Source organism: Streptomyces thermocarboxydus, assembly GCF_024760485.1.
Classification (GTDB): Bacteria; Actinomycetota; Actinomycetes; order Streptomycetales; family Streptomycetaceae; genus Streptomyces; species Streptomyces cellulosae.
In genome coordinates, this window is the sequence record NZ_CP058273.1 from 1,511,667 (window position 1) to 1,568,661 (window position 56,995).

The window sequence follows — 56,995 nt, forward strand, 5'->3', positions numbered from 1 at the left end:
GAGGGTGGTCTTCCCCGCGCCGTTGCGGCCGACCAGGCCGATGCGGTCGCCCTTGGCGACGCGGAAGGTGGCGCTTTCGATGAGGATGCGGGCACCGGCGCGCAGCTCGATGCCGGAGGCGGAGATCACGGACAGACTCCAGGGCAGGTGTGGTTGGCGGTGGGCGGCTGAGGGCGTTCCCGCCGTCTAATGCGCGAGGAGAATGGCCATGCGGGCCATTCTAACGGGGCGGGGCAAGCGGTTTTCCGCGCGCGGAGGGCGCCCTGTTGTCGTCGGTTCGTTGTCGGTGGCGGGTGTCACACTGAGCCGTGACGAGACATATCGGTGCGCTTTGGACACGAGGAAGTGATCGCCATGGCGGGTGCGAGCGTCGTCCCGACGCTGCTGTACGCGGACGCGAAGGCGGCGATCCGTCAGCTGACGGAGGGGCTGGGCTTCACGGAGGTGTCGGTCTACGAGCGGGAGGACGGCACGGTGGAGCACGCGGAGCTGGCCCAGGGGAACGGGGTGGTGATGCTGGGGTCCAAGGGGCGTGGGGGTGTCTTCGACAGGGCGATGGCGGGTGCCGGCCCTGCGGGGGTGTACGTCGTGGTGGACGACGTGGACGCGCATCATCGGCGGGCGGTGGAGCAGGGGGTGGAGGTGCTGATGCCTCCGGCGGACCAGGCGTACGGGTCGCGTGACTATCTGGTGCGGGACTTGGAGGGCAACGTGTGGAGCTTCGGCACGTATGCGCCGGGGGCGGGGGGCTGATTTTCACGGTGCCCCGTGCCCCGGTGCACACCGGCGGCGGGAGCACCGTCCCGGTGTGGCCCGGCCGTGCGGGGCGTGCCTGCACCTGCCGCGGCGCGGGGGTGCCGCTGCGCCCACCCGTGCCGCCCTGCGGCACGACTGCCCGCGACGGCGGCGGGTCAGCGGACCCTCCCGCTCGAGCGAAGCCGGGAGTGGGGGAGGGTGGGCGCAACGGCACCCCCCGCGGCGCGGCACCGTAACCGTGGTGCGGCACCGCGTGGGCCCCCGCACAGCACGCGCCGCGGCTAGCCGCCCTTGTGCACCTGGAACGCCGCCCTTCGGACCGCCTTCGCGAAGGCCGGGTCCGGGTGGGCTGCTGCCAGGGCGACCAGGACCTGGACCGTGCGGGGGTGGCCCACCGCGCGGATCTCGGCCAGCAGCGCCGGCACCGTCGGCTGCACAGCCGTCTCCAGGTGACGCAGCAGCAGCGGCGCCTCACCGTGGTCCGCGACCGCCGCAGCCGTGTCGACCCACAGCCACGTCGCCTCCTCCCGCGTCAGCACCTCGTGCGCGTCCTCGGGGTCCACCCCGTCGTGCTCGGCGAGCCACAGCAGGGCGTACGGCCGCAGCGCGGGCTCGTCGAGGGCGGCGCGCACCTCCGGCTCGGCGGGGGCGCCGACCACCCGCAGCGCCTCGAAGGCGAGCCCCCTCAGCAGCGCGTCCTCCCCGCGCGCGGCGGCGATCAGCTCGGTGACGGCGCTGCCGACGGGCCGGGCGGCGAGCCAGGCGCGGTACTCGGCGCGGGCCGCGGCCGGACGGAGCCGCGCGCACCCGCGCAGCATGTCCTCCGCGCCCTGCTCGATGTTGCCCGCCGGGCTCTGCGCGGCGACGCAGATCTGCTCGAGCTTGACCCACACCGCCCAGCTGCCGAGCAGATCGGAAGAGCACAGCCCGTCGCCGTAGGTGAGCGCGCCGACGGAGGCGAGGGCGCGCAGCGCCCAGTCGAGGAGCGGCTGCAGCGGAGCGTCCGCGGAAAGGCGCGGGCGCGGCTCCGGGGCGACGCGGCGTCGGCGGCCGGGGCGCGGCCCGTAGTCCACCTCGCAGCGCTCCGTGCGCAGTTCGGTGACCCGCTGCTCAGCAGGTCGAGCAGCTGGGGCACGGGCACCGCCCGGCGGACAGCTGGAGGAAGGACAGCCTGCGGCATGGCCGGTCACGACCTCGGCGACGGCGGCGGGCTCGTGGTCCTCGGTCGGGGCAGGCGAGCGACCATGCGTCGCAGAGGGCGACCCAGGCGCGCAGCACGGCGCTGTCGTCGCGGTCCCAGGCGCGCAGCGCAGCCGGGGCGGGCGCTGTCGCCGTGCACCTCGATGAGCCGCCAGGCCGGCGGTGTCCCAGTCGGCACGGACCTGATCCACGGTCAGCCGAGGCGCCTCGGCGGCCCGGCGGGCGGTCGCGCCGGACAGGGTGCTTTGCCGTCGGCGGTGGCGCTGTCGCCGCCGGGCCGAGGGCACGGTCGGCCAGCGGAATGGCACGCTCCGTCCTGGCCGCGGCCAGGACGGAGCGTGCCATTCCGGCCAGCTCGGCCGGTGCGGGCGTGCCCTCCGGAGGGCGTGGCGCGGGGCGGCGCACACGCCGCTGCTCGATCGCTGCGGGGGCGGCGGCCAGGGGTCGCGGGCGGACGAGTCGAAGCCTGGAGTCGCGCGGGATACGGGACGTCACGGGTGCAGTCTTCCGGTTGACGGTCCGAAAACCCAAACGGAATGCCACGGGACGCCTCGACGGCCGTCGCCGTACCGGCCCGGACGGTGCCGGAGGGACCTGATCAAGCCAATGGTCCGGCCCTAAACGGAATCCTCCGCACCGGCCGCCGCGGCGCCCCTCGGAAGGGCCCGCCGGGGTGGCCGAAGCGCGCCGCGCCGGCTCACATCAGCGGGACGAGGAACCTCCGCAGCGACTCCTCGTACGTGGCCGGGTCGGCGTTCCACATCGCGGCGTGCGGGGCGCCCCTGACGGTCTGCAGGGTGACCGTGTTGGGGTGGGCGGCGGCGAGGTGACGGGAGAACCGCCAGGGCGCCACCGTGTCGTCGGGGCCGTGGAAGATCTGCGTGGGGACCGCGATGCCGTCCATGCGCACCGCGCCGGGCCGGTGGTCACCGTACAGGCCGGTACGGCCCTGGGCGGCGCGGACGGCGAGCGGCAGGAGCACGCCGGGGGTGCGGCGGGCGCCGGCGAGGGCGCGCAGGGTGGACTCCCAGTCGAGCACCGGGGAGTCCAGGAGCAGCCCGGCGACGCGTTCACGCAGTTCCGAGCGGGCGGCGGCGCGCAGCGCCATGGTCGCGCCGGTGGAGAAGCCGTAGAGCACCACCTTGCGGGCGCCGGAGTCGACCGCGTGCCTCAGGACGGCGTCGAGGTCGCGCCACTCGGTCTCGCCGAGGTGGTTGAGCCCGTCCGGGGAGCGGGGCGCCTCCGGGTCGCCCCGGTAGGCGGGGACGAGCACGGGGAACTGGTTGCGGTGCAGGGCGCCGAGGACGTTGAGGACGTGCTCGCGGGTGGTGCCGAGGCCGTGCACGGCGATCACCCAGGTGTCCCGGGCGCCGGGCACGAACCAGACGGGCAGCGGCCCGAGTTCGCCCGGCACGTCGAGGACGGTGTGGTCGACGCCGAGCGCGGTGGCCGGGTCGCCGACGTGGACGTTCGGGGTGAAGCGGGCGCGGTCGCCGGGTTCGGGCGTCCCGTAGGTGACGCGTTCGAGCCGGCGTACGACGGTGTCGGCGGAGTGGGCCGTACCGGCCAGGACGGGTCCCACGACCGCGTGGAAGCGCTCGCCGAGGAGGCCGTAGCGGCCGGGACGCAGGGCGGCGAGGTCACGGGTGAGGGTGACCTGGCCCGCGGCGGTGGCGTGGACGGTGAGTCCGGGCTCGGTGGGCAGGGGCTGGCCCGAGGGAATCCTCAGGGCGGCGTCGCTGGCGAACCGGCCGGCGGCCACCGCGGCGGCGCCGGCCCCTATCACGGCGGTAACGGCTGCTGCCGTCGCAGTCACAGTGCGCACGCCTCCCAGTGTCGGCTCCGGACGCGGACCCGGCCAGTGGGCGCGGGGCCCGGGCCCGCCCGGGTGCGGCCGGCCTCCGTCCACGTGAGCGGCCGGCCGGGTGCGTCACCCGGTCCCCGGCGGGGTTCCCGGCGGGGCGGACCTGACACCCGTGGGCCGGACGGCCCTCGCCCGCCGGAGAGCCGGCCGCTCACCTGCCGCCGGCCGGTACGGCAGGCCACCCGTCGGACGCGACCCGGACGTCCGAAGCGACACGCGAAACTCGCACGCACGCAGGCGCCCTGGGGCGTCCGCCGGTCGGTTCGGCTCGCGAAGGGGTCCCGCGCCTACCGGACCCGCCCGGGTGAGCCGACGGCTCGGCACTCCCCGGGCCGGCGGGCAACCGTCCGGACACCCCCAGGCGCTCAGGGCCGTTCCCCTGCGAGCCGGCCGCCAGGCATCCCCTCAACCCCGCTGTCCGTACCCCCGCAACCGCTCCCCCGCCTCCGCCAGCTGTTCGGGGCTGAGCAGGGTCGGGGTCAGGCCCGGGACCGAGGAGGCCGTGAGCCAGACGCGGCACATCCATTCCAGCTGGGCCGTGCGGTCGTACGCCTGGGCGAGTCCGGCGCCGTACGTGAGGGTGCCGTGGTTGCGCATCAGGCAGCCGGTGCGGCCGTCGAGGGCGCGCAGGGTGTTCTCGGCCAGTTCCGGGGTGCCGTAGGTGGCGTAGCGGGCCACGCGGACGGGGCCGCCGAGGGCGGCGGTCATGTAGTGGATCGCCGGGAGCTCGTCGACGAGCGTGGAGACGGCGGTGGCGTGCACGGCGTGCGTGTGGACGACGGCGCGGGCTTTCGTCGTGCGGTGGACGGCCAGGTGGAGGGGCAGTTCGCTGGTCGGGACCAGCGTGCCGAGCACCTGCCGGCCCGTGAGGTCCACCCCCGTCACGTCGGCCGGGGTGAGCCGGTCGTACGGGACGCCCGAAGGGGTCACGAGGACGGTGTTCCCGACCCGTACGGAGACGTTGCCCGAAGTTCCGACGACGAGGCCGTCGGCGACGGTCCGGCGGGCCGTCGCGACCAGCTCCGCCCAGGCCTCCGTCACCCCTTCGCCGAGCCCTTCGAAGCCCTCACCGCGCGTGCCCGGGACGCCACGCCCAGCGCCCTCCGCTTCCTGTCCGCTCCCGTGCTGTTCGGCCATGTGGAGATCCTGCCAGGAGCCCTGGCCTCCTGGGCCGGACGGCGGAGCGCGCACCCCCTCTTACGGTCACCCTGATGCCCGTTCCAGTTCATCTTCCGTTCACCCTGGTTGCCTACGTTCGACCAGCCAATGACCTCGAACGATTGCCTGGGTAAATGGAAAGCTTCTCGCTGATCCTCGCGATTGTGGTGGTAACCGCACTCGCGTTCGATTTCACGAACGGTTTCCACGACACCGCGAACGCGATGGCAACGACCATTTCGACCGGTGCGCTCAAGCCCAAGGTCGCGGTGGCCATGTCCGCCGCGCTGAACCTTGTCGGCGCATTTCTTTCGGTGGAGGTCGCCAACACGATCTCCAAGGGCCTCGTCGACGAGGCCGGCATCCGTCCCGAGGTCATCTTCGCCGCGTTGGTCGGCGCGATCCTCTGGAACCTCCTCACCTGGCTGGTCGGTCTTCCGTCCAGCTCGTCGCACGCCCTCATGGGCGGTCTGATCGGCGCCACGGTCGCCTCCGCCGGCTTCGGCGCGGTCCACGGCGACGTGCTGGTCACCAAGGTCCTGCTCCCCGCGATCGCCGCCCCGCTGGTGGCGGGCATCGCCGCGATGCTGGCGACCCGGCTCACGTACCGCATGGGCCGCGGCGCCGACACCAAGGCCTCCGAGAAGGGCTACCGCGCCGGGCAGATCGCCTCGGCCGGCCTGGTCTCCCTGGCCCACGGCACCAACGACGCCCAGAAGACGATGGGCATCATCACCCTCGCCCTGGTCGCCGGCGGCGCCGTCGCCCCCGACTCCGACCCGCCGGTGTGGGTCATCCTCTCCGCGGGTCTCGCCATCGCCCTCGGCACCTACCTGGGCGGCTGGCGCATCATCCGCACCATGGGCAAGGGCCTGACCGACCTCCAGCCGCAGCAGGGCTTCGCCGCCCAGACCAGCGCCGCGACGGTCATCCTGGCCTCCTCGCACCTGGGCTTCTCCCTCTCCACGACGCACTCCGTGTCCGGTTCCGTCATGGGCGCGGGACTCGGCCGCAAGGGCGGTGTGGTCCGCTGGTCCACGGCCACCCGGATGTTCGTCGCCTGGGGCCTGACCCTGCCGGCCGCCGCGCTGGTCGCGGCGATCGCCGAGTGGGTGTGCGGCTTCGGCAGCTGGGGCACCGCCGTCGTGGCCGTCTTCCTGGTCGCCTCCAGCGCGGCCATCTGGAAGATCTCCCGGCGCGAGGTCGTCGACCACACCAACGTCAACGACCACGACACCCCGGAGACCGTCTCCGAGGAGCCCGCCGGTGTCGTCACCCAGGCGATCGCCGCCGTGACCCCGCCCCCGGCAGGCCCCTCCGAGGACCTCTCGGCCACCATCCCGGCACCGGCCCCGGCCACCGCCGACCCGCAGGCCCCGTCGGCCGCCTCGACCGTCTGACCGCGTCCGGCACGAAGGAAGTAGCAGCATGAAGATCGACTGGGCGGCCCTCGGCTCCGTGTTCGGCGTCAGCCTCGTGGTCACCGTGGCCCTGGTGGCCCTGTTCACCCTGGGCATCTCGGGTCTGTCCCGCCGCGAGCGGGCGTCCGCCGAGGGCCGGTCCGCGGCCCTCGCGGTCACCGGCGCCTACGCCTGCTTCGCCGCCTGCGCGGCGGCGGTCGGCTACGGCATCTACCTGATCATGGCCTGAACCACCGGGCCGCACGCGTGAGCGGGCGGGACGGGAGCGGCGGCTCCCGTCCCGCCCGTCGCCGTGTCTCCGCCCGTGCCGGACGTGCGCGCGTCCACGGGCCGCCGGCCGCGTTCACCCACGTGAGCCCCTCTGTGGGCCTCGGCACACTTCAGCCCCGCAGGTCAAAGGCAAGTTGACGGCCCTTCCGGGGGCATGGTGGACTGCCTCCGCCAATACGGCGGCAGAAGAGGAAGCCGGTGCGAATCCGGCGCGGTCCCGCCACTGTCACCGGGGTGCGAACCCCGGGAGCCAGGAACTCTCGCCGCCGGTCTCGTCGAACCAGGGCGCGGACACCCTGAGTGAGGACATATCGCCATGCGCGGCAGCCTGCCGAGGTCGACCAGCGACACCCCACCCCCCTTCGGGGCCGTGATCTCCGGATCCGTCACCGGCTGAACCCATGGGTGCCGATCGCGTGTTCGCGTACGGCGCCGCCGCCGGCCTCCTCGGCGACCTGCTGCTCGGCGATCCCCGCCGCGGTCATCCGGTCGCCGCCTTCGGGCGGGCCGCGGCTGCCGTGGAGCGGGGGCTGTGGCGGGACGACCGTGGCCGCGGGGCCGTGCACACCGCCGTGTGCGTCGGCGGCGCCGTCACGCTCGCCGGCCTGGCCGTCGGCGCCGTACGCCGTTCCCCCGCCGCCTCCGTCGCCCTGACCGGCGTCGCCACCTGGGCCGTCGTCGGCGGCACCTCGCTGGCCCGGGAGGCCCGTGCCGTCGGGCAGGCGCTCCAGGCCGGGGACGTCGAGGCCGCCCGCGCGCGGCTGCCGCACCTGTGCGGCCGTGACCCGCAGGCGCTGGACGCCGACGGGATCGCCCGCGCCGTGGTGGAGTCCGTCGCCGAGAACACCTCCGACGCCGTGGTGGGCGCCCTGGTGTGGGGCGCCGTCGCCGGGGTGCCGGGTCTGGTGGGGTTCCGGGCCGTCAACACCCTGGACGCGATGGTGGGTCACAGGTCGCCCCGGTACCTCCGCTACGGCTGGGCGTCCGCCCGGCTCGACGACGTCGCCGGCTGGCCGGGCGCGCGCCTGACGGCCGTCCTCGCCGCGCTCACCGGTCCCGACCCGCGTGGGGCGGTACGGGCCTGGCGCGCGGACGCGGCGAAGCACCCCAGCCCCAACGCCGGTCCCGTGGAGGCGTCCTTCGCGGGCGCGCTCGGCGTCCGGCTCGGCGGAACCCTCTCCTACGGCGGGCGGGTCGAGCACCGGCCCGTCCTCAACGGCGGCGGACGCCCCGTCGCCGTCACCGACATCGACCGGGCGGTGCGCCTGTCGCGGCGCGTCGGCTGGCTGGCGCTCGCGGCCGGGGTGGCCGCGCGGCGCGTGCTGAAGGGACGTGACCGGTGAGCGGTGGCGGACTGCTGGTCGCCGGGACCACCTCGGACGCCGGCAAGAGCGTGGTCACCGCCGGGATCTGCCGGTGGCTGGTGCGCCAGGGGGTGAAGGTCGCGCCGTTCAAGGCGCAGAACATGTCGCTGAACTCGTTCGTCACCCGCGAGGGCGCCGAGATCGGCCGCGCCCAGGCGATGCAGGCGCAGGCGTGCCGGGTGGAGCCGACGGCGCTGATGAACCCGGTGCTGCTGAAGCCGGGCGGCGACCGGTCCAGCCAGGTGGTGCTGATGGGCCGCCCGGTCGGCGAGATGAGCGCCCGCGGCTACCACGGCGGCCGCCAGGAGAAGCTCCTCGGCACGGTCCTGGACTGCCTGGAGCGACTGCGCGCCGAGTACGACGCGGTGATCTGCGAGGGCGCGGGAAGCCCCGCCGAGATCAACCTGCGCCGCACCGACATCGTGAACATGGGGACCGCGCGGGGCGCCCGGCTGCCCGTGCTGGTGGTCGGGGACATCGACCGGGGCGGCGTGTTCGCCTCCTTCTTCGGCACGGTCGCCCTGCTCTCCCCCGAGGACCAGAAGCTGGTCGCCGGGTTCCTGGTGAACAAGTTCCGCGGGGACGTCTCCCTGCTGGAGCCGGGCCTGGAGATGCTGCACGGCCTCACCGGGCGGCGCACCTACGGCGTGCTGCCGTTCCGGCACGGGCTCGGCATCGACGAGGAGGACGGGCTGCGCGTCTCCCTGCGCGGCGCCGTGCGGGAGTCCGAGGTGGCCGCGCCGGCCGGCGAGGAGGTGCTGCGGGTCGCGGTGTGCGCGGTGCCGCTGATGTCCAACTTCACCGACGTGGACGCGCTGGCCGCCGAACCGGGCGTCGTGGTGCGGTTCGTGGACCGGCCCGACGAACTCGCCGACGCCGACCTGGTGGTGGTGCCCGGCACCCGCGGCACCGTGAAGGCGCTGCGCTGGCTTCACGAGCGGGGTCTCGCGGACGCGCTGGTGCGGCGGGCCGCCGAGGGCCGGCCGATTCTGGGCATCTGCGGCGGCTTCCAGCTGCTCGGCGAGCACATCGAGGACGACGTGGAGAGCCGCGCGGGCCATGTGGACGGGCTGGGCGTGCTGCCCGTCCGGGTGCGGTTCGCCCGCGAGAAGACCCTGGCCCGCCCGGTCGGCGAGGCCCTCGGGGAGCGCGTCGAGGGCTACGAGATCCACCACGGGGTCGCCGAAGTCCTCGGCGGTGAGAGCTTCCTGGACGGCTGCCGGGTCGGCGGCGCCTGGGGCACGCACTGGCACGGGGCACTGGAGTCGGACGGGTTCCGGCGGGCGTTCCTGCGCGCGGTCGCCGAGCGCGCGGGACGCCGTTTCGTGCCGGCCCCCGGCACCTCCTTCGCCGCGCTGCGCGAGGAGCAGCTCGACCGGCTCGGCGACCTGATCGAACAGCACGCGGACACGGACGCGCTGTGGCGGCTCATCGAGTCCGGCGCGCCACGAGGACTGCCCTTCATTCCACCGGGAGCGCCCGCATGAGCACTGTGTTGTTGTTGTCGACCGCCGACACGGACCTGCTGGCGGCCCGGGCCTCCGGCGCCGGCTACCGCATCGGCAACCCCACCCGCGTCGACGTCGCGGAGGAACTGCCCGCGCTGCTGGACGGCGCCGGCCTGGCCGTGGTGCGGCTGCTGGGCGGCAAGCGCGCCTGGGAGGAGGGGCTGGCCGCGCTGAAGGCGTCCGGCGTCCCCACGGTGCTGCTCGGCGGGGAGAGCGTGCCGGACGCGGAGCTGATGGCCGAGTCGAGCGTCCCGGCGGGCGTGGTGGCCGAGGCGCTGCGCTATCTCGTGGAGGGCGGCCCGGAGAACCTCGCCGAGCTGGCGCGCTTCCTGTCGGACACCGTGCTGCTGACCGGGGAGGGCTTCGAACAGCCGCGCAGGATGCCGGAGTTCGGCGTGCACGGCTCACGGGCCGTGCAGCCGGGACGCCCGACCGTCGGCGTCCTCTTCTACCGCGCCCACGAACTCAGCGGCAACACCGCGTTCGTGGACACCCTGTGCGACGCGATCGAGGCACGCGGCGCCAACGCGCTTCCGGTGTACTGCGGTTCCCTGCGCGGCGCCGACCCGGAGCTGTACGCGCTGCTGGGCCGGGCGGACGCACTGGTCGCCACCGTGCTCGCGGCCGGCGGCAGCCACGCCTCGCAGGCGTCGGCGGGCGGCGAGGAGGAGGCCTGGGACGTCGGCGCGCTCGCCGAGCTGAACGTGCCCGTGCTGCAAGGCCTGTGCCTCACGACCTCGCGGGCGGCCTGGGAGGAGTCCGACGCGGCCCTCTCCCCCATGGACGCGGCCATGCAGGTCGCCATCCCCGAGTTCGACGGCCGGCTGATCACCGTGCCGTTCTCCTTCAAGGAGCAGGGCGCGGACGACGTTCCGGTGTACGTCGCGGACCCCGAGCGCGCCGGGCGGGTCGCCGGGATCGCCGTACGGCACGCGGCGCTGCGGCACAAGCCGAACGCCGAGAAGAAGCTGGCGCTGGTCTTCACCGCGTACCCGACGAAGCACTCGCGCGTCGGCAACGCGGTCGGCCTGGACACGCCCGCGTCGGCGGTGCGCGTGCTGGACGCGCTCAGGGACGCCGGGTACGCCGTCGAGGGGCATCCGTCCGAGGGTGACGAGCTGATCCACCGGCTGATCGAGGCGGGCGGGCACGACGTCGAGTGGCTGACGGAGGACCAGTTGGCCGCCGCGCCCGCACGGGTGCCGCTGGCCGACTACCGGGCGTGGTTCGAGAAACTCGACCCCGAGCTGCGTAACGCGATGACCGAGGCGTGGGGCGAGCCGCCGGGCTCCCTGTACGTCGACGGGGACGACATCGTGCTGGCGTCCCTGCGGTTCGGGAACGTCGTCGTGATGATCCAGCCGCCGCGCGGCTTCGGCGAGAACCCCATCGCGATCTACCACGACCCCGACATGCCGCCCTCGCACCACTACCTGGCCGCCTACCGCTGGCTGGAGGCCGCACCGTCGGAGGGGGGCTTCGGCGCCGACGCGGTCGTCCACATGGGCAAGCACGGCACGATGGAGTGGCTGCCCGGCAAGGGCCTCGGGCTGAGCGCGGCCTGCGCCCCGGACGCGGTGCTGGGCGACCTGCCGCTGGTGTACCCCTTCATCGTGAACGACCCCGGCGAGGGCACCCAGGCCAAGCGGCGCGGCCACGCCACGGTCGTCGACCACCTGGTGCCGCCGATGGCCCGCGCCGACACCTACGGCGACCTCGCCAAGCTGGAGCAGCTGCTCGACGAGTACGCGCTGGTCAGCGACCTGGACCCGGCGAAGGCGCCGGCCGTGCGGGCGCAGATCTGGACGCTGGTGAAGGCCGCCGAGCTGCACCACGACCTGCATGTCGACGACCAGCCGGACGACGACGCGTTCGACGAGTTCGTCATGCACATCGACGGCTACCTGTGCGAGATCAAGGACGTGCAGATCCGCGACGGCCTGCACATCCTCGGCGGCGGGCCGGTCGGCGAGCCGCGCGTGAACCTGGTGCTGGCGGTGCTGCGCGCCTCACAGGTGTGGGGCGGGCGGGCGAACGCCCTGCCGGGCCTGCGGGCCTGCCTCGCCGCGCACTTCGGGCTGGTGGAGAAGGAGCTGCTGGCCGAGCCGGGCGCCCCGGTGAAGGCGCCGGTGGAGCTGACGGACCTGGCCGACGGCCCGTCCCGTACGGCCGCCGACGCGATCGACCTCCTGGAGCAGCTGTGCCGGCGGCTCGCGGAGGGCATGGAGCAGCGAGGCTGGGCGGCGGACGCGGTACCGGGCCTGGTGCGGGAGGTGCTGGGCACCGAACTCCCGGACGCGGTGGCCGTGTTGCGGTTCGCGTGCGAGGAGGTCGTACCCCGGCTGGAACGGACCACGGACGAGATCGGGCACATCCTGCGCGCGCTGGACGGCGGATACGTCCCGGCGGGCCCGTCGGGATCGCCGACCCGCGGACTGGTCAACGTCCTTCCGACCGGCCGCAACTTCTACTCGGTCGACCCCAAGGCGATTCCCTCACGCCTCAGTTGGGAGGTCGGGCAGTCGCTGGCGGACTCGCTGGTGCAGCGGTATCTGCAGGACACGGGCGCGTATCCGACGTCCGTCGGCCTGACGGTGTGGGGCACGTCCGCGATGCGCACCCAGGGCGACGACATCGCCGAGATCCTGGCGCTGCTGGGATGCCGTCCGGTGTGGGACGACGCGTCGCGGCGCGTGACCGGCTTCGAGGTGGTGCCGCTGGAGGAGCTGGGCCGGCCCCGCATCGACGTCACGGTCCGCATCTCCGGCTTCTTCCGGGACGCGTTCCCGCACGTGGTGGGGCTGATCGACGACGCGGTACGGGCGGTGGCCGAGCTGGACGAGCCCGCGTCGCAGAACTTCGTCAAGGCGCACGCCGACGAGGACACCGCCGAGCACGGCGACCGACGGCGGGCCACCGCGCGCATCTTCGGCTCCAAGCCAGGGGCGTACGGGGCGGGACTGCTGCCGCTGATCGACGCCCGCAACTGGCGCTCCGACGCGGACCTCGCCGAGGTGTACGCGGTCTGGGGCGGCTACGCCTACGGCCGCGGGCTCGACGGGCGCGCGGCGCGCGGCGACATGGAGACGGCGTTCCGGCGGATCGCGGTGGCGGCGAAGAACGTGGACACCCGTGAGCACGATCTTGTCGACGCCGACGACTACTTCCAGTACCACGGCGGCATGGTCGCCATGGTCCGGCACCTGACGGGGGCGAGTCCTCAGGCGTACGTCGGTGACTCGGCGACCCCGGACCAGGTGAGGACGCGCACGCTGGGCGAGGAGACGCACCGGGTGTTCCGGGCGCGGGTGGTGAATCCGCGCTGGATGGCGGCGATGCGCCGGCACGGCTACAAGGGCGCCTTCGAGATGGCGGCCACCGTGGACTACCTGTTCGGGTACGACGCCACGGCCGGGGTCGTGGACGACTGGATGTACGAGAAGCTCAGCGCGGAGTACGTGTTCTCGCCGGAGAACCGGGACTTCATGAAGAAGTCCAACCCCTGGGCGCTGCGCGGCATCACGGAACGGCTCCTGGAGGCGGCGGACCGGGGGCTGTGGGCGGAGCCGGACGACGGCACGCTGGAGCGGCTGCGCGCCACCTACCTGGAACTCGAGGGCGACCTCGAAGGCGACTCGGAGGGCGACGACCAGTGACCACCCCCTTTCCTTTCACGGCCGTCGTGGGCCAGGACGACCTGCGGCTCGCGCTGCTGCTGAACGCGGTGTCGCCGTCCGTCGGCGGTGTGCTCGTGCGCGGCGAGAAGGGCACCGCGAAGTCCACCGCCGTGCGTGCGCTGACTTCGCTGCTGCCGGAGGTCGCGGTGGTGCCGGGGTGCCGGTTCTCCTGCGACCCCGCCGCGCCCGACCCTGGGTGCCCGGACGGACCCCACGAGGGCGGGGGCGTCGGTGCGTCCCGTCCCGCTCGGATGGTCGAACTGCCCGTCGGCGCCTCCGAGGACCGGCTGGTGGGCGCGCTCGACATCGAGCGGGCGCTGGCGGAGGGCGTGAAGGCCTTCGAGCCGGGGCTGCTCGCCGCCGCGCACCGGGGCATCCTGTACGTCGACGAGGTCAACCTCCTTCACGACCATTTGGTCGACCTGTTGTTGGACGCGGCGGCGATGGGCGCCTCGTACGTCGAGCGTGAGGGTGTCTCCGTACGGCACGCGGCGCAATTCCTGCTGGTCGGGACCATGAACCCTGAAGAGGGCGAACTGCGGCCCCAGTTGCTGGACCGGTTCGGGCTGACCGTCGAGGTGGCCGCCTCCCGCGAGCCCGACCAGCGGGTGGAGGTCGTCCGACGGCGTCTGGCGTACGACGACGATCCGGCCGCCTTCGCCGCCTCTTGGGGCGACGAGGAGACCGCCGTACGGCAACGGATCGTCGCCGCACGCACGTTGTTGCCGCGGGTGCGCCTCGGTGACTCTGCGCTGCGGCAGATCGCCACGGTGTGCAGTGCATTCGAGGTCGACGGGATGCGGGCCGACATCGTGATGGCGCGTACGGCGACCGCTCTGGCGGCCTGGGCGGGGCGGACGGACGTCCTCGCGGAGGACGTCCGTCAGGCCGCGCTGCTCGCGCTGCCGCATCGTAGGCGGCGCAACCCCTTCGACGCGCCGGGGCTGGACGAGGACAAGCTCGATCAGACGCTGGAGGAGTTCTCCGACTCCTCCGGGGACGACGACCCCGGCCCGGACGGGGACGGCGGCGGCCCCGGTGGGGGCGGTGGGCGGCCGGAGCCGGACGAGGGTCCCGCGGGTGACGGCGCCGACGCCGGCGCCCGGCCCGAGGAGGGTGAGGGTGAGCCCGCGCCCGGTGGGGCCGGGGAGCAGTCCCCCGTGCGGGCGGCGGAGCCCTTCCGTACCAAGGTGCTGAGCGTCCCCGGCATCGGTGAGGGGGCCGCCGGGCGGCGGTCGCGGGCGCGGACCGAGCATGGGCGGACGACGGGCGCGCGCCGGCCCCAGGGCGCGCTGACCAAGCTGCACCTGGCGGCGACCGTCCAGGCGGCGGCTCCGCATCAGCGGGCACGGGGGCGCTCGGGGCGGGGGCTCGTCGTGCGCCGGGACGATCTGCGGCAGGCGACCAGGGAGGGCCGCGAGGGCAACCTCGTGCTGTTCGTGGTGGACGCCTCCGGGTCGATGGCCGCGCGGCAGCGGATGGGCGCCGTGAAGGGCGCCGTGCTGTCGCTGCTGCTGGACGCCTATCAGCGGCGGGACAAGGTGGGTCTGGTGACCTTCCGGGGGTCGGCGGCGGATGTCGCGTTGCCGCCCACCTCGTCGGTGGACGCGGCGGCGGCCCGGCTGGAGTCGCTGCCGACCGGCGGGCGCACCCCGCTGGCGGCGGGGCTGCTCAGGGCGCACGACGTGCTGCGGGTGGAGCGGCTGCGGGATCCCGCGCGGCGGGCGCTGGTCGTGGTGGTGACGGACGGGCGGGCGACCGGTGGACCTGAGCCGGTCGCGCTGGCGGCTCGTGCGGCGCGGCTGTTCGCGGCGGAGGGTGTCGCCTCCGTGGTCGTGGACTGCGAGTCGGGGCCGGTACGGCTCGGTCTTGCCGGGCAGCTCGCCGGTGAGCTGGGCGGGACCGCCGTGACGTTGGACGAACTGCGGGCCGACTCGATCGCCGGTCTGGTGAAGGACGTGCAGAGGAGGGCCGCGTAGTGCCCAAGGGACAGCCGAGTGTCGTGCCGGACGACGGTCTGACGACGCGGCAGCGGAGGAACCGGCCGCTGGTCGTGGTGCACACGGGCGTCGGCAAGGGCAAGTCGACCGCCGCCTTCGGGCTCGCGTTGCGCGCCTGGAACCAGGGGTGGCCGGTCGGGGTGTTCCAGTTCGTCAAGTCGGCGAAGTGGAAGGTCGGCGAGGAGCGGGCGCTGCGGGTGCTCGGGGACTCCGGTGAGGGCGGGTCCGTCGCCTGGCACAAGATGGGCGAGGGCTGGTCCTGGGTGCAGCGCGAACTGCAGGGGGACAACCTCAGCAACGAGGAGAAGGCCCGCGAGGGCTGGGAGCAGGTCAAGCGGGATCTGGCGGCCGAGACGTACAAGCTGTACGTGCTGGACGAGTTCGCCTATCCGATGCACTGGGGGTGGGTCGACACCGCCGAGGTGGTGTCCGTGCTGCGGGAGCGGCCGGGGACGCAGCATGTGGTGATCACGGGGCGTAACGCCCCGGCGGAACTGGTCGACTTCGCGGATCTCGTGACCGACATGTCCAAGGTGAAGCATCCGATGGACGTCGGGCAGAAGGGGCAGAGGGGGATCGAGTGGTGACGGGGGCGGGCTCCGTCGGCTCCGTTCCCCGGTTGGTCATTGCCGCGCCCTCCTCGGGGAGTGGGAAGACCACCGTCGCCACGGGGTTGATGGCCGCCCTGTCCGTGCGCGGGATGGCCGTGTCGCCGCACAAGGTGGGGCCCGACTACATCGACCCCGGGTATCACGGGCTCGCCACGGGGCGGGTGGGGCGGAACCTCGACGCGTACCTGTGCGGGGCCGAGCTGGTGGCTCCGTTGTTCGCGCACGGGGCGCGGGGGTGTGACATCGCCGTCGTCGAGGGCGTGATGGGGCTGTTCGACGGGGCCGCCGGGGAGGGGGAGCTGGCGTCCACCGCGCAGGTCGCGAAGGTGCTGCGGGCGCCGGTGGTGCTGGTGGTCGACGCGTCGGCGCAGGCCCGGTCGGCGGCGGCGTTGGTGCACGGGTTTGTGAGCTTTGATCCTGAGGTTCGGGTCGGAGGGGTGATCCTGAACAAGGTGGGGTCGGAGCGGCATGAGGTGGTGCTGCGGGAGGCGTTGGAGGCCGTCGGGGTTCCTGTGCTGGGGGTGTTGCGGCGGGGGGCTCGGGTGGAGACTCCGGCTCGGCATCTGGGGCTCGTGCCTGTGGCTGAGCGGGCGGCTGACGCCGTTGCCGCCGTTGACGCGATGGGGGCGATGGTCGCCGAGGGGTGTGATCTGGCCGGGCTTGTCGCCCTCGCTTCCAGTGCGGGGCCTCTCGTCGGTGCGGCTTGGGATGCGGATGAGGCGCTTGTTTCTTCGCCCCCGCCGCCCCTTCCCTTCCCGTCCCCGGGGGCTGCGCCCCAAGGCCCCCCTGTCGGCCGCCCTGGCGGGCCTCGTCCTCAAACGCCGGACGGGCTGACCATGCCGGTCGTCGCCCTCGCCGGTGGAGCCGCGTTCTCCTTTTCCTATGCCGAGCATGCCGAGTTGTTGACGGCCGCCGGAGCGGAGGTCGTCACTTTCGACCCCCTCCGCGACGAGGAGTTGCCCGAGGGGACCTCCGGGGTCGTCATCGGTGGGGGGTTTCCCGAGGTGTACGCCTCCGAGTTGTCCGCCAACGAAGGCATGCGGAAGCAGATCGCCGAACTGGCGGCCAGTGGCGCGCCCGTTGCCGCCGAGTGTGCCGGACTGCTGTATCTGTGCCGGGAGTTGGACGGAATGCCGATGTGCGGCGTGCTGGACGCGTCCGCTCGGATGTCGGAGCGGTTGACGCTCGGGTACCGGGATGCCGTCGCCGTGAGCGACAGCGTCCTGGCGGCGGCCGGGACGCGGATGCGGGGGCACGAGTTTCACCGGACCGTCGTCGAGCCGGGGGCCGGCGACTCTCCCGCGTGGGGGGTGCGTGTGCCTGAGCGGCGGGTCGAGGGGTTCGTCGTCGGCGGCGTGCACGCCAGTTATCTGCACACCCACTGGGCGTCGGCGCCCGGTGTCGCCCGTCGGTTCGTGGAGAGGTGCCGGACGTCATGAGCAGCAGGCTGATCGGGGTGGGCGTCGGGCCCGGGGACGCGGAGCTGGTGACCGTCAAGGGGGTCAACGCGCTGCGGGCCGCCGATGTCGTCGTCGTGCCGGTGATGGACACGGGTGAGCGGGGGCGGGCCGAGGCGACCGTGCTGCACTACGTGCCCGCCGAGAAGGTCGTCCGGGTGGTGTTCGCGCTGAACGAGCGGACGGACCGGGCGCGGCGGGAGGCCGCCTGGGACTCCGCCGGTGCGCGGGTCGCCGGGATGCTGCGGGAGCGCCGCTCCGTGGCGTTCGCGACCATCGGGGATCCCAACGTGTACTCGACGTTCACCTATCTCGCGCAGACCGTCGGTGAGCTGGTGCCGGGGGTGGTGGTCGAGACCGTGCCCGGGATCACGGCCATGCAGGATCTCGCCGCGCGGTCCGGGGCCGTGCTGACCGAGGGGACCGAGCCGTTGACGCTGGTGCCGGTCACCGCCGGAAGTGCCGTGCTCAAGGAGGCCCTGGCCGGGCCCGGCACCGTCGTGGCGTACAAGTTCGGCCGGCGGGCCGGTGAGGTCGCCGAGGTGCTGCGGGAGACGGGGCGGCTCGACGACGCGGTGTGGGGGTCCGCGCTGGGGCTGCCGGAGGAGTCCGTGCGGTCCGCGGCGGAGATGGACGGGACGCCGTTGCCGTATCTGTCGACGCTCATCGCGCCGCCCCGGCGTTCGGGCGGGCGGGGCGGCAAGCTGTGAGCGGGACCTGCGGGCGGTCAGTGGGCGGCGCCCACCACCAGCCAGATGAACAGCACCCCGGCGACCGTGCACACCAGGGTCGAGCGAGCCGGGTGGGCGTGGTGCGCCTCGGGCAGGATCTCGGCCGCCGCGAGGTACAGCAGCGCGCCGCCGAACAGGCCGAGGTAGCCGCCGAGCAGCGGCTCCGGGATCGTGAAGAACAGGGTGGACGCGGCGCCCGCGACCGGCGCCACCGCGTCCGCCCACAGCATGGTGAGGGCGCGGCGGCGGGCGTTGCCGTAGGCGTGGGCGAGTGTGTACGTGTTGAAGCCGTCCGCGAAGTCGTGGGCGATCACGGCGACCGCGACCGCGGCGCCCATGCCGCCGCCCACTTGGAAGGCGGCGCCGATCGCCACGCCGTCCATCGCGCTGTGCCCGACCATCGCCGCCGCCGCGGTGAGGCCCACCTCGGGCGTGCGGCCGTGGTTCTCGGCCGCCCCGTGCGCGGCCTGACGGTGCGCGAGGAGCCGTTCCACCAGGTGGGCCAGCAGGAAGCCGGTGACGAAGAGGAGCAGTGCCACCGGCACGCCGTACAGCTCGGCGCCGGCGGCCTCCAGAGACTCCGGGAGGAGTTCCAGGCCGACCACGCCGAGCATCAGTCCGCCGGCCAGGCCCAGCACCAGGTGGCGGCGGTCGGTCACACGGTGCGCCGACCAGCCGCCGGCCAGCGTCATCAGGAACGCGCCCAGCGCGACGAGGACCGCCATGTGCTCTTCGTATCCGATCGGCGGGCGTCCGCGCACGCGTGACAGCCGATCGACCCTCTTCGACTTCCGACCGTCTTCAGGGAAGGACCCTTCTCCATGTCCGACGCCCCCACCGGCAAGGTGACCTTCGTCGGGGCCGGTCCCGGCGCCGCCGATCTGCTGACGTTCCGCGCCGCGCGGGCCATCGCCGAGGCGGACGTGGTGATCTGGGCCGCCAGCCTGGTCCAGGCGGAGGTCCTGGAGCACGCGCGGCAGGACGCGGAGATCCTCGACTCGGCGACCATGTCGCTGGAGGACGTGGTGGCCGTCTACGCGCGGGCCCGTGACGAGGGGCTGAAGGTGGCGCGGATCCACTCGGGTGACCCCGCGCTGTGGGGCGGCACCCAGGAGCAGTTCGACCGGTGCGTGGAGCTGGGCATCGCCACGGAGATCGTGCCGGGGGTGTCGTCCTTCTCGGCGGTGGCGGCGCTCGCGGGGCGGGAGCTGACGATCCCGGAGGTGGCGCAGTCGGTGATCCTCACCCGGCTGGGCGGCGGGAAGACGCCGATGCCGCCCGGTGAGGAGGTGCGGGAGTTCGCGCGGCACGGCACCACGATGGCGGTGTTCCTGTCGGCGGCCCGGAGCGGGCAGCTGGTGCGGGAGCTGCTGGAGGGCGGCTATCCGACGTCCACGCCGGTCGTGGTGGCGTACCAGGCGACCTGGCCGGAGGAGCTGGTGGTGCGGTGCACGATCGGCACGCTGGAGGAGACCGTCAAGGAGCACAAGCTGTGGAAGCACACGCTGTTCCTGGTCGGTCCCGCCCTCGACGCGCACGGCACCCGCTCGCACCTGTACCACCCGGGCCACTTCCACGGCTTCCGCAAGGCCGACCCGCGGGCGCGCAGGGAGCTGCGGGAGCGGGGGGCGAGCACATGATCACCGTGGTGGGCACGGGGACGGGCGCGCCGGTCGACCTGCCGGAGAAGGCGGCGCTCGTCGTCGGCGGGCGGCGGCATCTGGACGCCGTGGACCTGCCGGAGGGGGCCGAGCGGGTGGTACTGGGGCCGCTGGCGCCCGCGCTGGACACGATCGCCGCGTACATGGCCGAGGAGCGGCCGGTGGTGGTGCTGGCCTCCGGTGATCCCGGGTTCTTCGGGATCGTCCGGGCGCTGGCCGAGCGGTTCGGTCCGGAGCGGCTGGACGTGCGGCCGGGGGTGTCGTCCGTCGCCGCCGCGTTCGCGCGGGCCGGGCTGCCGTGGGACGACGCGGTGGTCGTCAGCGCGCACGGGCGGGAGCCGCGGACGGCGGTGAACGTGTGCCGGGCGTATCCGAAGGTCGCCGTGCTGACGGGGCCCGGCTCCGGGCCTGCCGAGCTGGGGGCGGCGCTGCGCGGGGAGCGGCGGGTGCTGGTCGTCGCGTCGGCGCTGGGCGCGGCCGGGGAGTCGGTGGAGCGGGTGACGCCCGAGGAGGCGGCCGGCCGGGACTGGGGTTCGGCGGTGAGCGTGGTGCTGTGCCTGGACGAGGAGCGGGCGCTGGGGCCGGTGCGTACGGTCGCGGGGCCCGGGGAGCGTCCGGCCGGATGGGCGCTGCCGGAGGCGGAGTTCGCGCACCGGGACTCGATGATCACCAAGTTCGAGGTGCGGGCGCTGGCCCTGGCCCGGCTGGGTCCGCGCCCCGGCGACCTGGTGTGGGACGTCGGCGCGGGGTCGGGCTCGGTGGCCGTGGAGTGCGCGCGGCTCGGCGCGGCCGTCGTGGCCGTGGAGCGGGACGCGGACGGTGTGGAGCGGGTGCGCGCCAACGCCGCCGCGCACGGGGTCGGCGTGACGGTCGTGCACGGTGAGGCGCCGGGCGTGCTGGACGGGCTGGACGACGATCCGGACGCCGTGTTCGTCGGGGGCGGTGGCCGGGAGCTGCCGGCGGTCGTCGGCGCGTGCGCGCGCCGGGCGCGGCGGACGGTCGTCGTCGCGATGGCCGCGCTGGACCGGGTGCCGGCCGCGCGGGCGGCGCTGACCGACGCCGGTCTGGTCTGTGACGGCGTGCTGCTGCAGTCGTCGCGGCTGGCGCCGCTGCCGGGGGACGTGACCCGGCTGGCGGCCACCAATCCGGTTTTCCTGCTGTGGGGCGTCCGGCCCCCGGCGCACAGTGAAGGAGTCTGCGAGTGATCGGCCTCATCTCCGCCACGGCGGCGGGAGCGGCGGCGCGGGACCGGCTGGCCGCCGCGTGGCCGGACCGCACGCGTGTGTACGGCGGTCCGGTGGCGGACGCGGTACGGGCCGCGTTCGCCGAGTGCGACCGGCTGGTGTGTTTCCTCGCCACCGGGGCCGTGGTGCGGCTGGTGGCGCCGCTGCTGCACGGCAAGGCGGACGACCCGGGCGTGGTGTGCGTGGACGAGGCCGGGCGGTTCGCGGTGTCGCTGCTCGGCGGTCACGGGGGCGGCGCGAACGAACTCGCCCGCGAGGTGGGCGAGGTGCTGGGCGCGGAGCCGGTGGTGACGACCGCGACGGACGCGGTGGGGCTGCCGGGGCTCGACACGCTGGGCCTCCCCGTGGAGGGCGATGTGGCGGCCGTGTCGCGGGCGCTGCTGGACGGTGAGGCGGTGGCGCTGCGCGCCGAGGTGACCTGGCCGCTGCCGCCGCTTCCCGTCGCCGACGAGGGCGCGTACACGGTCCGGGTGACGGACCGGCTGGTCGAACCGGCCGACGGGGAGGCGGTGTTGCGGCCGCCGACGCTCGTCGTCGGGGTCGGCGCGTCGAAGGGCGCCCCCGTCGAGGAGGTGCTCGGGCTCGTCGAGGACGCGCTGCGGGAGGCGGGACTGTCGGCGGCGTCCGTGGCCGAACTGGCCACCGTGGACGCCAAGGCCGGGGAGCCGGGGCTCGTGGAGGCCGCACGGCGGCTCGGCGTGCCGCTGGTGACGCACCCGGCGGAGGAGCTCGCGCGCGTCACGGTCCCGAACCCGTCGGACGCGCCGCTCGCCGCCGTCGGCACCCCGTCCGTCGCGGAGGCCGCCGCGCTCGTCGGCGGCGGTGAACTCCTCGTGCCGAAGCGGAAGTCGGCGGGCTCGGTGGACTCCCCCGCCATGGCGACCTGCGCGGTCGCACGGCGTCCGGGGCGGGGGCGGCTCGCGGTGGTCGGGCTCGGGCCCGGCGCGCGGGACCTGCTCACTCCCCGCGCGCGGGACGAACTGCGGCGCGCGTCCGTGCTGGTGGGGCTCGACCAGTACGTCGACCAGATCCGCGACCTGCTGCGGCCCGGCACGCGCGTGCTGGAGTCGGGGCTCGGCGCGGAGGAGGAGCGGGCGCGTACGGCCGTCGAGGAGGCCCGGCGCGGGCAGGCGGTCGCGCTGATCGGCAGCGGCGACGCGGGCGTGTACGCGATGGCGTCCCCGGCGCTCGCGGAGGCGTCCGACGACATCGACGTCGTAGGCGTGCCGGGGGTGACGGCGGCGCTCGCGGCGGGCGCGCTGCTCGGGGCGCCGCTGGGCCACGACCATGTGTCCATCAGCCTGTCCGACCTGCACACGCCGTGGGAGGTCATCGAGCGGCGGGTGCGGGCGGCGGCCGAGGCGGACCTGGTGGTGACGTTCTACAACCCGCGCAGCCGGGGCCGTGACTGGCAGCTGCCGAAGGCGCTCGCCGTGCTCGCCGGGCACCGGACGCCCGCCACACCGGTCGGGGTCGTGCGGAACGCGTCCCGCGTGGACGAGTCGGTGCGGCTGACCACGCTGGCCGCGCTGGACCCGGCGACGGTCGACATGATGACGGTCGTGACCGTGGGCAACACGGCGACCCGGGAGATCGCGGGGCGCATGGTCACCCCGCGCGGCTACCGCTGGCAGGAGGAGACCCGGTGAACCGCGTGATCCACCCCATCGAGCAGGAGTCGTTCCGGCGGCTGCGCGCCCGCCTCGACACCTCCGGGTTCCCGCCGCTGACGCGGGCGGTCGTGGAGCGGGTCGTGCACTCCTCCGCCGACCTGGAGTACGCCGCCGACCTCGTCATGGACGAGGCCCAACTGGAGCGTGCGCACGCCGCGTTGCACAGGGGCGCGCCCGTCGTCGCGGACGTGGAGATGGTCGCGGCCGGGATCACCCGCCGCGAGACCGTGTGCCGGCTGCGTGAGGCGCGGTCCGGGCCCGGGCTGACCCGCTCCGCGCACGCCGTGCGGCTCGCGTACGAGGAGGTCGGGCCCGGCGCCCTGTGGGTGATCGGGTGCGCGCCGACCGCGCTGGAGGAGCTGCTGACCCTGGACGTCTCGCCCGCGCTGGTGATCGGCCTGCCCGTCGGGTTCGTCGGCGCCGCCGAGTCCAAGGCGGCGCTGCGGGAGAGCGGACTGCCCGCCGTGAGCAACGTGTCCGAGAAGGGCGGGTCGGCGGTCGCCGCCGCCGCGCTCAACGCCCTGCTGTACCACCCCGTTTCGACCGAGGAGACCCTGTGACCACCCCGCCCGCCCTGCTCATCGCCGGCCACGGCACCCGGGACGACGCCGGAGCGGAGGCGTTCCGCGCCTTCGTGCGGGAACTGGGCCGCCGCCGGCCCGGCCTGCCCGTCGCGGGCGGCTTCATCGAGCTGTCCCCGCCGCCGCTGGGCGAGGCCGTCGCGGAGCTGGTGGAGCGGGGGGTGCGGCGGTTCGCGGCCGTGCCGCTGATGCTGGTGTCCGCCGGGCACGCCAAGGGCGACATCCCGGCCGCACTGGCCCGCGAGAAGGAACGCCACCCCGGCGTCTCGTACACGTACGGCCGCCCCCTGGGCCCGCATCCGGCGCTGCTGCGGGTGCTGGAGCGGCGGCTCGCCGAGGCGGTGGACCCGTCCTGGGACCCCGCCGAGGTGACGGTGCTGCTGGTGGGGCGCGGGTCGACGGACCCAGACGCCAACGCGGAGGTGTTCAAGGCGGCCCGGCTGCTGTGGGAGGGGCGCGGGTACGCGGGCGTGGAGACGGCGTTCGTGTCGCTGGCGCAGCCGGACGTGCCGGGCGGTCTCGACCGGTGCGCACGGCTGGGGGCGCGGCGGATCGTCGTGCTGCCGTACTTCCTGTTCACCGGCATCCTGCCGGACCGGGTGCGGACGCAGGCCCAGGAGTGGGCGGCGGCCCACCCGGACGCCGAGGTGCGGTCGGCGGACGTCATCGGCCCGGAGCCGGAGCTGCTGGATCTGGTCCTGGAGCGGTACGAGGAGGCCGTGAAGGGTGATCTGCGGATGAACTGCGACTCGTGTGTGTACCGGATCGCTCTGCCGGGGTTCGAGGACAAGGTGGGGCTGCCGCAGCAGCCGCACTTCCACCCGGACGACGACGGGCACCATCATCACGGTGACGGTCACGCGCACTCCCACGGGCACAGTCATGCCCACTGAGCCGCTGCACGACCTGCGCCATCACGGCGACGCCGAGGTCCGCGACGACGGCGGCGCGCTGGTCGACCTCGCGGTCAACGTCCGTGCGGACACGCCCCCGGCGTGGCTGCGGGAGCGTATCGCCTCGTCGCTGGCGGGGCTCGCCGCCTACCCGGACGGGCGGGCCGCGCGGGCGGCGGTGGCGGCGCGGCACGGGCTGCCCGTGGAGCGGGTGCTGCTGACGGCGGGCGCGGCGGAGGCGTTCGTGCTGCTGGCGCGGGCGCTGAAGGTGTCACGGCCGGTGGTGGTGCATCCGCAGTTCACGGAGCCGGAAGCGGCGCTGCGGGACGCGGGGCACACGGTGGACCGGGTGCTGCTGCGGGCGTCCGACGGCTTCCGCCTCGACCCGGCGGCGGTCCCTGAGGACGCGGACCTGGTGGTGATCGGCAACCCGACCAACCCGACGTCGGTGCTGCACCCGGCGGCCTCGGTCGCCCAACTCGCCCGCCCCGGGCGGACGCTGGTGGTGGACGAGGCCTTCATGGACGCGGTCCCGGGCGAACGGGAGGCGCTGGCGGGGCGGACGGACGTCCCGGGGCTGGTCGTGCTGCGCAGCCTGACGAAGACGTGGGGGCTGGCGGGCCTGCGGATCGGGTACGTGCTGGCGGCCCCGGAGTCCGTCGCGCTGCTGGAGCGGGCGCAGCCGCTGTGGCCGGTGTCGACGCCGGCGCTGGCGGCGGCGGAGGCGTGCGTGTCGCCTGCGGCGCTGGCGGAGGCGGAGGAGGCGGCGCGGGAGATCGCGGCGAGCCGCGCGTTTCTGCTCGCGGGGTTGCGGGACTTCGCGCCTTCCGGCGTACGGGTGGTGGAACCGGCGGAGGCTCCCTTCGTCCTGGTGCGCGTCCCGGACGCGGCGGGGGTCCGCCGACGGCTGCGCACGCTTGGCTACGCGGCCCGCCGCGGGGATACGTTCCCCGGGCTCGACGCGGATTGGCTGCGCCTGGCGGTACGGGACCGGGAGACGACGGAGGGGTTCTTGCGGGCGCTGGGGCGGGTGCTGGACGCCTGACGTCGGTTATGACGGGCGTCCGCCGCACTGCCAGTTGTGCACCTCGATGTCGGCGTACCGGTCCGGGGTGAGGACGGCACGGGCCGTGGTCGGGCCCGGTGCTCGGACCGCACAGTTCCCCGCGCCCCATCAAGGCGCCTCCGGCACCGCCGCCTGGACACGTCCCCGCAGCTGCGGGCAGTCGTGCCGCAGGGGCGGCACGGATGGGCGCAGCGGCACCTCTGCGACGCCGGGCGCAGGTCGTCCGTGGCCGGTCGCACAGTTCCCCGCACCCCTTCAAGGCGCCTCCGGCACCGCCGCCTGGACACGTCCCCACAGCTGCGGGCAATCGTGCCGCAGGGGCGGCACCGCTGGGCGCAGCGGCACCTCTGCGACGCCGGGCGCAGTCGTCCGTGGCGGTCGCACAGTTCCCCGCGCCCTTCAAGGCGCCTCCGCACCGCCGCCTGGATACGTCCCCACAGCTGCGGGCAATCGTGCCGCAGGGCGGCACGGGTGGGCGCAGCGGCACCTCTGCGACGCCGGGCGCAGTCGTCCGTGGCCGGTCGCGCAGTTCCTCGCGCCCCTTCAAAGCGCCTCCGGCACCGCCGTTGAAAGGGCGCCGTCGCCCGGGGGTGCGGGGGCGTCCCCCCGCGCCCCCGACCCCCTCGGGTCAGTTCCGTCGCCCCCGCCGCGACAGCAACACCGCTCCCCCGCCTGCCGCAAGCAGCGCCACCGCCCCCGCCGCCACGTACGGCGTGGCCGAGTCGCCGCCCGTCTCGGCGAGGTTGGTCTCCGCAGGCGCGGCATGGTCGGCACGGGCGCCCTGAGGTTCGACGGCGGGTTCCGCCTTCTCGGGGGCCTCGGGGGCGGCGGCCTCCGGAGCCTCCTCGACAGCGTCCGCCGCCGGCGTCTCACACTTCGACTCCGCCAGCGTCAGCCGCCCCTCCACCTCCGCCACATTCAGCTTCGCCGGATTGACCGACACCTCCAGCTTCAGAGCCGTGGCCGCCGCCGTCGACGTCGTCGTCCCGGTCGTCGACAGGTCGAGGCGGACCGACCCCACCCCCGGCACCTCGACGTGCGTCGGGCCGCCCGCGCTCAGCGAGACCCGCTTGCCGAGGACGGTGACCGCGGCGGGCAGGGTGACCGAGGCGTGCGGGGTCCGGCCCGCCTCGCAGACCGCCTTGGAGCTGACCGCCTCCAGTTCGACGAGCGACAGCAGCGGCAGGCCGGGCACGTGCAGGCGGGCGTCGGCGAGGGTGGTGGACGCCTCCGCCCTGTTCCCCTCGACCGTCGCGACCGCGTCGGCCACCTCGGCGCGCAGCACGCTGAACGGCTTGCCGTGGTTCACGCCGTCGAGCGTGGCGGTGAGCGCCGTCTTCCGCGCGCTCTCCGGCGCCTCGACCTCGTTGAGGGAGACGGTGAGCGGGACCTGCACCGACTTGTTGAGCAGGGACACGTCGAGGTCGGTGCGCAGCACGGAGGCGCTCGCGTGGCCGTGGCCCTCGGTGGCGTACGCCGGCGCCGCACCGGCGAGGGCGACGGGTCCCGCAGTGAGCGCGCAGGCGACGGCAGCTGCGGACCAACGGCGGGCAGACGTACGGAAGTTGATGGTGTACAAGGTGGTGGGACCCCCATGAGATGTTGCTGGGACCCGGAAAGAATGTCCGCGCCCGTGCCGCCCCGTCAGCGATCCGGCGACTCTTCACCCCTTCGGGGAAGATCGGAGAGCATTTTCGATTTCCGGGGTACGGCTGTTCCCCGCCGTCACCCTCCAGGGGCCCCGCCGGCGGGCGCGTCCTACGCGACGACGCGCCCGTCGAGCACCACCCGGCGCGGAGCGGTGAGCACCCGCAGGTCCGCGCGCGGGTCGGCGTCGTAGACCACCAGGTCGGCCGGGGCGCCCTCCTCCAGGCCGGGGCGGCCGAGCCAGGCCCTGGCCTTCCAGGTGCCGGCGGCGAGTGCCTCGACGGGCGGGAGTCCGGCCTTGGCCAGTTCCGCCACCTCCTCGGCGGCGAGCCCGTGCGGGAGGGTGCCGCCGGCGTCGGTGCCGACGAAGACGGGGATGCCGGCGTCGTAGGCGGAGCGCACGGTGTCGTAGCGGCGCTCGTGGAGCCGGCGCATATGGGCGGACCAGCGCGGGAACTTGCTCTCGCCGCCGTCCGCGAGCGCGGGGAAGGTGGCGATGTTGACCAGGGTCGGGACGATCGCGACGCCCCGTTCGGCGAACAGCGGGATGGTGTCGTCGGTCAGGCCCGTCGCGTGCTCGACGCAGTCGATGCCCGCCTCGACGAGGTCGCGCAGGGAGTCCTCGGCGAAGCAGTGTGCGGTGACGCGGGCGCCCAGCCGGTGCGCCTCGGCGATGGCCGCCTCCACGGCGCCGCGCGGCCAGCAGGCCGACAGGTCGCCCAGGTCGCGGTCGATCCAGTCGCCGACCAGCTTCACCCAGCCGTCGCCGCGCCGGGCCTCCTGGGCGACGTACGCGGCGAGGTCGTCGGGCTCGACCTCCCAGGCGTAGTTGCGGATGTACCGGCGGGTGCGGGCGATGTGCCGTCCGGCCCTGATGATCTTCGGGAGGTCCTCGCGGTCGTCGATCCACCGGGTGTCGGAGGGCGATCCGGCGTCGCGCAGCAGCAGCGCGCCGGCGTCCCGGTCGGTGAGAGCCTGCTTCTCCGCGACGTCCTCGGGGACGGCGCCGTGCCGGTCGAGACCCACGTGGCAGTGGGCGTCGACCAGGCCGGGCAGCACCCAGCCGTCGACGGTCCGGACGTCACGGGCGCCGGCGGGACGGTCGTAGGAGACGCGCCCGCCGACCACCCACAGCTCGTCGCGGACCTCGTCCGGCCCGACGAGGATCCGCCCCTTCACGTGCAGCACCGACTGATCGCTCATGCCCCGCACGATAGTTCGTCGCCCGCGGCCCCGTGCGGGCGCTCCCGCCGCCACCGGCCCTCCTGTCACGGACGGTCGTTCTTCCTGGAGCCGGCCCGCTCACTCGACGATCCGATGTCCGAGACCCGGGTCCTCGTCGGCCTGCTCGACGTGCGCCTGTACGACGTGCGCGATCCCGGCGACCTGCGGGCGGCGGCCGGCCGGGCGGAACGCGCGGTCGAGGTGGCCCGTGCCATCCGCTCCCTGTATCCCCTGGCAGGCGTGCCGGAGGAAGGCCGCCGGGCTGCGGGAGGCGGCGGGTGGGTCCGGCGCCGCGCGGGAGCCGGCCGGTGAGGCGGCCGCCGTACGGGCCCGCGTGGGCCGAGACCGCGGAGCGCACCGTACCTCATGGCTGTGACACACCTGTGTACCGCCTGTGTGCCGGCCGTATCACGGCGGGTGACATAGTGCCTGTCGGTGACGTGACGCACCGGCAGGCACGCGTGCCTCCCTGGCGTATCGCCGTCACCGACGGCAAGTGAGCGTCCGGGCAGGCGTCCCGGGCGGTCTTTCAGTGACACAACAGGGGGAACACCCAGTGGGACACAAGGGACGCGCCGTTCTCGCGGCCGCCGCGGTCATCACCGTCGGACTCGGACTGTCGGCGTGCAACGACGACGGCGACGCGGACGCGGCGGCGAAGGAGTCGCCGTCGGCCTCGGCGCCCGCCGAGACGCCCGCGTCGGAGGAGCCGGCCGAGGAGAGCCCTGCGGCCGGCGGTGACGTCACCGCCCCGGGCACGAAGCTCAAGGTCGGCGACCGGGCCGTCCTGCCGTTCGAGTACACGAGCGAGAAGAAGGGCACCATCGCGGTCACCGTCACGGCGATCGAGAAGGGCGCCGAGGCCGACATGGTCGGCGCCTTCGGTGCGAAGGCCAAGGGCATGACGCCGTACTACATCAAGATGAAGGTGGAGAACGTCGGCGGTACCGACCTGTCCTACGCCTCGCTGAAGCTGGACGGCGATCTGGAGGGCGGCGCCGGCACGGGTGTCATCCTGATCGGCGACCTTCCGGGCAAGTGCGACCGGGAGAACGCGCCGGCCGACTTCACGGCCAAAGGCGCGTCGTTCGAGACCTGCTCGCTGAGCGCGACGAAGACCGCGCCGGTCGTCGCGGCGTCGTTCGACGAGGGCGACGCCTACGAGGACGAGCCGGTCGTCTGGGCCGCCGGCTGACGTCCGCCGCCCACCGGGGCCGCCCTCCCGGAGTCGCCCTGCGGGGCGGGTTCCGGGAGGGCGGCTTCGTCCGTGCCGTGCTCCGCCGGTCTAGCTAGCCGGACTTCCTCACCTGGTCCGACGTCTCCTCCTCGACCTCCGCCATGGCCGGGTCGAGGAGCCGGGACAGGAAGTGCCGGGTGCGCTCGTGCTGGGGCGCGCCGATGACACGCTCGGGGGTGCCGTCCTCGACGATCACGCCGCCGTCCATGAAGACGACCCGGTCGGCGACCTCGCGGGCGAAGGTCATCTCGTGGGTGACGACCATCATCGTCATGCCCTCGTCGGCGAGCATCCGCATCACGGCGAGGACGTCGCCGACCAGTTCGGGGTCGAGCGCCGAGGTGGGCTCGTCGAACAGCATCACCTCGGGGCCCATGGCGAGCGCGCGGGCGATGGCGACGCGCTGCTGCTGGCCGCCGGAGAGGGAGGACGGGTAGGCGTCGGCCTTCTCGGCGAGGCCGACCCGCTCCAGGTTCTGCGCGGCGACCTTCGCGGCCTCCCTCTTGCCGCGCCGCAGCACGCGGCGCTGGGGCAGTGTGAGGTTCTCGGTGACGGTCAGGTGCGGGAACAGGTTGAACTGCTGGAACACCATGCCGATACGGCGGCGTGCGGCGTCGATGTCCACGTCCGGGTCGGTCAGTTCGACGCCGCCGACGAAGACCTGGCCCTCGGTGGGCTCCTCCAGGAGGTTCACGCAGCGCAGGAGGGTGGACTTGCCGGAGCCGGACGGGCCGATGACGCAGACGACGTCGCCCTGGCCGATCTCCAGGTCGATGCCGCGCAGCACATGGTTGTCACCGAACGACTTGTGGAGTCCGCTGACGCGGATCTCGGGGCGGCTCACTTGACGGCCTCCTGGGCCTTGGCCTCCATGCGGCGCACGACGAAGCCGAGCGGGATGGTGATCAGCAGGTAGCACAGGCCGGCCACCAGGATCGGCGTGGAGTTGGCGGTCTGGCTGGCCAGGTCGCGGCCGTACTTGGACAGCTCGCGCTCCTCCAGGGTGACGCCGAGGAACAGCACCAGCGAGGAGTCCTTGAACAGCAGGACCAGTTCGTTGGTGAGCGGCGGCAGGATGATCCGGAAGGCCTGCGGGATGATGATCGACACCATGGCGCGGCCGGGTGAGAAGCCCAGCGAGCGGGCCGCCTCCATCTGCCCCTTGGGGACGGCCTGGATGCCGGCCCGGATGGTCTCCGCCATGTAGGCGGCGGCCACCAGGCCGAGCGCGAGGGCGACCTTGCCGTACGTGCCGCCGATGATCTCCGTGCCGGGGAAGGCGAGCGGGACGGCGACGCCGATGAAGATGAAGATCAGCAGGGCGGGCAGGCCGCGGAAGATCTCGATGTAGATGCCGGCCAGCCAGCGGTAGGGGCCGACGGACGACAGCCGCATCAGGGCGATGACCATGCCGAGCGCCAGGCCGACGCCGAAGCCGGTCACCGTGTAGAGGACGGTGTTCTTCAGCGCCAGCGTGATGACGTCCGGGAACATCCGCCGGGCGATGTCGACCTGCGCGAACTGGTTCTGCAGCCGTCCCCAGTCGGCCGTGACGCCGAAGGCGATCACGGCCGCGACGAACACGGCGTACTGGATGCCGCGCGAGATGCTCCGCTTCTGGCGCCGGGTCAGGCCCTTCCGCCGGGGGACGGGCGTCTTCTCCGTGTCGGCCATGGGGTCAGGAGGCGGCCGGCGAGGCGGCGGACTCGTCGTACGGGCCGATCCACTGCTCGTACAGTTTCTTGTACGTGCCGTCCGCCTTGGCGTCCGCGAGCGCCTTGTTCACGGCCTCGCGCAGGGCGGTGTTGCCCTTCTTCACGGTGAAGCCGTACTCCTCGCCGGTGTCGATCTGCTCGGCGACGGTGAAGGCGTCGGCGTTGGCCTTGTCCTTCAGCCAGCCCTGGACGACGGGGTAGTCGATGACGACGGCCTTGACCTGGCCGGTGCGCAGGCCGTTGAGGACGGCGTCGGAGGACTCGAAGGAGACCGGGTCGTACCCCTGGCCCTTGACGTAGTCCTCGCCGGTGGTCTGCGCCTGGGCGCCCAGCTTGACGTTCTTCGCCTTCACGTCGGCGAGGGAGCCGACCCCGCTGTCCTTGGCGACGAGGACGGCCTGGGTGGCGTTGAAGTACGGGTCGGAGAAGTCGACGTTCTTCTTCCGCTCCTCGGTGATGGTCATACCGGCCGCGGCCAGGTCGCACTCGCCGGAGTTGAGGAAGGCGCCGGTCTTGAAGTTCTCGAACGGCGTGTCGAGGATCTGCTGCTTCACGCCGAGGTCGTCGGCGACCAGGTCGATCAGGGCGACGTCGAAGCCCTGCACCTTGCCGTCGATCTCCGACTGGAACGGCGGGTACGGCAGGTGGGTGCAGGTGGTCAGCCGGCCCGCCTTGACGAGCTCGACCCCGCCGGCGGTCTTGGAGCCGCCGCCCGAGTCGCCGGTGGACGTGCAGGCGGCGAGGAGCACCATCCCGGCCGTCGCGGTGGTGGCAACCAGGACCCGGGTCCTGCGGCCGGGAAGCGTGTTCACGAGGGCCTCCTGTGAGCGAAACGAGAAGTTCCGATTATAAGGAAACGTTTGGGCACCTCACATCAATCGGAGGAGGACTACGCCGTTCGGCCTCCGATCTTCCGCTCACGCCCCGTGATTCGGCCCCCGGCGTGCCGACGGCCCGGACCGCGAGGGACGGTACGGGCCGTCGGACGGAGGGGTGCACGGGGGCCGTGCGGCCCGGCGCCGCCCGGTCGACCAGACCGGCGAGGTCGTTGAGGATCGAGTGGTCCAGCGTGGAGCTGCCCGGCTTGGTGTAGTTGAACACCGCCTTGTAGTCGCCGGACGTGACGTCCGCGGCCTGGGCGGTGGTGGGGGCCAGCAGGCTCAGGCCCAGCAGGGCGGGTACGGCGAGTGAGCCGGCGACCCGTATTCGTCTTCGCACGTGAGCGCTTCCTCGATGTGGGGTGTCTTGCAGGAGCGTCACGGTAGTGATCCGGCGGGCAAGATCAAAGCGGTCCTTCGGACAACCTGACGGGCGGCCGCCGGGGAAGGGTTAGGCTCGCAGGCGCGTACCGCGATCCTGAGCGAAAGAGCACCACCGTGACGAACCTCCTCCTGGACCTGCCCCCGCTGAGCGCCGCGCGCTTCGCCTCGATCGAGGACCGGGTGGCACGGCTGCTGGGCACCGGGCAGGACGTGCTGATCACCCAGGGCGAGGCGCTGCTGCCGCTGGAGGGCGCGATCCGCGCCGCGGCCGGGCCCGGGACGACCGCGCTGAACGTCATCACCGGCCCCTACGGGCAGACCTTCGGCGACTGGCTGCGGGACTGCGGCGCCACGGTCATCGATCTGACGGTGCCGTTCCACACGGCGGTGACCGCCCAGCAGGTGCGGGACGCGTTCGCCGAGCACCCGGAGATCGACTTCGTGTCGCTGGTGCACGCCGAGGCCGCCACCGGCAACACCAACCCGGTCGCCGCGATCGGCGAGGTGGTGCGGGAGCACGGCGCGTTGTTCTACCTGGACGCGGTCGCCTCGGTGGGCGCGGAGCCGGTGCTGCCGGACGCCTGGGGCGTCGACCTGTGCGTCATCGGGGCGCAGAAGGCGATGGGCGGGCCGGCCGGGGTGTCGGCGGTGTCGGTGAGCGAGCGGGCCTGGGCCCGTATGGCGGCCAACCCGAACGCGCCGCGCCGGTCCTACCTCTCCCTCCTCGACTGGAAGGAGCGGTGGATCGACGGCGGCCGCAAGACGCTGCTGCACGCGCCGGCGCAGCTGGAGATGCTCGCGCTGGAGGCGTGCGTGGAGCGGATCGAGGCGGAGGGCCTGGAGACGGTGATGGCCCGGCACGCGTCGGCTGCCGCCGCGACGCGGGCGGGGGTCGTGGCGCTGGGCGGGGGGATCGCACCGTACGTGCGTGACGCGGGGGATGCGGCGCCGGTCGCCACGACGGTGCGGGTGCCTTCCGGGACGACGGCGTCGGAGCTGGTGGCTCGCGCCCTGGCCGCGGACCCTGAGCTGCCGCTCGCGGCGGGTGGGGGTGTGCTGGCACGGGAGATGATCCGGGTGAACCACTACGGGCCGGACGCGACGCGGGGGACAGTACGGGCGTGCTTCGCGGCTCTGGCAACGGCCCTGAGGGACGCGGGGCTGTCCGTCGACCTGCCCGCGGCGCTGGAGGCGGCGGAGCGGGCGTGGGGCTGAGCGGGACTTACTGAGCCGCCGGCGCTGGCACGGCCCGGGTGTGCCGCGCACCCCGGCGCTGACGGGTCACCACCTGCGCCCACCCTCCCCGTCGCTCTGGGGGGTACCTCCCAGGCCCTTGAGGCACTGGGAGAGGCACGACTGCCCGCAGACAACGAGGGCGGTGCGCCCCCAGGGGCGCGGGGAACTGCGCGACCAGCCCCCACGAGCCGCAGACGGGACACCGCAGACCCCGGCAAACGAACTGCCGCCCCTCCAGGACCGCGGGGAACTGCGCGACCAGCCCCCACGAGCCGCAGACGGGACACCGCAGACCCCGGCAAACGAACTGCCGCCCCTCCAGGGGCGCGAGGAACTGCGCGACCAGCCCCCACGAGCCGCAGACGGGACACCGCAGGCCCCCGCAGACGAGCTGCCGCCAGGCCGCTTCCGGCGCGGCCGGACACGACGCGTGGGGCCCGGACACGACCGGTGCCGGAGGGATCGCCGGCAGGCAGGACGTGCCTGCGGTGCACGAGGACGAACCCGGGTTCACCCTCGACCCGGAGAACGGGATGGACAAGACGCTCGCCGTGTGGCGGAGGAAGATCGCCCGGGGGCGGAAGGCATGCGCCGGGCTCCCCGACGGGATGACGGGAGCGTAAATTCCGATTGTTTATCGGAATCCCCCGCACAGATACTCCCGCGACATTCCCCGGCTTATTTCCCTATTACTTGCGTGAACAGCTTCCCGTTCTCTTCTGCCCGCTCTTCCGGACCCTAAACACCCCGATCCAAGAAGCGGCTACCGGACGTTTCCGGGCGCGGTCACGAGAGTTACACAGATGTGACAGGTTCCACACCGCACCCGATTCGCCCCACTTTCCACCGTACGAAAAGGGGCATTTCAGAGACCCCTCGCGCGGACACGCCTGCACGCGCGATAACACATGACACGCTCGCACGTAACCCCGCGAGACGATGCAATTTTGAATTTACCTCGGTAAGTTCAATTCGCATGACTGCCGCACAAGCAGACCTGCAAATCGACCGCCCGACCGTGGCGGACGGAGCCGTGCTGTGGCGGATAGCCAGGGACTCGAAGGTCCTCGACCTGAACTCGTCGTACAGCTATCTGCTGTGGTGCCGTGACTTCGCCGCCACCTCGGCCGTCGCTCGCGACGAGCGCGGAGAGGCGGTCGGCTTCATCACCGGCTATCTCCGCCCGGACAGCCCGCGCACCCTGCTGGTCTGGCAGGTCGCCGTCGACGAGGCGCACCGCGGCCGCGGTCTGGCCGCCGCCATGCTCGACGCGCTGGCCGCCCGGACCGCAGCGGAGCACGGCGTGGACACCCTGGAGACCACCGTGTCCCCCGGCAACACCGCCTCCGAGCGCCTGTTCACCGCGTTCGCGGAGCGCCACGGCGCCCTGCTGGAGCGCGAGGTGCTCTTCGGCACCCCGGACTTCCCCGACGGACCGCACGACCCCGAGGTTCTTCACCGCATCGGGCCGTTCGCCCTCTGACGGGCCGGCCCGGCCCCCCGATCTTCCGATTCCTCCGACTTCCCACGCCACCGAGGAGCGATTCGTCGTGACCATCACCCAGCCCGACCTCAGCGTCTTCGAGACCCTCGAGTCCGAGGTGCGCAGCTACTGCCGCGGCTGGCCCACCGTCTTCGACCGTGCGCACGGCAGCCGCATGTACGACGAGGACGGCCACGAGTACCTCGACTTCTTCGCCGGAGCCGGTTCACTCAACTACGGCCACAACAACCCCGTCCTGAAACGCGCCCTGATCGACTACCTGGAGCGGGACGGCGTCACGCACGGTCTCGACATGTCGACGACGGCCAAGCGCGCGTTCCTGGAGTCCTTCCAGAACTACATCCTGCGGCCGCGTGACCTGCCGTACAAGGTCATGTTCCCGGGCCCGACGGGCACCAACGCCGTGGAGTCCGCGCTGAAGCTGGCGCGGAAGGTGAAGGGCCGCGAGTCTGTCGTGTCGTTCACCAACGCCTTCCACGGCATGTCGCTGGGCTCGCTCGCCGTGACCGGCAACGCCTTCAAGCGGGCCGGCGCCGGTGTCCCGCTGGTGCACGGCACGCCGATGCCGTTCGACAACTACTTCGACGGCCAGGTCCCGGACTTCCTGTGGTTCGAGCGCATCCTGGAGGACCAGGGCTCGGGCCTCAACAAGCCGGCCGCCGTGATCGTCGAGACCGTGCAGGGCGAGGGCGGCATCAACGTGGCCCGGCCCGAGTGGCTGCGCGCCCTGTCCGAGCTGTGCGAGCGGCAGGACATGCTGCTCATCGTCGACGACATCCAGATGGGCTGCGGCCGCACCGGCGCGTTCTTCTCCTTCGAGGAGGCGGGCATCACGCCGGACATCGTCACCGTCTCCAAGTCGATCAGCGGCTACGGCCTGCCCATGGCGCTGACCATGTTCAAGCCGGAGCTGGACGTCTGGGAGCCGGGCGAGCACAACGGCACGTTCCGCGGCAACAACCCCGCGTTCGTGACGGCCACCGCCACCCTGGAGGCGTACTGGGCGGACGGCTCCGCGATGGAGAAGCAGACCCGCAAGCGCGGCGAGCAGGTGGAGCAGGCGATGACCGCCATCACCGAGGAGAGCCCCGCCGACGTCAAGGAGTTCCGCGGCCGCGGTCTCGTGTGGGGCCTGGAGTTCCACGACAAGGAGCGCGCCGGCCGTGTCGCCAAACGCGCCTTCGAGCTCGGTCTGCTGATCGAGACGTCCGGCCCGGAGAGCGAGGTCGTCAAGCTGCTCCCCGCCCTGACCATCACCCCGGACGAGCTGGACGAGGGCCTCAGGGTCCTGGCCCGCGCCGTCCGTGAAACCGCCTGAAGAACACCCCAGCCGAGGAGGCATCGCAACACCGTGATCGTCCGTTCGTTCAAGGAGCTCGAAGGCACCGACCGGCACGTCAAGAGCGCGTCCGGCACGTGGGAGAGCAAGCGCATCGTCCTCGCCAAGGAGAAGGTCGGCTTCTCCGTGCACGAGACGATCCTGTACGCGGGTACGGAAACGAACATGTGGTACGCGAACCACATCGAGGCGGTCGTCTGCACCAAGGGCGACGCCGAGCTGACCGACCGCGAGACCGGGAAGACGTACCACATCACCCCCGGCACGATGTACCTCCTCAACGGCCATGAGCGGCACACGCTCAAGGTCAAGGAGGACTTCCACTGCATCTGTGTCTTCAACCCGCCCGTGACCGGACGGGAGGACCACGACGAGAACGGCGTCTACCCGCTGCTCACCGAGGAGGTGTGATCCACCGTGACCACGACCACACGCGTCACCGATCTGTACCCGACCCGCGGTGCCACCGAGGTGGTCACCCCGCGCCAGGACCCGGTCGTCTGGGGTTCCCCGGACACGCCCGGCCCCGTCTCGGCCGGTGACCTCCAGGCGCTGGACCGCGACGGCTTCCTGGCCGTCGACCAGCTGATCGGCCCGGACGAGGTCGAGGTCTACAAGCGCGAACTGGACCGGCTGGTGAGCGACCCGGCGATCCGCGCGGACGAGCGCTCGATCGTCGAGCCGAAGTCGCAGGAGATCCGCTCGGTCTTCGAGGTGCACAAGATCAGCGAGGTGTTCGCCCGGCTGGTGCGCGACGAGCGGGTCGTCGGGCGCGCCCGGCAGATCCTCGGCTCGGACGTGTACGTCCACCAGTCGCGGATCAACGTCAAGCCCGGCTTCGGCGCGAGCGGCTTCTACTGGCACTCGGACTTCGAGACCTGGCACGCCGAGGACGGCCTGCCGAACATGCGCACCATCTCGGTCTCGATCGCGCTCACCGAGAACTACGACACCAACGGCGGTCTGATGATCATGCCGGGGTCGCACAAGACGTTCCTCGGCTGCGCGGGCGCCACCCCGAAGGACAACTACAAGAAGTCCCTGCAGATGCAGGACGCGGGGACGCCGTCCGACGAGGCGCTGACCACGATGGCGTCGGAGTACGGCATCAAGCTGTTCACCGGCAAGCCGGGCTCGGCGACCTGGTTCGACTGCAACTGCATGCACGGCTCCGGCGACAACATCACGCCGTATCCGCGCAGCAACGTGTTCATCGTCTTCAACAGCGTCGAGAACGCGGCGGTCGAGCCCTTCGCGGCCCCGATCCGCCGCCCCGAGTTCATCGGCGCGCGGGACTTCACCCCCGTGAAGTAGTGACACGTACGGCGGTGACGTGTGCGCACCGCCCCATCGACTGCGGGCCGGGCCTCCTCGTGTGGGACAAGGAGGCACCGGCCCGCTGCCGTGCGCTCAGCCGGACAGCGCGTCCAGCAGCCGGTCCACGTCGGCGGCCGTGTTGTAGAGGTGGAACGACGCCCGCAGGTTGCCGGCCCGGTTCGACACCTCGATGCCGGCCCGTGACAGCTCCGGCTGCAGCCGTCCCAGCCCCGGCACGGACACGATGGGCGAGCCGGGCGCCGGCACGGGCTCGTGGCCCAGCGAGGCGGCCCCGGTGCGGAACCGGTCGGCGAGGGCGAGGTCGTGGGCGCGGACGGCGTCCACGCCGAGCTCCTCCAGAAGCGTGAGGGACGCCCGCAGGCCCGCGTAGCTGAACAGCGCGGGGGTGGTGTCGAACCGCCGTGCGCTGCGGGCGAGTTCGGTGACGGGGCCGTAGCAGCTGCCCCACGGGTCCTCCCCCGCGGTCCAGCCGGCCTGCACCGGGACCAGGTCGCCGAAGTCCTCGGGGACGGTGAGGAAGGCGGCGCCGTGCGCGCCCAGCAGCCACTTGAAGGTGATGGCGACGGTGTAGTCGTACGCGCCTGCCCGCACCGGCAGCCAGCCGGCCGCCTGGGAGAAGTCGGCGTAGGTGCGCGCCCCGTGGGAGCGGGCCGCCTCGCGCAGCGCGGGCAGGTCGGCGATCCGGCCGTCGGCGGACTGCGCGGCGCTGACCGCGACCAGCGCGGTGCCCGGCCGCACGGCGTCGGCCAGCGCCTCCAGCGGCGCGGACCGCACCTTGAGGTCGCCGCGCGCGTGGAACGGGTTCAGTACGGAGGTGAAGTCGTCGTCGGCGGTGAGGACTTCGGCGCCCGGCGGCAGAGACGCGGCGACCAGCGAGGAGAACAGGGCGACGGTCGCCCCGGCCGCGACCCGTTCGGCGGGCACGCCGGCCAGCCGGGCGTAGGCGGCACGGCACACCTCGACGTCGGCGAACAGCGGGTCGAGCGGGCGCCCTTCCGCGCGCAGCCGGACAGCCGCGTCGAGCGCGGCGACGGCCCTGGCGGGCAGCAGGGCGCTGCTCGCGGTGTTCAGGTAGGTGTTCTTCGGGGTGAACTCGGCACGGACGAGGCTCTCGAAGGTCTCCATGGGACCACTCTGCGACCCCGCCGTGCCCCCGTCCATCGCACATGTCTGCGCGGTACCGCTAAGGAACGCTTATACGTTCCCGCCGACCTGCGGGTTCGTCCCTACGCGTTCCGCGCCCGCGTGTCGTCCCGGTCCGGCACCGCGCACCCGTCCGGGCCGCATGCCTCGGCGTCCGTGCCCCCGTCGACGAGGGTGAGCGGGGACCGCTCGCCCCAGGCCTGGGTGAGCGCCTTGGTGAAGACGTCCACGGGCTGGGCGCCGGAGACGCCGTACTTCCGGTCGAGCACGAAGAACGGCACGCCCCGTGCGCCGAGCTCGGCGGCCTCCCGCTCGTCCTGGCGGACCTCGGCGGCGTACGCCTCCGGGTCGGCGAGCACCGCGCGGGCCGCGTCGGGGTCGAGGCCGGCGGCTTCGGCGAGTCCGACGAGCCGCTCGTCGTCGCCGAACAGGGAGCGCTCCTCGGCGAAGTTGGCCCGGTAGAGCAGGTCGAGCAGCTTCTCCTGGCGGCCGTGCTCGCGGGCGAAGTGGAGCAGGCGGTGCATGTCGAAGGTGCCGCCGTGGTCGCGGCCGCGGGTGCGGTAGGGCAGGCCCTCGGCGGCGGCCTGGGCGCCCAGGTTGTCCTCGCCGGCCTCGGCCTGCGCCTGGCTCATGCCGTACTTCTTGGTGAGCATGGTGAGCACCGGCTCGACGTCGTCCTTGGCGCGGCCCGGGTCGAGCTCGAAGGAGCGGTGGACCACCTCGACCCCGTCGCGGTGCGGGAAGGAGGCCAGCGCCTTCTCGAAGCGGGCTTTTCCGACATAGCACCAGGGGCAGGCGATGTCGCTCCAGATCTCGACGCGCATGGGCGGGCTCTCTCCAGGGTCGGCTCGGCTGCGGAGACGTCCTCCGCAACCGGATGAACGTTCAAGCAACCGTCGGCATTCCCGGTGGGCCCGGACCTCGCTCAGCTGCCGTCGCGCAGGTCCGGCGGCCAGTGCAGCCGGTACTCGATGTGGTCGAAGGTCACCACGCACCCCTCCCCCATCGGCGACTGGGTCGCGAACCCGACCAGGGCCGCCCCCGTCTCCTTCTCGTCGCCGAGGGTGAACAGCCGGACGAAGGTCCACTGCTTGCCGTCGCGGGAGGCGTGGAAGGCGAAGGCGCGCCCGGTGCGGCTCACCCGCAGCCAGACCGTCTTGCCCTCCACGGTGAAGGAGTTGGCGTCGTCGGAGTGGCCCCGGGTGACGACCGTGCAGACGGTGGGCACGTCCGGGGAGTACTCCAGGCACAGCTTGGCCCACGCGCGCTCGCCGACGTGGACGTAGAGCACCCCGGCGTCGAAGGAGCCGGCGAAGCCGACCGTGACCCGGGCGATCAGCTGGAAGTCGCCGTCGGGCGCGCCGAGCAGCCGGGGCGCGTCGGCGGCGGACTCCAGGGACTCGCCGGTGGGCGGCACGAAGCGGTCCTGCCGCGGTCCCGCCCATCCGGTGAGCACGCCGTCCTCGTAGGACCAGGAGCCGTCGGGGCCGTAGGTCCGCAGCGGGAAGGGGAGTTCGGGTATGTCCAGGTCCATGGCGGGATTGTCCCAGGAGCGGCCCCGGTGCGCGTAGCGGGTCCCGGTCAGCGGCCCTGGAAGGTGTCCAGGGCGACCGCCTGGGCGACGGCGAGCCGCAGGTCGAGGGCGGGGTCGGTCACCTCGACGCGGTAGCGGTCGCGCAGGCCGAGCTTCTTGTCGACGCTCATCACGGGCTTGCCGTCCGTCTCGAAGTCGAAGTGGTACGGCCAGGCGAACGGCACCAGGTCCAGCGGCAGCCAGTCCCAGGCCCGGCGCAGCACGGCCACGAACCGGTTGCGCTCGCGGCCCACGGCGTCGGGCGCGCCCGGCTGCTCCAGCACCCAGGTGGAGCGGACCAGGGAGGTGAAGAACCGCTCGTGGAAGGAGCCGATCGGCTTGCCCTCCGCGTCCAGCACGTCGAAGCCCTCGCCGGGGTCCAGCAGGGTGCGCTCCTTGACGGTGAACGCGACCTGGCTCCGGGACTCGTCCGTCCAGAAGGTCAGTTCCTCCTTGAGGGAGAACCGCTTCAGCACGGCGTGGGCGAGGACACGGCCCTCCGAGCCGTCCGGCGCGGTCTCGGTGACGAGGTAGCGGTCGGTCCTCAGGGTGGCCTTCTGCGTGACGGTGAAGCGTCGGCCCGACCAGGCTCCCGTTGCGTCCACTGCTGTGCTCCCGGTGTCGGTGGAGATGTCCCGCCGGCGGGGTCCTCACCGGCGTCGCCATCGTCGCCGGACGGGCCGGGCGGGCGCAGTCTCCCAAAGTCGCGTGCTTCAACGACCAAAGACGATACGGACGTTGACGGGCGCCGTTCACTTTCGTCGTTCGGGGCCGCTACGGAGGGAGGATGCCGGCGCCCCGGTGCGGGCCCCTAGGGTCGGGCGCGTGGACACAGCGCCGATCTCTCGCCCCGCCCCTCCCCTGCTGTCCCGGCTGGCCGCCGCCTCCCCCTGGTCCCGCGGCCGGATCGCCGGGGAGGCCGTGCTGCTCCTGGTGCTCGCGGGCATCGCGGGCACGATGTACGGCGCGGAGAGCGGTTCCGCCGCGAGCGGCGGCGCGGTGGCCCTGCTCGTCGCCCTGCTCTCGCTGGTCAGACGGTCGCTGCCGGCCACCGTGCTCCTCGCTTCCTCCGTCCTGGCCGGCTCGGTCCTCGGCTGCGGCCCGCTGCTGATCTACGCGAGCTGGTCGGCGGGCAGCCGCATCAGGCGTCCCTGGCGCGCGGTGGGCGCATACGCCGCCGGGCTGGTGCTGTACGTCGTCCCCGCCCTGCTCGCCGACGGGGGCGAGGGAATACCGGGGCTGTCGCTGCTGATGACGGCGGTGCTGGGCGGAGGCCCCTATCTGGCGCTGGCGGTTGTTCCGGGGCTCGCGTCCCGGTACCGCGCGCAGCGCCGCGACCTGCTGGAGGCGCTGCGCCGGCACAACGCCCAACTGGTGCGCGAGCAGGCGATGGTGGCGCGGCAGGCGCGGCTGCTGGAGCGGCAGCGGATCGCCCAGGACATGCACGACAGCCTCGGCCACCAGCTCGCCCTGATCGCGGTGCACGCGGGGGCGCTGGAGGTGGACCCTGGTCTCGGCGACCGGCAGCGGGAGGGGGTGGGCATCCTGCGGGAGGCCGCCAGGTCCGCGATGCGGGAGCTGCGCGAGGCGGTCGGCATCCTCCGGGACGACACCGAGGAGCCGCCCGCGCCGGCTCCGGGCCCCGAACCGGAGGCGGCCGGGGCGCCGCACGAGCGGGGCGCGGCCGGGGTGGACGCGCTGGTCGCGTCGTCGCGGAGCGCGGGCGCGCCCGTGGAGCTGCGCCGCTCGGGCGAGCGGCGGCCGCTCGCCGCGGCCGCGGACCACGCGGTGTACCGCATAGTCCAGGAAGGCCTGACCAACGCGCACAAGCACGCGCCGGGCGCCCCGATCACCGTGGAGCTGCGCTACGAGCCGGACAGCCTGGTGGTGGAGGTGGCCAACGCCCCGGTGCCGGAAGGGGCGCCTTCCGGACCGCCCGCGATCAGCGGGGGCCAGGGTCTCGCGGGGCTGGAGGAACGGGCCCGGCTGGTCGGCGGCATGGTGCACAGCGGCCCCTCCCCCGACGGCGGCTTCCGGCTCGCCGGTGTGCTGCCGTACGGCGACGGCGCCTCGCCGGTGGGCCGGGAGGACGCGACGTCCGTCGCCGCGGAACGCGACGTTCGGGGGCAGATCCCAGCGGGCGCGGCGGGCGACGGTGGAGCGGACATGAACCGCTCCGACCCGAAGGAGTACGCCGCCATCATGAGCAGCAAGAAGAACGTCGCCCTGGGGTGCGCCCTCGTCTCCGTCGTCCTCGTCGCCGGTGTCGGCGCCCTGCTGGTGTGGGGGGTGAACAAGGCGATCGACGAGGTGGAGAAGGGGATCATACCGGCGTACGTGTACGAGGACGCGCGTATCGGCGACGCCGAGGCGGAGCTGCGCAAGCAGTTCCCCGAGGGCGACTCGCTGCTCACCGACGGCGTGGAGAAGCAGGGTCCGCCGCTGCCCCAGGACGCGGTGTGCGAGCACTACGTGGACGACGAGGCGGACATCGTGTACCGGTTCTGCTTCCGCGACGGGAAGCTGGTCGCCAAGGAGTCCTACCCGCACGAGATCTGACGGGCCGCCGTCTCCGGGCCGGCGGCGGGATCGGGCATGATGGCATGGCTCCGCCATCCGCCCGTCCCACCGCACCGCGCAGGAGGCCGCGTGATCCGGGTCCTGGTCGCCGACGACGAGCCGCTCATCCGGGCCGGCATCAGGATGATCCTCACCTCGGCCGACGACATCGACGTCGTCGCGGAGGCGCGGGACGGCCGGGAGGCGGTGGAAACCGCCCGCTCGACCGCCGTCGACGTGGCGCTGCTGGACATCCAGATGCCGGAGCTGGACGGGCTGACGGCGCTGGCCGAGATCGGCCGGGTGGCGCCCCAGGTGCGGGTGCTGATCCTGACGACGTTCGGGGAGCGGGAGAACGTGCTGCGGGCGCTGGGCCACGGCGGCGCCGGGTTCCTGCTGAAGGACTCCGCGCCGCAGGAACTGATCCACGCGGTCCGCGCGGCGGCGGCCGGGAACGCGTATCTCTCGCCGGCCGCCACCCGGCACGTGGTGGACACCCTGGCCTCGCCCGCCGCGACCGCGCGCGGGGAGGAGGCACGCCGCCGGCTGTCCGCGCTCACCGAGCGGGAGCTGCAGGTGCTGGCGCTCCTCGGGGAGGGGCTGTCCAACGCGGACGCCGGGGCGCGGCTGCACATGAGCGAGGCCACGGTGAAGACGTACGTCAGCCGGATATTGACCAAGCTGGACTGCGACAACCGGGTGCAGGCCGCGCTCCTGGCCCGGGACGCGGGCCTGGAGCCGGCCGGCGGGTGAACGCCGGCCGGCCGGACGGGGTCAGCGCTCCAGACGGCCGTTGAAGCGGCGGGGCAGCCCGAGCGGGTTGTCGTCCTTCAGCTCCGGCGGCAGCAGCGCCTCGGGGGCGCCCTGGTAGACCACGGGCCGCAGCCAGCGCTCGACCGCCGTGCCGCCCACGGAGGTGGACGTGGAGGTGGTCGCCGGGTAGGGGCCGCCGTGGTGCTGGGCGGGGGCGACGGCGACGCCGGTCGGCCAGCCGTTCACCAGGACGCGGCCCGCGAGCGGCGTGAGCTCCCGCACCAGTTCGGCACCGCGGCCCTGTCCGGCCGCCTCCTCGGAGGAGAGGTGCACGGTCGCGGTGAGGTTGCCGGGGAGCCGGGACAGCACCGCCCGTGCCTCCGCCTCGTCCGTGTAGCGGGCGATCACGGTGACCGGTCCGAAGCACTCCTCCAGCAGCAGGTCGTGCGCGCCCTCGTGGGTCAGCCGCTCCGCGGGGACGGTGAGGAAGCCGGCGCTGACGGTGTGCTCGCCGCCCGCGCCCGCGGTCACCGGGGACTCCACGTCGGGGAGCTGGGCGCGCTCGGTGACCCCGGCGAGGAAGTTGTCGCGCATACGGTGGTCGAGCAGGACACCGGGGTCGGTGTCGCTGACCGCGTCCGTGAGGGACTTCAGCAGGGCGTCGCCGGCCGCGGAGGCCGGGGCGAGGACCAGTCCGGGCTTCACGCAGAACTGGCCGACGCCCAGCGTCATCGAGCCGGCCAGCCCGGCGCCGATCGCCTCGCCGCGCTCGGCGGCGGCGGCCTCGGTGACCAGGACCGGGTTGAGCGAGCCGAGTTCGCCGTGGAAGGGGATCGGCACGGGACGGGCGGCGGCCTCGTCGAAGAGGGCGCGTCCGCCGCGGACCGAGCCGGTGAAGCCGGCCGCCGCGACCAGCGGGTGCCGGATCAGCTCGATGCCGGCGTCGAAGCCGTGCACCAGGCCGAGCACGCCGTCGGGCACGTCGTGCCGTGCGGCGGCACGGCGGATCACCTTGGCGACCAGCTCCGACAGGGCGGGGTGGTCGGGGTGGGCCTTGACGACGACGGGGCAGCCGGCGGCCAGGGCGCTCGCGGTGTCGCCGCCGGCCACGGAGAACGCGAACGGGAAGTTGGACGCCGAGTAGACGGCGACGACGCCCAGCGGGACCTTGTAGCGGCGCAGGTCCGGGATCGGCGGGGTGGCCGTGTCGTCGGGGTGGTCGATGACGACACCGAGGAAGTCGCCCTCCTCGACGATGCCGGCGAAGGCGCGCAGCTGGTAGCAGGTGCGGGCGAGTTCGCCGGTGAGGCGGACCGGGCCGAGCGCGGTCTCGGCGTCGGCGGCCTCGACGAGCCGGTCGCGGGCGGCCTCCAGTTCGTCGGCGGCGGAGCGCAGGAAGGCGGCGCGGACGGTGCGGTCGGTCAGCGCCTCGCGCGCGGCGTGGGCGTCCCGGACGGCGGCGTCCACCTCCTGGGCTGTGGCCTCCACCGCAACCTGTTCACGCTGCTTCCCGGTTCGGGGGTCGACACTCCAGACTGGTGCTGCTGCCACCGCGGGTCCCTCCACTTGAATGCCGCATGCAATGCCGCAGTATGTACGCCACCCACGGCAGTTGTTCGATATACTGAACACTGTCTCTGTGGGTGAATGCGCTTCGGAGACTATTTCCCGGCGAACGAAGGGGTCAAGGGCGATGTCGGCTGGCGAGACGGGCGGCGGGGCGCAGGTCAAGTCCGCGGTACGGACCGTTGAACTGCTCGAATACTTCGCCGGACGCCCCGGGATGCACTCCCTGGCGGCGGTCCAGGAGGCCGTCGGCTACCCCAAGTCCAGCCTGTACATGCTGCTGCGCACGCTGGTCGACCTCGGCTGGGTGGAGACGGACGCGACGGGCACCCGGTACGGCATCGGCGTGCGGGCGCTGCTGGTCGGCACCTCGTACATCGACGGCGACGAGGTCGTCGCGGCGGCCCGGCCCACGCTGGACCGGCTCTCCGACGACACCACCGAGACGATCCACCTGGCGCGCCTCGACGGCACGAACGTCGTGTACCTCGCCACCCGCCAGTCCCAGCACTACCTGCGCCCCTTCACCCGCGTCGGACGCCGGCTGCCCGCGCACTCCACCTCGCTGGGCAAGGCGCTGCTGAGCACCTACACGGACGAGCAGGTCCGCAAGATGCTCCCCGAGACGCTGCCCGCGCTCACCGAGAACACGATCACCGACCGGGAGAAGCTCATCGAGGAGCTGCACCAGGTGCGGGAGCAGGGCTTCGCCGTGGACCGCGAGGAGAACACCCTGGGGCTGCGCTGCTTCGGCGTGGCCATCCCCTACCGCACGCCCGCCCGGGACGCCATCAGCTGCTCGGTCCCGGTGGCCCGGCTCACCCCCGCCCACGAACAGATGGTGAAGGACGCCCTGTTCGACGCCCGCGACCGGCTGACCCTGGCCACCCGGAGGCTCTGACCCGTGGACATCGCCCTGCGCCCGGTGCACGACAGCGACCTGCCCGTCTTCTTCCGGCAGACGAACGACCCGGAGTCGGTGCGGATGGCCGCCTTCACCCCGGAGGACCCGGCCGACCGTGACCGCTTCGAGGCGAAGTGGACCTACATCCGCAGCTCGCCGGAGATCGTGGCGCGCACGGTGCTCGTGGACGGGGACGTGGTGGGCTCCGTGTCCGTCTTCGGGGAGGCGGGAGAGCGCGAGGTGACGTACTGGATCGACCGCGCCTACTGGGGCAGGGGCATCGCGACGGCCGCGCTCCGCGCCCTGCTCACCGAGGTCACCGACCGCCCGCTCTACGCGCGCCTGGCCGCCGACAACACGGGCTCGCTGCGGGTCCTGCGCAAGTGCGGCTTCGAGGTCACGGGCAAGGCCAGGGGCTACGCACCGGGCCGCGGCGAGGAGACGGACGAACTGGTCCTGACGCTGGAGACCTGAGCCGTTCTCCTCCAGGGCGCGTGTAAACAGCTCACCCGGGGCGCGGAGAACTGCGCGAGCGGCCCCCACCGGTCATGGGTGAGCAACCTCACGCCCCGGTGGGCGCGCGTATGAACCCCGGATGAGAATCGGACCGGGCGGGAACGCCGCACCCTCCCCCACTCGTCTGTCCTGACGCGATGAACAGGACCATCAGACGTGCCTCCGTCTTCACGCTGCTCCTCGTCCTCGCCCTCCTCGTGCGGGCGACCTGGGTGCAGTTCTACGAGGGCCGGGCACTGGCCGACGACAGCGACAACCGGCGCAACGCGATCGAGACGTACGCGGAGCCGCTGGGGAACATCGTCGTGGCCGGTGAGCACATCACCGGCTCGGCGCGGACGAAGGGAAGCGACCTCGCCTACAAGCGCACCTACACGGACGGTCCGCTGTACGCGGCGGTGACCGGCTACGCCTCGCAGGCCTACGCGCCGACCCAGCTCGAGGGCATCTACGCGGACGTCCTCAACGGCACGGACCCCCGTCTGAAGACGGTGACGGACACGGTCACCGGCAAACGGGCCGCGCCGGGGAACGTGGTGACGACCGTCGACCCGGCCGTGCAGAAGGCGGCGTACAAGGCGCTCGGCGACAAGAAGGGCGCCGCGGTCGCCATCGACCCGGAGACGGGGCGGATCCTCGCCGCCGTGTCGACCCCGTCGTACGACCCGACGTCGCTGACCGACGCCGGCACCGCCGGCGAGGCGTGGACACGGCTGAACGAGGACCCGGACAAGCCGCTGACCAACCGGGCGCTGCGCCAGCCGCTGCCGCCCGGCTCGACGTTCAAGCTGGTGGTCGCGGCCGCCGCGCTGGAGGACGGGCTGTACGGCTCGGTGGACGAGCGGACCGACAGCCCCGACCCCTACCCGCTGCCGGGCACGTCGAAGGACCTGGGCAACGAGAACCCGTCCGCGCCCTGCGAGAACGCCTCGATCCGGGTGGCGCTGCAGTACTCCTGCAACAACGTCTTCGGCAAGATGGCCGTCGACCTGGGGCAGGACAAGGTCCGCGAGACGGCGGAGAAGTTCGGCTTCAACGACGAGGAGCAGGACGTCCCGGTGCGCGCCTACCCCAGCGTGTACCCCTCGGACATGGACCGGGCGCAGACCGCGCTGAGCGGCATCGGCCAGTTCGACGTGACGGCGACGCCGCTGCAGATCGCGATGGTGTCGGCGGCGATCGCGAACGACGGCGAGCTGGTGTCGCCGCACATGGTGTCCCAGGTGACCGACAGCGGCGGCGACGTGCTGGAGGACCACGACGAGGACGCCTCGACGCGGCGGATCGTCAGCTCCTCGACCGCCGAGCAGCTGCGGTCGGCGATGCGGACGGTGGTGGAGGAGGGCACGGGCACCAACGCGCAGCTGTCCGGCGCCACGGTGGGCGGCAAGACCGGCACGGCCCAGCACGGCGAGAACAACAGCAAGACGCCGTACGCCTGGTTCACCTCGTACGCCGAGTCCGGCTCGAACGGCAAGAAGGTGGCCGTGGCGGTGCTGGTGGAGCAGTCGGACGCGCAGCGCTCGGAGGTCAGCGGCAACGGACTGGCCGCCCCGATCGCGCGGGAGACCATGAGGGCCGCGCTCCAGGACTGAACCTCGCGGGTCACACACGTGCGGGCCGCCCCGGTGCTCGAGGGGCGGCCCGCGCGTGCTGTGCGGCGGGGTCAGACGCCGAGGAGCTGCTCGATCGGGTCGATCGCGAAGTACACCAGGAACAGCGCCGAGGCGCCCCACAGCAGCCAGTGGACCTCCTTGGCGCGGCCCAGCACCGTCTTGATCAGGACGTAGGCGAGGAAGCCGGCGCCGATGCCGTTGGTGATGGAGTAGGTGAACGGCATCACGGCGATGGTGAGGAACGCCGGGATGGCGATCTCGTAGCGGTCCCACTCGATGTGCTTGACCTGCGTCATCATCAGGAAGCCGACGGCGACCAGGGCGGGCGCGGCGGCCTGGAGCGGGACGATGGTGAGCAGCGGGGTGAAGAACAGCGCCAGCGCGAACAGGCCGCCGGTGACCAGGTTGGCGAAGCCGGTGCGGGCGCCCTCGCCGACGCCGGCCGCCGACTCGATGTAGGAGGTCGCCGAGGAGGCGGAGGCGGCGCCGCCCGCGACGGCCGCGGCGCCGTCGATCAGCAGCACCTTGCCGAGTCCTGGCACCTTGCCGTCGTCGTCCAGCAGGCCGGCCTCGGCGCTGACGCCGACGACGGTGCCCATGGTGTCGAAGAAGTCGGACAGGATCAGGGTGAACACCAGCAGCACGACGGTGACGACGCCGACCTGGCCGAACGCGCCGAACAGGCTGAACTGGCCGAGGAGACCGAAGTCGGGGGTGTCGACGATCTTGTCGGGCCACTCCGGGGTGGTGAGGCCCCACGTCTCGACGTCGGCGAGCGCGTTGATCACCAGCGCGACGACGGTCATGGTGACGATGCTGATGAGGATCGCGCCGCGCACCTTGCGGGCGAGCAGGCCGATGGTGAGGAGCACACCGACGCAGAACACCAGCATCGGCCAGCCGGCGAGGGTGCCGGTGCTGCCGAGCTGGACCGGCACGGTGGTGTTCGCGGCGTCCGGGATGCGGGTGACGAACCCGGCGTCGACGAAGCCGATCAGCGCGATGAACAGACCGATGCCGACGCTGATGGCCTGCTTCAGCTGCTGCGGGATGGCGTGCATGACGGCCTCGCGCAGCCCGGTCACCACCAGGGCGCAGATGAGCAGGCCCTCCAGCACGATCAGGCCCATCGCGTCGTCCCAGCTCATCAGCGGGGCGAGCTGGAAGGCGACGACCGCGTTGAGGCCCAGTCCGGCGGCCAGGGCGAGGGGCAGGTTGCCGCCCACGCCCATGATGACCGTCATCACGGCGGCCACCAGGGCGGTGGCGGTGGTGAGCTGCACCGGGTCGAGCTGCTCACCGAACTTGTCCTTCGCGCTGCCCAGGATGAGCGGGTTGAGCACGAGGATGTAGGCCATCGTGAAGAAGGTGGCGAAGCCGCCGCGTATCTCACGGGCGTACGTCGAGCCCCGTTCGGTGATCCGGAAGAACCGGTCCACGCCCGTCGCCGCGGGCGGCGCACCGTCCTGCCGTTCGGCCGTCTTCTGTGCCTCGGACATGCAACTGCTCCTCGATGAGCGGAAGATGATGATCTGGTGAACGCTGGCTGGATTGTGCCCGTGCCGTACGTCGTTCCGGTGTGCTTCGTGTGACGGATTGGCATACCGGCGGGCCGGACGCCGTCCGGCCGCTCGCACGGGGGTTCAGGCGTGGAGCACGGAGTCCAGCCAGGCGTACGTCTCGTCCTGCATCGGGGAGTCGAAGGTGTGCCCGCGCCCGGGCCACACGGTCAGCCGGAGCCGGTCCGCGGCATCCCAGGCCCGCCACACGGCGCGCAGTCCGTCCTGCGCGACGCGTACGCCGTCGGCGGGGAAGTGGGGGTCGTGCTCGCCGTGGAGGAACAGCATCGGCTTGGGCGCGGCGATGCTCGCGACGTCGGGAAGGTCGAGGTGGCGGGCGAGTCCGGGGTGCAGCATGTGGAACGCCGACTGGCCGCGCAGGGTGTTGTTGCCCGGCACCAGGATCTGCTTCAGCCCGGTCATCCAGCACGCGCTCGCGGCGGCGGTGACGTGGTCGCTCAGCGCGGCGGTCTGCCAGGCGCGGTAGCCGCCCATGGACCAGCCGGCGGCGGCGACCCTGCGCGCGTCGACCCGGTCGAGGCCGGCGAGGAAGGCGGCGGCGCGCTGGTCCTCGCGGGCGTGCAGTCCGGCGAGGGAGGAGCCCAGTTGGTAGAGGGCGGCCGCGAGCGCCTGCTGCTCTTCGTATACGAGCGGGCCGCGTTCGCCCCAGCCGAGGGCGTCGAGACACAGCACGACATGGCCGCGGCGGGCGAGTTCGTCGCCGGGGAAGCGTCCGTCGAAGTGGCGTCCGGCCCACTCCTCGGCGGAGGCGAGCCGGGTGTCGTCGTACCAGGGGCGGACGCACTTCTCCTTGCCGATGTCGAAGCGGGAGCCGTGGTCGTGCAGCAGCAGGACGGCCGGGAAGGGGCCGGCGCCGTGCGGGGTGAGCAGGACGCCGCGGGCCCGGGTGCGGCGGGTGAGCGTGACGGTCACCAACTCCCGGGAGTAGCCGTCCCCTTCGGGTCCGGGGGTGTGCTCGGGGTCGAAGGGCAGGCCGGGTTCGGCGGGGACGAGGAGCGCGTCCTCCACCGCGGCCCGGGCCGTCCGGCGCCAGCGCGCGGGGTCGCGGACGGGTGAGGTCCCCCAGGCGAGCGGGAACGTCAGGTCGTCCTTGAGCGCGTCGAGCAGGCCGGGCGGTCCGGGCAGGGAAGTCATCCCTGGGGCCGCCAGTCGCCGAGCCACGCCTGGCGGGTGTGCGTGGCGGCCTGGGCGGGGGTGAGCTGGGGCCGGTTGGCGGGGACGGTGATCACCGCGCCGGGGCCGGTGTTGCGGTACTCGGCGAACCGCTGGTCCTGCCAGGGGTATCCGCTGGACATGGTGGTGTAGGGCGCGACGGCGTCGATGCCGGCGCCGAGGCGGGTGTCGCGGACGGTGAGCATGGGCCGGGCCGTCGGGTCGGAGCTGGGCACCCAGGGGCGGGCCAGCTTGTAGTAGCCGTCGGGCGCCTCGCTGCTGATGCGGCTGCCGGTCACCAGGAAGCCGCGTGGGTTCGCGACGGCGGTGGAGGGCGCGAAGACGAACCCGAACGGGGCGGACGTCAGGTCGGTGCGGACCAGGGTGCGGAAGTCGCAGTCCTCGAACACCGCGGTGGCCCGGCCGAAGACGAAGTCGACGTCGCCCTCGGCGTAGCAGCGCGCGAAGTACTGGCGGGCCACGGTGTCCAGGGACGCCGAGTCGGCGTAGAGGGTGTCCTGGTGGCCGAGGAACCGGCAGTCGAAGAAGGCGCTGCGGTCGCCCATGACCTTGACGGCGACGGCCTGGGTGCCGCTGACGCCGGGGTGGCCGGCGCGCAGCCAGTCGTTGGCGAAGGTGATCCGGCGGGCGGTGAAGCCGTCGGGGCGCAGGGTGGTGGTGGCCGACCCGGAGGTGCCGTAGGCGCCGGAGCCGTCGGGCTTGGGGGTGCCGGCCGCGTTGTCGTACACGACGACCACGTCACGAGGGTCTTCGGAGGCGCCGAGCCAGGTCATGTCCGTGCGGTCGGCGGGGACGGAGACGGTCTCACGGTAGACGCCGGGGGCGACGACGAGGGTGCGTCCGGTGCCGGTGGCGGCGTCGACGGCGGCCTGGAGGCTCGTGAAGTCGCCGGCGCCGCGCGGGTGGACGTACAGGGTGGCGGAGGTGAGCCGCGCCGAGGGTGAGCCGTAGCGGCCGAAGGGGCGGCGCGGGCGGCGGTGCGCGTGGGCGGGTGCGGCGGCGAGGGCGAGGGCGGAGCCGGCCGCGGCGCCGGCCAGCAGGACGTTCCTCCGGGACAGGTGCGAGGGCATGCGGGTGCTCCTTCGGGGGACGTGGAGGGAGCCGGTGCGGTCCGCTGTGGGGGCGGACCGCACCGGCGGCCTCGGACGGTGTGCGGGTCAGCGGAGGCGGCCGGCGCCCGCGCCGAGCCGGACCAGGGCGGGCACGGCCCAGGCGGGGTGCACGGTCCTGCGCAGGGTGGGCGTCCAGCCGGCGCCGGAGCGCAGGGTCTCCTCGGGGATCTCCGCGTTGTGCACGGCGATCAGGTCGACCGGCCGGCCGTTGACCAGGTTGTGCCGGGCGGTGAGCGGCGAGTCGTTCCAGCGCTTGATGGCCTTCGCCGGGCTGATGCCCTCGGGCAGGGTGAACGCGTTGTGCTCGGCGACCAGCTGGGACTCCTTGCCGACGCCGAAGCTGTAGCCGTATCCGGGGCCGGCCACGAAGTGGTTGTTGTAGACGTCGACCTGCCCGAACCGGACGCGCGGGGTGCGCTCGGTGAGGTCCGTGAACAGGTTGTGGTGGAAGGTCGCCTTCAGCTTGCCGCGGTCGCCCACGGCGGTGGACTCGCTGTCGCTGTTGCCGATGAGGATCGTCTTGTCGTGCTCGGTGAAGACGTTCCAGGAGGCGGTGACGTAGTTCGCGCCCTTGACGATGTCCAGCTCGCCGTCGTGCTGCTGGTAGAGCATGCCGAAGTACGTGGGGGCCGCGCTGTCGGGGTGCGCGCCGTCGGTGAACGTGTTGTGGTCCAGCCACACATGGGTCGCGCCGTGCACGACGACGGTGTCGTACTCGCTGTTCCAGTTGCCGCGGTCGCCGTCGGTGGGGTCCCACTGCGGGAAGCAGTCGACCGGGCTCTCCAGCGTGAGGTTGCGGACCACGACGTTGTCCACCTCCTTGATCTGGAGGCTCGCGCCCTTGATCGCGGCGTCGCGTCCCACGCCGATGATCGTGGTGTTGGAGGGGACGTTCACCTTGATCACCGCGGCCTGGTGGGCGGCGGAGGCGCGGCGCAGGCCTTCTGGGCTGTCGTCGGGCTCGTCGGTGAGGTCCCGCTCCAGGCCCCAGGTCCCGGGGGCGTACGTCTCCAGGTAGGCGTCCAGGTCGTAGCCGGGGACGGCGAGCGCGTCGCAGCCGTCGACGACGGCGTCGATGGCGCCCTCCACCTTGATGATCTTCGGTGCGTCCCCGCCCTCCGCGAGGGCGGCGGTGAAACCGGCCCAGTCGGTCACGGTACGGACGTGCGCGGCGTCGGCGGCGGCGCCTCCGGTGGTGCCCGTGCCGTGGGACGCCCAGCCGTCGCCGGCGGGGAGGGTCTGGCGGGCGGGGTCGCGGTGCGTCGGCGTGTGGGCCTGCGCGGCGGTGCCGGTCAGGGTCAGCACGAGGGCGGTGCAGCCGGCCAGCACACCGGCTTTTTTAGCATGCCCATGCCATACCTGTACGTTCATGATGCGGCTCTCCTGTTCGTGGTCCGGGGGGTGTTACGCGGCGGCCTCCGGCCAGGTGATCCACGACGTCGGGATCTCCTCGTCCAGCCGCCGCACGTCGTGCGGCGCGAGCACCCGGGTGCGCAGCAGCTCCCGGGCGACCAGCCGTGCCACGGCGATCGCGCCCGTCGGGGAGAAATGCGTGTTGTCCTGCTTGGTGTCGGTCCAGTTGAAGTACGCCTGCGTCGCCTCGGGCCCCAGCTCCTGCCAGAGCGCCAGGGACAGCGCCTGCACGTCGAGCAGCGCGATCCGCTCCTGCCGGGCGAGCGCGCGCATCGCCTCCGGGTACTCCCCGTGGCTGGGCACGGCCCGCCCGTCCGCGTCGAACCGCCGCCGCTCCACCGGGGTGGCCAGCACCGGCCGCGCGCCCCGAGCCCGAGCGCCGTCCAGATACAGGCGCAGATACCGCTGATAGGTGGTCCAGGGCTCGGTGTACCGGCTCGGGTCGTCCGGCTTCTCGTCGTTGTGCGCGAACTGCACGATCAGCAGATCGCCCGGACGGACACCGGCGAGCAGGGCGTCCAGCCGCCCCTCGTCGACGAAACTCTTGGAACTCCGCCCGTTCACCGCATGGTTGGCGACGGCGAGCCCGCGCCCGAGCAGAAACGGCAGGGCCGTCCCCCACCCGGTCTCGGGGGCGGCGGGGGCGTACTTCTGGGCGGCGGTGGAATCGCCGGCGATCCACACGGTCCGCGCCCGCCGCGTCCCGGCATGAGCCGTACCACCCAGACTCACAACAGCTCCGACCCCACCGACAACAACGTGCCTACGCGAAAGAGACACAGCCTGCGCCTTTCGAAAAAGGGGAGATGAAGCGCCCGTCCAGGGGCGCGGGGAACCGCGCGCCCGGCCAGGGACGACCCGCAGCCGCGAAACCACGGGCCGCCCCAGCCGAAAACCGCGTCACCCCATCTGCTCGTCCCACTCGGCCTGAGCCTCGTTCAACTGCTCGGCCAGCCCGTCCAGGAAGGCCTTGGCCGTCATGTCCCCCAACAGCACCTTCTGGAAGTTGGGCTCGTTGTCCGCCTTGGAAATCGTGTTCCAGTCAGGCAGGTAGTACGGCAACTGCACAATGGTCGTGGACCCGTCACTCAGCGCCTGCGCCGCCAGCTTCGTAGGCTCCGCCTTCGCGATCCACGCGTCCTTCGCGGCGTCCTGGTGCGCCGGCACCTGCCCCGCCGACTCGTTGAACTTCGAGTTCGACTGCGCCGACACGGCGAACTCGATGAACTTCCAGGCGGCGTCCTTGTTCTTGGAGCTCTTGAACAGGCCGATGCCGTCGACCGGGTTGGAGACCTGCACCCGCTTGCCGTCGGGGCCGACCGGCTGCGGGATGCCCCGGAACTTCTCCACGCCCAGCGCCTTCACATGGTCCTGGTAGGAGCCCAGGTTATGGTTCAGCATCCCGATCTCGCCGGAGTCCCACTGGGCGACCATCTTGGTGAAGTCGTTGTTGAGGTCGGCGGCGGGGGTGACCTTCTTGAACAGGGCCGCGTACTTCTCCAGCGCCTTGACGTTCTTCGGGTCGTTGACCGTGGTCTTCTTGCCGGTGGAGTCCCAGAACGAGGTGATGCCGGACTGCCCGTACATGGCGTCGAGGGCCTGGGCGATGGAGCCGGCGCCGCCGCGGATGGTGTAGCCGAAGCGGTTGCTGCCCTTGTCGGTGAGCTTCTCCGCGGCCTCGAAGAAGCGGTCCCAGGTGGTCGGCTCCTGAAGGCCCGCCTTCTTGAACATGTCGGTGCGGTAGTACAGGACGCCGTTGTTGGCGGAGGTCGGCACGGAGTACAGCTGGTCGTCCCCGCCGCCGGCCGCCCGCAGCGACTCGATCATGTCCTTGTTGAGCTTGCCGTTGAGGGAGGAGCCCTCCAGCCGCTCGTCCAGCGGCTCCAGCGCGCCCTGGGCGGCGAAGCCCGCGAGCATCGAGGCGCTGATGCCGCCCACGTCCGGCAGGCCGCCGCCCTGGATCGCGGTGTCGACCTTGGACTGGTACTCGGTGGACGCGATGCCGACGTACTGGACGTCGATGTCCGGGTTGGCGTCCTCGAAGTCGGCGATGATCTCCTTCCAGATGTCGGTGCGGACACCGCCGTTGTTGTCCCAGAAGACGATCTTCCCCTTGCCGCTGCCCTCGGCGCCGTCGCCGGAGCCGCTGCCGTCGTCCCCGCAGGCGGTGGCGGTCAGCGCGAGCACCGCTCCCAGGGCGACGGCCGCCGCCGTCCTGCCGCGGCGCCCTCTGCCCGTGTTTCTTCCAAGAATGCTGATCTTCATCGGTCGGCTCTCTTCTCCTGGATACGGATCCTGAACTGCGTGAACGTGGCGGTACCGGCGTGTCCCTGACCGGTGGGCGCCAGGGCGACCAGGCCGAGCAGAGCACCGACCCAGCGCCAGGGAGTCGCGGCGAAGACCTGACCGGAGGGGCGGAACCCGCCCTCCCCGGCGCCGTCTCCGGCGTCTTCTGTGTCGTACGGGCCGTACGGGTCATGCGTGTCGTACGAGAAGCGGCAGCGCGCGCCCGCGCCGATGTCGACCCGCAGCCGGGCCCGGCCGCCGGGTGCGGGGCGCGGGGGCGCGGCGTCCCGTTCCCTCTCGGCGGCCGTCTCGGCGAACCGGTGCACCAGCCGCACCGTGCCGTCCGGACCGCGCTCGAGCCCGATCCAGCTGTAGGCGTCCCCGAGGACCGCGAGTCCGGCACGCGCCCCGGGTTCGCCGTCGTCGAGCCGCAGGTCCACCTCGACCGTGCACGGGGTGCCGGGCAGCCGCTGGGTGAGGACGTTGGGCAAGGCGCGCAGGTCGTGCGCGTCGGGGGTGCGGACGCAGGTGAGGCGCAGCCCGTCGGCGGAGTGGTGGGTGGCCCAGCCGTCCCGGGGGTTGGCGGTCCACTGCCACTGGCGGCCGGGGCGTCCGCCGGGGAAGTCGTCGTCGGTGGCGGGCGCGGCGGGCTGCTGCGGCGGCAGGTCCGGACGGCGGTGCTCGGTGACGGGCGCGCCGTCGTCCCCGATCACCGGCCGGCCTCCCCCGCCGCCCCACCGCATCGGCTGGAGGTGGACGACCCTGCCGTAGGCGCCGCGCTGCTGGAAGTGCAGGAACCAGTCCTCGCCGGACGGGGTGCGCACCCAGCCGCCCTGGTGCGGGCCGTTGACGTCGGTGTCCTTCTGCTCCAGGACCACCTCCTCCTCGTAGGGGCCGAAGAAGGCGCGGGAGCGGAAGGCTCCCTGCCATCCCGTCTCCACTCCCCCGGCGGGGGCGAGGATCCAGAACCAGCCGTCGTGCTGGTAGAGCTTGGGCCCCTCGAGGGTGAACCAGCCGGGGATGCGGTCGCCGTCGACGATCACCTTGCCCTCGTCGAGGAGTTCCGTGCCGTGCGGGTGCATCCGGTGGCCGGTGAGGCGGTTGTTGACGCCGGAGCGGGACTTGGCCCAGGCGTGCACGAGGTACGCCTCGCCGGTCTCGTCG

51 protein-coding genes, 2 pseudogenes and 1 riboswitch (2 of these 54 only partly in view) are annotated in these 56,995 nt (G+C 73.1%); of the genes and pseudogenes, 29 read left to right on the forward strand and 24 right to left on the reverse strand.

Translation table 11 applies throughout. The annotated features are described in order from the left end of the window. Positions 1-129, reverse strand: partial view of an ABC-F family ATP-binding cassette domain-containing protein gene (locus AY578_RS07120; protein WP_161232548.1) — the 5' portion only. It extends 1,470 nt beyond the left edge of the window; the window shows 129 of its 1,599 coding nt (coding positions 1-129); its start codon is at positions 127-129; the stop codon falls past the left edge of the window. A 225-nt stretch (positions 130-354) separates the two neighbouring features. Between AY578_RS07120 and AY578_RS07125 the strand changes: the two genes are divergently transcribed. Next, entirely contained in the window at positions 355-753 is a 399-nt protein-coding gene (locus AY578_RS07125) for a VOC family protein (protein ID WP_037953981.1), read from the forward strand. Positions 754-1,037: 284 nt separating this feature from the next. Here AY578_RS07125 and AY578_RS07130 read toward each other — a convergent pair. The 3 genes and pseudogenes from AY578_RS07130 to AY578_RS07140 all read right to left on the reverse strand — a co-directional run bounded on the left by AY578_RS07130 (position 1,038) and on the right by AY578_RS07140 (position 4,957). Further along, positions 1,038-2,301: pseudogene (locus AY578_RS07130) on the reverse strand (hypothetical protein). Positions 2,302-2,653: 352 nt separating this feature from the next. Continuing rightward, positions 2,654-3,781, reverse strand: coding sequence for an alpha/beta hydrolase (locus tag AY578_RS07135; RefSeq protein ID WP_161231902.1), 1,128 nt, complete (start codon positions 3,779-3,781; stop codon positions 2,654-2,656). Positions 3,782-4,225: 444 nt separating this feature from the next. Continuing rightward, positions 4,226-4,957 carry a class II aldolase/adducin family protein gene (locus AY578_RS07140; RefSeq protein WP_019522136.1) on the reverse strand — a complete coding sequence of 244 codons (732 nt, stop codon included), beginning with the start codon at positions 4,955-4,957 and terminating at the stop codon, positions 4,226-4,228. A 155-nt stretch (positions 4,958-5,112) separates the two neighbouring features. Here AY578_RS07140 and AY578_RS07145 point away from each other — a divergent pair, with 155 nt between their 5' ends. The 9 genes from AY578_RS07145 (at position 5,113) to cobI (ending at position 17,996) form a co-directional block, all read left to right on the forward strand. After that, positions 5,113-6,378, forward strand: a complete 1,266-nt coding sequence (locus AY578_RS07145; RefSeq protein ID WP_019522137.1) for an inorganic phosphate transporter — start codon at positions 5,113-5,115, stop codon at positions 6,376-6,378. Positions 6,379-6,406: 28 nt separating this feature from the next. After that, complete coding sequence (locus AY578_RS07150; protein ID WP_019522138.1) at positions 6,407-6,628, forward strand: hypothetical protein; 222 nt, start codon at positions 6,407-6,409, stop codon at positions 6,626-6,628. A 182-nt stretch (positions 6,629-6,810) separates the two neighbouring features. Next, a riboswitch (cobalamin riboswitch) is annotated at positions 6,811-6,951 on the forward strand. A gap of 119 nt (positions 6,952-7,070) precedes the next feature. Next, a complete protein-coding gene (locus AY578_RS07155; protein WP_258902184.1) occupies positions 7,071-8,012 on the forward strand; it encodes a cobalamin biosynthesis protein in 942 nt (313 codons plus the stop codon). Beyond that, a complete protein-coding gene (locus AY578_RS07160) occupies positions 8,009-9,520 on the forward strand; it encodes a cobyric acid synthase (RefSeq protein WP_258902185.1) in 1,512 nt (503 codons plus the stop codon). Before AY578_RS07155 ends, AY578_RS07160 begins: the two co-directional genes overlap by 4 nt. Continuing rightward, entirely contained in the window at positions 9,517-13,197 is a 3,681-nt protein-coding gene (cobN, locus tag AY578_RS07165; RefSeq protein WP_136239429.1) for a cobaltochelatase subunit CobN, read from the forward strand. The genes AY578_RS07160 and cobN overlap by 4 nt, the downstream gene beginning before the upstream one ends. Then, complete coding sequence (locus AY578_RS07170; protein WP_019522142.1) at positions 13,194-15,197, forward strand: putative cobaltochelatase; 2,004 nt, start codon at positions 13,194-13,196, stop codon at positions 15,195-15,197. The genes cobN and AY578_RS07170 overlap by 4 nt, the downstream gene beginning before the upstream one ends. Continuing rightward, entirely contained in the window at positions 15,197-15,805 is a 609-nt protein-coding gene (gene cobO / locus AY578_RS07175; protein ID WP_019522143.1) for a cob(I)yrinic acid a,c-diamide adenosyltransferase, read from the forward strand. Before AY578_RS07170 ends, cobO begins: the two co-directional genes overlap by 1 nt. Then, complete coding sequence (locus tag AY578_RS07180; protein WP_370879085.1) at positions 15,799-17,268, forward strand: cobyrinic acid a,c-diamide synthase CobB; 1,470 nt, start codon at positions 15,799-15,801, stop codon at positions 17,266-17,268. The genes cobO and AY578_RS07180 overlap by 7 nt, the downstream gene beginning before the upstream one ends. Further along, the gene (gene cobI / locus AY578_RS07185) at positions 17,265-17,996 is read left to right on the forward strand and encodes a precorrin-2 C(20)-methyltransferase (protein WP_161233130.1); all 732 of its coding nucleotides are present in this window, start codon (positions 17,265-17,267) and stop codon (positions 17,994-17,996) included. The genes AY578_RS07180 and cobI overlap by 4 nt, the downstream gene beginning before the upstream one ends. A gap of 17 nt (positions 17,997-18,013) precedes the next feature. On the opposite strand, the gene AY578_RS07190 is transcribed toward cobI, so the two are convergent. Continuing rightward, on the reverse strand, positions 18,014-18,742 hold the full coding sequence (locus AY578_RS07190; protein ID WP_019522146.1) for a ZIP family metal transporter: 729 nt from the start codon (positions 18,740-18,742) through the stop codon (positions 18,014-18,016). 96 nt (positions 18,743-18,838) lie between these two features. On the opposite strand from AY578_RS07190, the gene cobM reads away from it, so the two are divergent. The 6 genes from cobM to cobC are packed head-to-tail and all read left to right on the forward strand — an operon-like array spanning position 18,839 to position 25,114. Further along, entirely contained in the window at positions 18,839-19,657 is an 819-nt protein-coding gene (cobM, locus tag AY578_RS07195) for a precorrin-4 C(11)-methyltransferase (RefSeq protein WP_019522147.1), read from the forward strand. After that, on the forward strand, positions 19,654-20,883 hold the full coding sequence (locus AY578_RS07200; protein WP_019522148.1) for a bifunctional cobalt-precorrin-7 (C(5))-methyltransferase/cobalt-precorrin-6B (C(15))-methyltransferase: 1,230 nt from the start codon (positions 19,654-19,656) through the stop codon (positions 20,881-20,883). Before cobM ends, AY578_RS07200 begins: the two co-directional genes overlap by 4 nt. Continuing rightward, the gene (gene cobJ, locus AY578_RS07205) at positions 20,880-22,571 is read left to right on the forward strand and encodes a precorrin-3B C(17)-methyltransferase (RefSeq protein WP_019522149.1); all 1,692 of its coding nucleotides are present in this window, start codon (positions 20,880-20,882) and stop codon (positions 22,569-22,571) included. The genes AY578_RS07200 and cobJ overlap by 4 nt, the downstream gene beginning before the upstream one ends. Further along, positions 22,568-23,155, forward strand: coding sequence for a precorrin-8X methylmutase (locus AY578_RS07210; RefSeq protein ID WP_136239428.1), 588 nt, complete (start codon positions 22,568-22,570; stop codon positions 23,153-23,155). Before cobJ ends, AY578_RS07210 begins: the two co-directional genes overlap by 4 nt. Further along, positions 23,152-24,069 (forward strand): sirohydrochlorin chelatase, encoded by a 918-nt coding sequence (locus AY578_RS07215; RefSeq protein ID WP_028960716.1) that lies wholly within the window; start codon positions 23,152-23,154, stop codon positions 24,067-24,069. Before AY578_RS07210 ends, AY578_RS07215 begins: the two co-directional genes overlap by 4 nt. Next, positions 24,059-25,114, forward strand: a complete 1,056-nt coding sequence (gene cobC, locus AY578_RS07220) for an Rv2231c family histidinol phosphate aminotransferase CobC (RefSeq protein WP_258902186.1) — start codon at positions 24,059-24,061, stop codon at positions 25,112-25,114. Before AY578_RS07215 ends, cobC begins: the two co-directional genes overlap by 11 nt. 6 nt (positions 25,115-25,120) lie before the next feature. Here the strand turns inward: cobC and AY578_RS34255 are convergent. The 3 genes and pseudogenes from AY578_RS34255 to AY578_RS07230 all read right to left on the reverse strand — a co-directional run. Next, positions 25,121-25,225: pseudogene (locus AY578_RS34255) on the reverse strand (YciI family protein); the annotation flags it as partial. A 538-nt stretch (positions 25,226-25,763) separates the two neighbouring features. Next, positions 25,764-26,714, reverse strand: a complete 951-nt coding sequence (locus AY578_RS07225) for an SCO1860 family LAETG-anchored protein (protein ID WP_026243409.1) — start codon at positions 26,712-26,714, stop codon at positions 25,764-25,766. A 179-nt stretch (positions 26,715-26,893) separates the two neighbouring features. After that, on the reverse strand, positions 26,894-27,985 hold the full coding sequence (locus AY578_RS07230; protein ID WP_136239297.1) for an amidohydrolase family protein: 1,092 nt from the start codon (positions 27,983-27,985) through the stop codon (positions 26,894-26,896). A gap of 114 nt (positions 27,986-28,099) precedes the next feature. Here AY578_RS07230 and AY578_RS07235 point away from each other — a divergent pair, with 114 nt between their 5' ends. Both AY578_RS07235 and AY578_RS07240 read left to right on the forward strand, forming a co-directional pair. Beyond that, positions 28,100-28,318, forward strand: a complete 219-nt coding sequence (locus tag AY578_RS07235) for a hypothetical protein (protein WP_136239296.1) — start codon at positions 28,100-28,102, stop codon at positions 28,316-28,318. A gap of 244 nt (positions 28,319-28,562) precedes the next feature. Continuing rightward, the gene (locus tag AY578_RS07240) at positions 28,563-29,201 is read left to right on the forward strand and encodes a hypothetical protein (protein ID WP_019522156.1); all 639 of its coding nucleotides are present in this window, start codon (positions 28,563-28,565) and stop codon (positions 29,199-29,201) included. 94 nt (positions 29,202-29,295) lie between these two features. Here the strand turns inward: AY578_RS07240 and AY578_RS07245 are convergent, their stop codons facing one another. Genes AY578_RS07245 through AY578_RS07260 form a run of 4 tightly spaced genes read right to left on the reverse strand, consistent with a single transcriptional unit; the run spans position 29,296 to position 32,176 of the window. Further along, the gene (locus AY578_RS07245) at positions 29,296-30,087 is read right to left on the reverse strand and encodes an amino acid ABC transporter ATP-binding protein (RefSeq protein WP_019522157.1); all 792 of its coding nucleotides are present in this window, start codon (positions 30,085-30,087) and stop codon (positions 29,296-29,298) included. Continuing rightward, entirely contained in the window at positions 30,084-30,917 is an 834-nt protein-coding gene (locus AY578_RS07250) for an amino acid ABC transporter permease (RefSeq protein ID WP_019522158.1), read from the reverse strand. Before AY578_RS07250 ends, AY578_RS07245 begins: the two co-directional genes overlap by 4 nt. 4 nt (positions 30,918-30,921) lie before the next feature. Beyond that, a complete protein-coding gene (locus tag AY578_RS07255; protein ID WP_019522159.1) occupies positions 30,922-31,770 on the reverse strand; it encodes a transporter substrate-binding domain-containing protein in 849 nt (282 codons plus the stop codon). 34 nt (positions 31,771-31,804) lie between these two features. Beyond that, entirely contained in the window at positions 31,805-32,176 is a 372-nt protein-coding gene (locus AY578_RS07260) for a hypothetical protein (protein WP_202415541.1), read from the reverse strand. Positions 32,177-32,334: 158 nt separating this feature from the next. Here AY578_RS07260 and AY578_RS07265 point away from each other — a divergent pair, with 158 nt between their 5' ends. The 6 genes from AY578_RS07265 (at position 32,335) to thpD (ending at position 37,613) form a co-directional block, all read left to right on the forward strand. Continuing rightward, positions 32,335-33,435 (forward strand): pyridoxal-phosphate-dependent aminotransferase family protein, encoded by a 1,101-nt coding sequence (locus AY578_RS07265; protein ID WP_136239295.1) that lies wholly within the window; start codon positions 32,335-32,337, stop codon positions 33,433-33,435. A gap of 509 nt (positions 33,436-33,944) precedes the next feature. Further along, on the forward strand, positions 33,945-34,079 hold the full coding sequence (locus tag AY578_RS07270; protein WP_258902187.1) for a hypothetical protein: 135 nt from the start codon (positions 33,945-33,947) through the stop codon (positions 34,077-34,079). 353 nt (positions 34,080-34,432) lie between these two features. Then, complete coding sequence (gene ectA, locus AY578_RS07275) at positions 34,433-34,939, forward strand: diaminobutyrate acetyltransferase (protein ID WP_136239294.1); 507 nt, start codon at positions 34,433-34,435, stop codon at positions 34,937-34,939. A 67-nt stretch (positions 34,940-35,006) separates the two neighbouring features. Then, on the forward strand, positions 35,007-36,278 hold the full coding sequence (gene ectB, locus AY578_RS07280; RefSeq protein WP_019522163.1) for a diaminobutyrate--2-oxoglutarate transaminase: 1,272 nt from the start codon (positions 35,007-35,009) through the stop codon (positions 36,276-36,278). A 33-nt stretch (positions 36,279-36,311) separates the two neighbouring features. Then, positions 36,312-36,710: an ectoine synthase gene (locus tag AY578_RS07285; RefSeq protein WP_019522164.1), complete on the forward strand. Its 399-nt coding sequence runs from the start codon at positions 36,312-36,314 to the stop codon at positions 36,708-36,710. 6 nt (positions 36,711-36,716) lie between these two features. Continuing rightward, on the forward strand, positions 36,717-37,613 hold the full coding sequence (gene thpD, locus AY578_RS07290; protein ID WP_019522165.1) for an ectoine hydroxylase: 897 nt from the start codon (positions 36,717-36,719) through the stop codon (positions 37,611-37,613). A gap of 96 nt (positions 37,614-37,709) precedes the next feature. Here thpD and AY578_RS07295 read toward each other — a convergent pair whose 3' ends face one another. The 4 genes from AY578_RS07295 to AY578_RS07310 all read right to left on the reverse strand — a co-directional run bounded on the left by AY578_RS07295 (position 37,710) and on the right by AY578_RS07310 (position 40,958). Continuing rightward, the gene (locus AY578_RS07295) at positions 37,710-38,762 is read right to left on the reverse strand and encodes an aminotransferase class V-fold PLP-dependent enzyme (protein ID WP_215047991.1); all 1,053 of its coding nucleotides are present in this window, start codon (positions 38,760-38,762) and stop codon (positions 37,710-37,712) included. A 101-nt stretch (positions 38,763-38,863) separates the two neighbouring features. Further along, positions 38,864-39,604 carry a DsbA family oxidoreductase gene (locus AY578_RS07300; RefSeq protein WP_136239293.1) on the reverse strand — a complete coding sequence of 247 codons (741 nt, stop codon included), beginning with the start codon at positions 39,602-39,604 and terminating at the stop codon, positions 38,864-38,866. A 101-nt stretch (positions 39,605-39,705) separates the two neighbouring features. Then, positions 39,706-40,314 (reverse strand): DUF1349 domain-containing protein, encoded by a 609-nt coding sequence (locus AY578_RS07305; protein ID WP_019522168.1) that lies wholly within the window; start codon positions 40,312-40,314, stop codon positions 39,706-39,708. Positions 40,315-40,361: 47 nt separating this feature from the next. Continuing rightward, positions 40,362-40,958 (reverse strand): LURP-one-related family protein, encoded by a 597-nt coding sequence (locus AY578_RS07310; protein WP_136239292.1) that lies wholly within the window; start codon positions 40,956-40,958, stop codon positions 40,362-40,364. Positions 40,959-41,178: 220 nt separating this feature from the next. Here AY578_RS07310 and AY578_RS07315 point away from each other — a divergent pair, with 220 nt between their 5' ends. Together AY578_RS07315 and AY578_RS07320 are read left to right on the forward strand one after the other, a co-directional pair. Next, the gene (locus AY578_RS07315; RefSeq protein WP_258902188.1) at positions 41,179-42,912 is read left to right on the forward strand and encodes a sensor histidine kinase; all 1,734 of its coding nucleotides are present in this window, start codon (positions 41,179-41,181) and stop codon (positions 42,910-42,912) included. Between the two features lie 90 nt (positions 42,913-43,002). Further along, positions 43,003-43,665: a response regulator transcription factor gene (locus AY578_RS07320; RefSeq protein WP_019522171.1), complete on the forward strand. Its 663-nt coding sequence runs from the start codon at positions 43,003-43,005 to the stop codon at positions 43,663-43,665. A gap of 21 nt (positions 43,666-43,686) precedes the next feature. On the opposite strand, the gene AY578_RS07325 is transcribed toward AY578_RS07320, so the two are convergent. Continuing rightward, positions 43,687-45,216 carry an aldehyde dehydrogenase (NADP(+)) gene (locus AY578_RS07325; protein WP_258902189.1) on the reverse strand — a complete coding sequence of 510 codons (1,530 nt, stop codon included), beginning with the start codon at positions 45,214-45,216 and terminating at the stop codon, positions 43,687-43,689. 142 nt (positions 45,217-45,358) lie between these two features. Between AY578_RS07325 and AY578_RS07330 the strand changes: the two genes are divergently transcribed. The 3 genes from AY578_RS07330 (at position 45,359) to AY578_RS07340 (ending at position 48,246) form a co-directional block, all read left to right on the forward strand. Continuing rightward, complete coding sequence (locus AY578_RS07330; RefSeq protein WP_004989734.1) at positions 45,359-46,132, forward strand: IclR family transcriptional regulator; 774 nt, start codon at positions 45,359-45,361, stop codon at positions 46,130-46,132. Between the two features lie 3 nt (positions 46,133-46,135). Next, the gene (locus AY578_RS07335; protein WP_019522173.1) at positions 46,136-46,609 is read left to right on the forward strand and encodes a GNAT family N-acetyltransferase; all 474 of its coding nucleotides are present in this window, start codon (positions 46,136-46,138) and stop codon (positions 46,607-46,609) included. Positions 46,610-46,788: 179 nt separating this feature from the next. Continuing rightward, a complete protein-coding gene (locus AY578_RS07340; RefSeq protein WP_019522174.1) occupies positions 46,789-48,246 on the forward strand; it encodes a peptidoglycan D,D-transpeptidase FtsI family protein in 1,458 nt (485 codons plus the stop codon). 71 nt (positions 48,247-48,317) lie between these two features. On the opposite strand, the gene AY578_RS07345 is transcribed toward AY578_RS07340, so the two are convergent. From AY578_RS07345 to AY578_RS07375, 7 genes are all read right to left on the reverse strand, one after another. Further along, the gene (locus tag AY578_RS07345) at positions 48,318-49,766 is read right to left on the reverse strand and encodes an NCS2 family permease (protein WP_019522175.1); all 1,449 of its coding nucleotides are present in this window, start codon (positions 49,764-49,766) and stop codon (positions 48,318-48,320) included. 144 nt (positions 49,767-49,910) lie between these two features. Next, a complete protein-coding gene (locus AY578_RS07350; protein ID WP_019522176.1) occupies positions 49,911-50,981 on the reverse strand; it encodes a dienelactone hydrolase family protein in 1,071 nt (356 codons plus the stop codon). Beyond that, positions 50,978-52,090, reverse strand: a complete 1,113-nt coding sequence (locus AY578_RS07355) for a pectinesterase family protein (protein ID WP_028960706.1) — start codon at positions 52,088-52,090, stop codon at positions 50,978-50,980. The genes AY578_RS07350 and AY578_RS07355 overlap by 4 nt, the downstream gene beginning before the upstream one ends. 87 nt (positions 52,091-52,177) lie before the next feature. Beyond that, positions 52,178-53,503, reverse strand: coding sequence for a pectate lyase family protein (locus AY578_RS07360; protein ID WP_258902190.1), 1,326 nt, complete (start codon positions 53,501-53,503; stop codon positions 52,178-52,180). Positions 53,504-53,536: 33 nt separating this feature from the next. Further along, the gene (locus tag AY578_RS07365; RefSeq protein ID WP_026243412.1) at positions 53,537-54,325 is read right to left on the reverse strand and encodes a rhamnogalacturonan acetylesterase; all 789 of its coding nucleotides are present in this window, start codon (positions 54,323-54,325) and stop codon (positions 53,537-53,539) included. Positions 54,326-54,445: 120 nt separating this feature from the next. Beyond that, positions 54,446-55,810 carry an ABC transporter substrate-binding protein gene (locus tag AY578_RS07370; RefSeq protein ID WP_028960705.1) on the reverse strand — a complete coding sequence of 455 codons (1,365 nt, stop codon included), beginning with the start codon at positions 55,808-55,810 and terminating at the stop codon, positions 54,446-54,448. Next, positions 55,807-56,995 carry the 3' portion of a glycoside hydrolase family 43 protein gene (locus AY578_RS07375; RefSeq protein ID WP_028960704.1) on the reverse strand. The gene runs 404 nt beyond the window's last position, so the window shows 1,189 of its 1,593 coding nt (coding positions 405-1,593); the start codon falls outside the window, past its right edge; its stop codon occupies positions 55,807-55,809. Before AY578_RS07375 ends, AY578_RS07370 begins: the two co-directional genes overlap by 4 nt.

Coding starts and splice junctions, on each gene's coding strand:
- AY578_RS07125 (WP_037953981.1), top strand. CDS start 355: ATGGCGGGTGCGAGCGTCGTCCCGACGCTGCTGTACGCGGACGCGAAG.
- AY578_RS07140 (WP_019522136.1), bottom strand. CDS start 4,957: ATGGCCGAACAGCACGGGAGCGGACAGGAAGCGGAGGGCGCTGGGCGT.
- AY578_RS07145 (WP_019522137.1), top strand. CDS start 5,113: ATGGAAAGCTTCTCGCTGATCCTCGCGATTGTGGTGGTAACCGCACTC.
- AY578_RS07150 (WP_019522138.1), top strand. CDS start 6,407: ATGAAGATCGACTGGGCGGCCCTCGGCTCCGTGTTCGGCGTCAGCCTC.
- AY578_RS07155 (WP_258902184.1), top strand. CDS start 7,071: ATGGGTGCCGATCGCGTGTTCGCGTACGGCGCCGCCGCCGGCCTCCTC.
- cobN (WP_136239429.1), top strand. CDS start 9,517: ATGAGCACTGTGTTGTTGTTGTCGACCGCCGACACGGACCTGCTGGCG.
- cobI (WP_161233130.1), top strand. CDS start 17,265: ATGAGCAGCAGGCTGATCGGGGTGGGCGTCGGGCCCGGGGACGCGGAG.
- AY578_RS07190 (WP_019522146.1), bottom strand. CDS start 18,742: ATGGCGGTCCTCGTCGCGCTGGGCGCGTTCCTGATGACGCTGGCCGGC.
- cobM (WP_019522147.1), top strand. CDS start 18,839: ATGTCCGACGCCCCCACCGGCAAGGTGACCTTCGTCGGGGCCGGTCCC.
- AY578_RS07200 (WP_019522148.1), top strand. CDS start 19,654: ATGATCACCGTGGTGGGCACGGGGACGGGCGCGCCGGTCGACCTGCCG.
- cobC (WP_258902186.1), top strand. CDS start 24,059: ATGCCCACTGAGCCGCTGCACGACCTGCGCCATCACGGCGACGCCGAG.
- AY578_RS07230 (WP_136239297.1), bottom strand. CDS start 27,985: ATGAGCGATCAGTCGGTGCTGCACGTGAAGGGGCGGATCCTCGTCGGG.
- AY578_RS07235 (WP_136239296.1), top strand. CDS start 28,100: ATGTCCGAGACCCGGGTCCTCGTCGGCCTGCTCGACGTGCGCCTGTAC.
- AY578_RS07250 (WP_019522158.1), bottom strand. CDS start 30,917: ATGGCCGACACGGAGAAGACGCCCGTCCCCCGGCGGAAGGGCCTGACC.
- ectA (WP_136239294.1), top strand. CDS start 34,433: ATGACTGCCGCACAAGCAGACCTGCAAATCGACCGCCCGACCGTGGCG.
- AY578_RS07295 (WP_215047991.1), bottom strand. CDS start 38,762: ATGGAGACCTTCGAGAGCCTCGTCCGTGCCGAGTTCACCCCGAAGAAC.
- AY578_RS07300 (WP_136239293.1), bottom strand. CDS start 39,604: ATGCGCGTCGAGATCTGGAGCGACATCGCCTGCCCCTGGTGCTATGTC.
- AY578_RS07305 (WP_019522168.1), bottom strand. CDS start 40,314: ATGGACCTGGACATACCCGAACTCCCCTTCCCGCTGCGGACCTACGGC.
- AY578_RS07330 (WP_004989734.1), top strand. CDS start 45,359: ATGTCGGCTGGCGAGACGGGCGGCGGGGCGCAGGTCAAGTCCGCGGTA.
- AY578_RS07340 (WP_019522174.1), top strand. CDS start 46,789: ATGAACAGGACCATCAGACGTGCCTCCGTCTTCACGCTGCTCCTCGTC.
- AY578_RS07345 (WP_019522175.1), bottom strand. CDS start 49,766: ATGTCCGAGGCACAGAAGACGGCCGAACGGCAGGACGGTGCGCCGCCC.
- AY578_RS07350 (WP_019522176.1), bottom strand. CDS start 50,981: ATGACTTCCCTGCCCGGACCGCCCGGCCTGCTCGACGCGCTCAAGGAC.
- AY578_RS07355 (WP_028960706.1), bottom strand. CDS start 52,090: ATGCCCTCGCACCTGTCCCGGAGGAACGTCCTGCTGGCCGGCGCCGCG.
- AY578_RS07360 (WP_258902190.1), bottom strand. CDS start 53,503: ATGAACGTACAGGTATGGCATGGGCATGCTAAAAAAGCCGGTGTGCTG.
- AY578_RS07370 (WP_028960705.1), bottom strand. CDS start 55,810: ATGAAGATCAGCATTCTTGGAAGAAACACGGGCAGAGGGCGCCGCGGC.